54 protein-coding genes (1 of these 54 running past the window's edge) are annotated in these 57671 nt (G+C 45.1%); 25 read left to right on the top strand and 29 right to left on the bottom strand.

The window, feature by feature from the left end:
* A protein-coding gene (locus V5298_RS04505) for an alkaline phosphatase family protein (RefSeq protein ID WP_332930279.1) crosses the window boundary here: on the top strand, nt 1-822 show its 3' portion. Its footprint begins 531 nt before the window's first position; only the last 822 of its 1353 coding nucleotides appear in the window; its start codon lies off the left edge, out of view; its stop codon occupies nt 820-822.
* Nucleotides 823-864: 42 nt separating this feature from the next.
* Here the strand turns inward: V5298_RS04505 and V5298_RS04500 are convergent, their stop codons facing one another.
* The 12 genes from V5298_RS04500 to V5298_RS04445 form a co-directional block, all read right to left on the bottom strand.
* Nucleotides 865-1980 carry a glycosyltransferase gene (locus V5298_RS04500; protein WP_332930278.1) on the bottom strand — a complete coding sequence of 372 codons (1116 nt, stop codon included), beginning with the start codon at nt 1978-1980 and terminating at the stop codon, nt 865-867.
* Nucleotides 1981-1986: 6 nt separating this feature from the next.
* On the bottom strand, nt 1987-3075 hold the full coding sequence (locus V5298_RS04495) for a glycosyltransferase family 4 protein (RefSeq protein WP_332930277.1): 1089 nt from the start codon (nt 3073-3075) through the stop codon (nt 1987-1989).
* Nucleotides 3059-4045 carry a polysaccharide deacetylase family protein gene (locus V5298_RS04490; protein WP_332930276.1) on the bottom strand — a complete coding sequence of 329 codons (987 nt, stop codon included), beginning with the start codon at nt 4043-4045 and terminating at the stop codon, nt 3059-3061. Before V5298_RS04490 ends, V5298_RS04495 begins: the two co-directional genes overlap by 17 nt.
* A gap of 1 nt (nt 4046) precedes the next feature.
* Nucleotides 4047-5213, bottom strand: coding sequence for a hypothetical protein (locus V5298_RS04485; RefSeq protein WP_332930275.1), 1167 nt, complete (start codon nt 5211-5213; stop codon nt 4047-4049).
* Nucleotides 5213-6400: a glycosyltransferase family 2 protein gene (locus V5298_RS04480; RefSeq protein WP_332930274.1), complete on the bottom strand. Its 1188-nt coding sequence runs from the start codon at nt 6398-6400 to the stop codon at nt 5213-5215. Before V5298_RS04480 ends, V5298_RS04485 begins: the two co-directional genes overlap by 1 nt.
* Complete coding sequence (locus V5298_RS04475) at nt 6397-6915, bottom strand: serine acetyltransferase (protein ID WP_332930273.1); 519 nt, start codon at nt 6913-6915, stop codon at nt 6397-6399. Before V5298_RS04475 ends, V5298_RS04480 begins: the two co-directional genes overlap by 4 nt.
* 4 nt (nt 6916-6919) lie before the next feature.
* Nucleotides 6920-8203: a glycosyltransferase gene (locus tag V5298_RS04470; RefSeq protein WP_332930272.1), complete on the bottom strand. Its 1284-nt coding sequence runs from the start codon at nt 8201-8203 to the stop codon at nt 6920-6922.
* 18 nt (nt 8204-8221) lie between these two features.
* Nucleotides 8222-9535, bottom strand: a complete 1314-nt coding sequence (locus tag V5298_RS04465) for a UDP-glucose/GDP-mannose dehydrogenase family protein (protein WP_332930271.1) — start codon at nt 9533-9535, stop codon at nt 8222-8224.
* Nucleotides 9536-9543: 8 nt separating this feature from the next.
* Nucleotides 9544-10791, bottom strand: coding sequence for a glycosyltransferase family 4 protein (locus tag V5298_RS04460; RefSeq protein WP_332930270.1), 1248 nt, complete (start codon nt 10789-10791; stop codon nt 9544-9546).
* 34 nt (nt 10792-10825) lie between these two features.
* Nucleotides 10826-13411: an XrtA/PEP-CTERM system TPR-repeat protein PrsT gene (gene prsT, locus V5298_RS04455; RefSeq protein WP_332930269.1), complete on the bottom strand. Its 2586-nt coding sequence runs from the start codon at nt 13409-13411 to the stop codon at nt 10826-10828.
* Between the two features lie 161 nt (nt 13412-13572).
* On the bottom strand, nt 13573-14328 hold the full coding sequence (pepA, locus tag V5298_RS04450) for a flocculation-associated PEP-CTERM protein PepA (protein ID WP_332930268.1): 756 nt from the start codon (nt 14326-14328) through the stop codon (nt 13573-13575).
* A 156-nt stretch (nt 14329-14484) separates the two neighbouring features.
* Nucleotides 14485-15345, bottom strand: coding sequence for a ThiF family adenylyltransferase (locus V5298_RS04445; RefSeq protein ID WP_332930267.1), 861 nt, complete (start codon nt 15343-15345; stop codon nt 14485-14487).
* A gap of 118 nt (nt 15346-15463) precedes the next feature.
* Between V5298_RS04445 and V5298_RS04440 the strand changes: the two genes are divergently transcribed.
* From V5298_RS04440 to V5298_RS04430, 3 genes are all read left to right on the top strand, one after another.
* Entirely contained in the window at nt 15464-16228 is a 765-nt protein-coding gene (locus tag V5298_RS04440; RefSeq protein ID WP_332930266.1) for a serine protease, read from the top strand.
* 94 nt (nt 16229-16322) lie between these two features.
* Nucleotides 16323-17597: a Vi polysaccharide biosynthesis UDP-N-acetylglucosamine C-6 dehydrogenase TviB gene (gene tviB, locus V5298_RS04435; RefSeq protein WP_332930265.1), complete on the top strand. Its 1275-nt coding sequence runs from the start codon at nt 16323-16325 to the stop codon at nt 17595-17597.
* A gap of 12 nt (nt 17598-17609) precedes the next feature.
* Complete coding sequence (locus V5298_RS04430) at nt 17610-18626, top strand: NAD-dependent epimerase (protein WP_332930264.1); 1017 nt, start codon at nt 17610-17612, stop codon at nt 18624-18626.
* Between the two features lie 36 nt (nt 18627-18662).
* On the opposite strand, the gene V5298_RS04425 is transcribed toward V5298_RS04430, so the two are convergent.
* The 4 genes from V5298_RS04425 to V5298_RS04410 all read right to left on the bottom strand — a co-directional run bounded on the left by V5298_RS04425 (nt 18663) and on the right by V5298_RS04410 (nt 24880).
* Nucleotides 18663-19529 (bottom strand): PEP-CTERM/exosortase system-associated acyltransferase, encoded by an 867-nt coding sequence (locus V5298_RS04425; protein ID WP_416351143.1) that lies wholly within the window; start codon nt 19527-19529, stop codon nt 18663-18665.
* A 265-nt stretch (nt 19530-19794) separates the two neighbouring features.
* Complete coding sequence (locus V5298_RS04420) at nt 19795-21966, bottom strand: malate synthase G (RefSeq protein ID WP_332930263.1); 2172 nt, start codon at nt 21964-21966, stop codon at nt 19795-19797.
* 121 nt (nt 21967-22087) lie between these two features.
* Nucleotides 22088-23035: a LysR family transcriptional regulator gene (locus V5298_RS04415; RefSeq protein WP_332930262.1), complete on the bottom strand. Its 948-nt coding sequence runs from the start codon at nt 23033-23035 to the stop codon at nt 22088-22090.
* A gap of 249 nt (nt 23036-23284) precedes the next feature.
* Entirely contained in the window at nt 23285-24880 is a 1596-nt protein-coding gene (locus V5298_RS04410; protein ID WP_332930261.1) for an isocitrate lyase, read from the bottom strand.
* Between the two features lie 560 nt (nt 24881-25440).
* Between V5298_RS04410 and V5298_RS04405 the strand changes: the two genes are divergently transcribed.
* On the top strand, nt 25441-26883 hold the full coding sequence (locus V5298_RS04405; RefSeq protein ID WP_332930260.1) for an alkaline phosphatase: 1443 nt from the start codon (nt 25441-25443) through the stop codon (nt 26881-26883).
* 91 nt (nt 26884-26974) lie between these two features.
* On the opposite strand, the gene V5298_RS04400 is transcribed toward V5298_RS04405, so the two are convergent.
* From V5298_RS04400 to V5298_RS04360, 9 genes are all read right to left on the bottom strand, one after another.
* Nucleotides 26975-27679, bottom strand: coding sequence for a VC0807 family protein (locus V5298_RS04400; protein ID WP_332930259.1), 705 nt, complete (start codon nt 27677-27679; stop codon nt 26975-26977).
* 45 nt (nt 27680-27724) lie between these two features.
* Entirely contained in the window at nt 27725-28264 is a 540-nt protein-coding gene (locus V5298_RS04395; protein ID WP_332930258.1) for a rhomboid family intramembrane serine protease, read from the bottom strand.
* Nucleotides 28265-28269: 5 nt separating this feature from the next.
* Entirely contained in the window at nt 28270-29433 is a 1164-nt protein-coding gene (locus V5298_RS04390) for a glutathionylspermidine synthase family protein (RefSeq protein WP_332930257.1), read from the bottom strand.
* 3 nt (nt 29434-29436) lie between these two features.
* A complete protein-coding gene (locus tag V5298_RS04385; protein ID WP_332930256.1) occupies nt 29437-30048 on the bottom strand; it encodes a DUF1190 family protein in 612 nt (203 codons plus the stop codon).
* 15 nt (nt 30049-30063) lie between these two features.
* A complete protein-coding gene (locus V5298_RS04380; RefSeq protein ID WP_332930255.1) occupies nt 30064-30480 on the bottom strand; it encodes a DUF350 domain-containing protein in 417 nt (138 codons plus the stop codon).
* 12 nt (nt 30481-30492) lie between these two features.
* Complete coding sequence (locus V5298_RS04375) at nt 30493-31143, bottom strand: YjfK family protein (protein WP_332930254.1); 651 nt, start codon at nt 31141-31143, stop codon at nt 30493-30495.
* Nucleotides 31144-32199 (bottom strand): potassium channel family protein, encoded by a 1056-nt coding sequence (locus V5298_RS04370; protein WP_332930253.1) that lies wholly within the window; start codon nt 32197-32199, stop codon nt 31144-31146.
* A 106-nt stretch (nt 32200-32305) separates the two neighbouring features.
* On the bottom strand, nt 32306-32986 hold the full coding sequence (locus V5298_RS04365) for a PspA/IM30 family protein (protein ID WP_332930252.1): 681 nt from the start codon (nt 32984-32986) through the stop codon (nt 32306-32308).
* 17 nt (nt 32987-33003) lie between these two features.
* Nucleotides 33004-33393, bottom strand: coding sequence for a DUF2170 family protein (locus V5298_RS04360; protein WP_332930251.1), 390 nt, complete (start codon nt 33391-33393; stop codon nt 33004-33006).
* A 182-nt stretch (nt 33394-33575) separates the two neighbouring features.
* Here V5298_RS04360 and V5298_RS04355 point away from each other — a divergent pair, with 182 nt between their 5' ends.
* The 6 genes from V5298_RS04355 (at nt 33576) to secF (ending at nt 39613) form a co-directional block, all read left to right on the top strand.
* Entirely contained in the window at nt 33576-33833 is a 258-nt protein-coding gene (locus tag V5298_RS04355; RefSeq protein WP_332930250.1) for a DUF6471 domain-containing protein, read from the top strand.
* A gap of 269 nt (nt 33834-34102) precedes the next feature.
* Nucleotides 34103-35143, top strand: a complete 1041-nt coding sequence (gene queA, locus V5298_RS04350; RefSeq protein ID WP_332930249.1) for a tRNA preQ1(34) S-adenosylmethionine ribosyltransferase-isomerase QueA — start codon at nt 34103-34105, stop codon at nt 35141-35143.
* Between the two features lie 138 nt (nt 35144-35281).
* The gene (gene tgt / locus V5298_RS04345; protein WP_332930248.1) at nt 35282-36394 is read left to right on the top strand and encodes a tRNA guanosine(34) transglycosylase Tgt; all 1113 of its coding nucleotides are present in this window, start codon (nt 35282-35284) and stop codon (nt 36392-36394) included.
* 27 nt (nt 36395-36421) lie between these two features.
* Nucleotides 36422-36760: a preprotein translocase subunit YajC gene (gene yajC, locus V5298_RS04340; RefSeq protein WP_332930247.1), complete on the top strand. Its 339-nt coding sequence runs from the start codon at nt 36422-36424 to the stop codon at nt 36758-36760.
* Between the two features lie 54 nt (nt 36761-36814).
* Entirely contained in the window at nt 36815-38659 is a 1845-nt protein-coding gene (secD, locus tag V5298_RS04335; protein ID WP_332930246.1) for a protein translocase subunit SecD, read from the top strand.
* A 12-nt stretch (nt 38660-38671) separates the two neighbouring features.
* On the top strand, nt 38672-39613 hold the full coding sequence (secF, locus tag V5298_RS04330) for a protein translocase subunit SecF (RefSeq protein WP_332930245.1): 942 nt from the start codon (nt 38672-38674) through the stop codon (nt 39611-39613).
* A gap of 65 nt (nt 39614-39678) precedes the next feature.
* Here the strand turns inward: secF and suhB are convergent, their stop codons facing one another.
* On the bottom strand, nt 39679-40455 hold the full coding sequence (gene suhB, locus V5298_RS04325) for an inositol-1-monophosphatase (protein ID WP_332930244.1): 777 nt from the start codon (nt 40453-40455) through the stop codon (nt 39679-39681).
* A gap of 201 nt (nt 40456-40656) precedes the next feature.
* Between suhB and trmJ the strand changes: the two genes are divergently transcribed.
* Together trmJ and cysE are read left to right on the top strand one after the other, a co-directional pair.
* Nucleotides 40657-41373, top strand: coding sequence for a tRNA (cytosine(32)/uridine(32)-2'-O)-methyltransferase TrmJ (gene trmJ / locus V5298_RS04320; RefSeq protein WP_332930243.1), 717 nt, complete (start codon nt 40657-40659; stop codon nt 41371-41373).
* An 11-nt stretch (nt 41374-41384) separates the two neighbouring features.
* The gene (gene cysE, locus V5298_RS04315; RefSeq protein WP_332930242.1) at nt 41385-42209 is read left to right on the top strand and encodes a serine O-acetyltransferase; all 825 of its coding nucleotides are present in this window, start codon (nt 41385-41387) and stop codon (nt 42207-42209) included.
* A gap of 94 nt (nt 42210-42303) precedes the next feature.
* On the opposite strand, the gene V5298_RS04310 is transcribed toward cysE, so the two are convergent.
* Nucleotides 42304-43179, bottom strand: coding sequence for a dioxygenase (locus V5298_RS04310; protein WP_332930241.1), 876 nt, complete (start codon nt 43177-43179; stop codon nt 42304-42306).
* Between the two features lie 318 nt (nt 43180-43497).
* On the bottom strand, nt 43498-44370 hold the full coding sequence (locus V5298_RS04305; protein ID WP_332930240.1) for a fumarylacetoacetate hydrolase family protein: 873 nt from the start codon (nt 44368-44370) through the stop codon (nt 43498-43500).
* Between the two features lie 526 nt (nt 44371-44896).
* On the opposite strand from V5298_RS04305, the gene V5298_RS04300 reads away from it, so the two are divergent.
* The 12 genes from V5298_RS04300 to ndk all read left to right on the top strand — a co-directional run bounded on the left by V5298_RS04300 (nt 44897) and on the right by ndk (nt 56541).
* The gene (locus tag V5298_RS04300) at nt 44897-46234 is read left to right on the top strand and encodes a malonyl-CoA decarboxylase (protein WP_332930239.1); all 1338 of its coding nucleotides are present in this window, start codon (nt 44897-44899) and stop codon (nt 46232-46234) included.
* Nucleotides 46227-47753 (top strand): malonyl-CoA synthase, encoded by a 1527-nt coding sequence (locus V5298_RS04295; RefSeq protein WP_332930238.1) that lies wholly within the window; start codon nt 46227-46229, stop codon nt 47751-47753. Before V5298_RS04300 ends, V5298_RS04295 begins: the two co-directional genes overlap by 8 nt.
* A 270-nt stretch (nt 47754-48023) precedes the next feature.
* Nucleotides 48024-48506, top strand: coding sequence for a Fe-S cluster assembly transcriptional regulator IscR (gene iscR / locus V5298_RS04290; protein WP_332930237.1), 483 nt, complete (start codon nt 48024-48026; stop codon nt 48504-48506).
* The gene (locus V5298_RS04285; protein ID WP_416351142.1) at nt 48503-49675 is read left to right on the top strand and encodes an IscS subfamily cysteine desulfurase; all 1173 of its coding nucleotides are present in this window, start codon (nt 48503-48505) and stop codon (nt 49673-49675) included. Before iscR ends, V5298_RS04285 begins: the two co-directional genes overlap by 4 nt.
* A gap of 261 nt (nt 49676-49936) precedes the next feature.
* Nucleotides 49937-51373, top strand: coding sequence for a Fe-S cluster assembly protein SufB (gene sufB / locus V5298_RS04280; RefSeq protein WP_332930236.1), 1437 nt, complete (start codon nt 49937-49939; stop codon nt 51371-51373).
* Nucleotides 51374-51376: 3 nt separating this feature from the next.
* Nucleotides 51377-52138 carry a Fe-S cluster assembly ATPase SufC gene (gene sufC / locus V5298_RS04275; protein WP_332930235.1) on the top strand — a complete coding sequence of 254 codons (762 nt, stop codon included), beginning with the start codon at nt 51377-51379 and terminating at the stop codon, nt 52136-52138.
* On the top strand, nt 52135-53394 hold the full coding sequence (sufD, locus tag V5298_RS04270) for a Fe-S cluster assembly protein SufD (protein ID WP_332930234.1): 1260 nt from the start codon (nt 52135-52137) through the stop codon (nt 53392-53394). The genes sufC and sufD overlap by 4 nt, the downstream gene beginning before the upstream one ends.
* Nucleotides 53391-54608, top strand: coding sequence for a SufS family cysteine desulfurase (locus V5298_RS04265; RefSeq protein ID WP_332930233.1), 1218 nt, complete (start codon nt 53391-53393; stop codon nt 54606-54608). Before sufD ends, V5298_RS04265 begins: the two co-directional genes overlap by 4 nt.
* Before the next feature lie 15 nt (nt 54609-54623).
* Nucleotides 54624-54980, top strand: coding sequence for an iron-sulfur cluster assembly accessory protein (locus V5298_RS04260; protein WP_332930232.1), 357 nt, complete (start codon nt 54624-54626; stop codon nt 54978-54980).
* Nucleotides 54981-55003: 23 nt separating this feature from the next.
* Nucleotides 55004-55525: a putative Fe-S cluster assembly protein SufT gene (gene sufT / locus V5298_RS04255; protein WP_332930282.1), complete on the top strand. Its 522-nt coding sequence runs from the start codon at nt 55004-55006 to the stop codon at nt 55523-55525.
* Nucleotides 55526-55546: 21 nt separating this feature from the next.
* Nucleotides 55547-55960 (top strand): SufE family protein, encoded by a 414-nt coding sequence (locus tag V5298_RS04250; protein WP_332930281.1) that lies wholly within the window; start codon nt 55547-55549, stop codon nt 55958-55960.
* Between the two features lie 149 nt (nt 55961-56109).
* Nucleotides 56110-56541, top strand: coding sequence for a nucleoside-diphosphate kinase (gene ndk, locus V5298_RS04245; protein ID WP_332930231.1), 432 nt, complete (start codon nt 56110-56112; stop codon nt 56539-56541).
* 106 nt (nt 56542-56647) lie between these two features.
* On the opposite strand, the gene V5298_RS04240 is transcribed toward ndk, so the two are convergent.
* Nucleotides 56648-57671: M3 family metallopeptidase (locus V5298_RS04240; protein WP_332930230.1), on the bottom strand; the 1024-nt coding region annotated here is incomplete at its 5' end.

Raw genomic sequence — 57671 nt, 5'->3', positions numbered from 1 at the left:
CTGGCTGACATCGTCATTAAGCAAGTCACCAAAGCGGATGATCGATGGAAAAAAGCCACCATCTTGGATTGGTTGCAGTTTGACGTGTTTGCCCATGTTTATAAAAAACATTCGCCCAGTTTTGCAACCTTCTTCTCCAACAGTACGGCGCACTTTCAACATAAATTCTGGCGTTATATGGAGCCAGAACGCTTCCCGATGAAGCCGTCTCAAAAAGAGATCGATTTATACGGCGATGCCATTTTATATGCGTACAAAAATCATGATGCGCTCATCGGCAAGGTGTTTGATTTAGCCAAACCCGATACCACGATTATCTTATCATCGGCGCTAAGTCAGCAACCCTATACTGAAAAAGACGCTGAAGGTGGCAAGCGTTTTTATCGTCCTCATCAAATGTCCATATTGACAGAAAAATTTGGTTTAACCGGGGTAGAGAAGATCAGCCCAGTGATGTCCCACCAATTCCATGTCATTTGTGACTCAGAAGCAGCGGCGGCTGCGAATTATGAAGCACTTAAAGCCGTGACCTATGACGGTGAAGGGCTATTCTCCCTTAGATTGGAAGGCAAGGATGTGTTTGGTGGTTGTCGTATTTATCAACCGGTAGAAAGCAATGCGACCATTCGGGTAGAAGGGAAAGATATGGCGTTTAGTGACGTGTTTTATTTGGCGGATAACCTAAAAAGCGGGATGCATCATCCCCATGGTGTTTTTTGGGTATATAAAGCCAGTCAGACCTTTGAAAAACCGGAAACCTTGTTACCTTTGGAAGATACCACTCACGTTATCTTAGATGAATGTGGTGTAACAGCGCAGTAAGCCGCTTATCAACCGAGAAAAAAGGCCCGTATTGGGCCTTTTTTAATATTGCTCGAGTATTTGGGTAACGTTATTTTCCCAGTTCAAATGGTCGATAGAGGCTCTGATGGCGTGAGCGTCCCAGGTTAACGCTGTAAATCGGCGGATACCGTGGCAGATATCTTCTACCTGGTGACTCGCCAGGATAATTCCATTATTGCCGTCATTGAGTATTTCTGGCACACCGCCCACTGGCGTCACCAGCGCCGGCATTCCGCAGGCCAAGGATTCAATCATGACATTCGGCACCCCTTCTCGGTAGCTCGGCAGGATTAATGCGTGGCACTGAGACATAAGAGTGGCGATTTTTTGATGGGGTACAGAGCCGTGGATCACCACATCATCACTAAGGACATAATCGTTGACGAGCATCTGCAACTTGTCCATTTCGGCCCCTTTTCCGGCTATGTGCAGGCAAATGGACAAACCTTCTCTTTTAAGCTTACTGACGGCCTCGATAAGCTCAAAAATACCTTTTGTTGTTATGATTGAGCCTACAAACAATAAGGTTAATGGGGACGTATTCTCTGGCTGCTCTCGTACTTGAAAGCGGTCAAAATCCACACCGTTGTAAATCGCTTGGGCGTGGATCGTGGGATCATACTGCAAGATGAGATTGGCCATTGCCTGACTTTTAGTCACCACACATTGGGCCTGCTTAAACGCCCACAGCATTTGTTTGCGTCTTGCTCTGTGGGCGATATGCACATTGATATCACTACCATGGCACTGAATTATCAGCGCAAACCCCAGCAACTTTTTGAACCATGCAGCACATACCGCATCGGGAAATCCCCAACTGGCAATGACCCGTTTGGCGGCCATAAATTTAAGCAAAGGAATGACGCAAATGATCGCAGAGAGAAACATCAACAACGGATAAAGGCGGCGTCCGGTACCCGGGAGATAGAAAAATGGAAATGTGGTAACGGCGGCTTTTTGCTTCTGTCGTTTTAACACCCGTTCGCTAAACCATTCTTGAAAAGGGACAGGCACAAGGTAAGTCACCTCAGCGTGCTGTTCCATGCATTGGGTTTGCTGAAAGTTAAACGCCGCACGATTGGGATCCCAGCTCACCGGGTAAAGGTTAGAGAAAAAAAGGATAGGTGCTTGTGCCATTGCCAATTACTCTTTGTGAAAATACGAAGCAAGATAGGTCTGTGAAATAGTGTCTACGGAGTAATGCTGTTGTACATAATCATAAGCATTATCAGCATATTGCTCATAAAGTGTCGGATTTTTTAACAGTGTGTGAATGGCTTCCGTTAACTGTTTTTTATCGCCAACATCTATAAGTATCCCCGTGTTACCGTCTTCGACAATCTCAGGGATCGCCCCGACACGGGTGGAAATTACCGGTAAGGCTCTTGCCATGGCCTCTAGCAATACCATGGGCAGGCCTTCGGTATTCGAATTGATGATAAGACAATTAAACTGTGCGTATATTTTATTTTCATCAAGTTCGTTGCCATGTAGGGTTACACAGTCGCCTAACTGATGTGTCGCGATCAAATTTTGCAGATTTGGCTTTTCTGGCCCATCACCAAATAGATGTAATTCAAGAGGCAAAGATGTTGGCGATTTTGCAATACCGGCAAAGACATCGATGACCTGATCAATCTGTTTTAAGGGAACCAGTCGAGCCACCATACCAAAACGTATGGGCGCGGTATGTTTCCCTTGGGGTTTTTGGGGACGGTGAGGGATCAAAATGCCGTTGGAGATCACCTTAACCTCGGCAACAGGCCATCCGTAGCGTGCTTTTACACCTTCTTGTACCCGTTTGGATACGGCATATTTCCCTTTTAAATACAAATTTGCCAGCGTATGGGCAAATTTCATTCCTTTGAGCTTGGCAGAATGCTCGCCGTGCATGGTGTAAATAATATGCTTGCCACGAATAAGTAACGCGATGGGGGCAATGGCTCTTATTACCGCAGGGGAGTGTATATGGATAAATGAATAATCACGAAAACATCGCTTTACTTGTACACAGCGACTAACAATATTGCCGCTAATACAATGTACTGGCACATTATTTTTCGTCAGTGTGCTGTAAAAGGGATCAGAGGTCTTACCGAAGGATAAAACGGCAACCTGATAACCTGCTTTGTGTTGGGCGAGGGCAAGATTCACTGCGCATTTTTCGGCACCGCCCACTTGCAGGCTACTAACACAGTGGAGGATGACCGGTTTTTTAGTAGACCTTGGCATAAGAAACCATTTGTTTGAAGTCGTCTGGCGTCATGTTAGGTTCAATGGGGAAACGATGGAGATCGTAGCGCTTTTTATCAATGTGAAAATTGACGCCGGGACGAAAGTTAAAGGCAAGTTCGTAGCCGGAGGACTTCAACGCTTCAATGACGCCGTCATTATAGGTTGACTGATTGCCCACCGGATAACTAAAGGCATTGACATTGATACCTAAGTGCTTTTCAAGAAGGTGCTTGGAATGCTGTAACTCAAAGAGAATATCTTCATCGGTTAATGCCGATAAAATATAATGGTGATGAGAATGGGCGCCGATAGTCATGCCCTGTTGATGCATTAACTTAAGCTGTTCCCAATCCATAAATTCAGGGGTAGGGTATAGCCCTTGAAAAGCGGAAATTTCTTCGAGTTCTTGGATTTGTTGTTCTAACTCCATACCCGTGGCTTTTATTTCTTTTAGCACATGACGAATAAAGAGCTTCATGTCCCCTTTAAAGCAGACCGGGTGTTTCCAAGATTTTAGTTGCACCTGTTTTAACTGCTTATGTTTGAGAATGTAGGCCACTTTATCCCACCAAGGCAGCACGCTATTGCCGATTAATCCTGTGGCTATAAAAAAAGCCGCCGGTACATTATGGCTTTTTAATATGGGAAAGGCACACTCATAGTTGTCGGCATAGCCGTCATCAAAGGTAATCGTCATGCAACGACGTTTACTCAATAAGCTCGGCTGGGCTATGAACTCTTTGACTTCATTTAAACTCACAATATCAAATTGTGTTTTCATAAAGGCTAGGTGCGCGGACAATTGTTCTTCTGTGCAGGAAAAAACATTGGGATCCCCCGACGTTTTTTCCAAATCACCCACTCGATGAAGATTGATACTGTACAAGCCATTTGGCGTATTTTTCCAGCGATGGCCGGTTAATCCCATTAATGACTCAATCTTCATCTGAATCCGTTTTAAATCCACGTTACATCCTTTTAAAAGTGGGTTTAGGAAGTAGATAGTCTCTATAGTCGTTGGGATCGCCTTTCATTCCAGCTTCAGCCGCTTTGGTGATGTTATACATCTCTCTTGCGCTAACGTAATGTAGCTTATACTTTTCACCGTCATTGTATTGGGTGGTAAGGTGTTGGTGCATGCGTTTTACCGGTTCACCAAGCAAACAATTCATATCAATATCTTGGGCACCGTGCGTATGAATTTTGATAAATATCCATTCTGGACGACCGGCCACATGAATGTGGGTATTGACCCAATTGTCCACACGTCCCGGTGTCGGTGGACAGGTTTCACGGATATCAGCACGTTCTATTTTCGGTAAAACCCCGAATTTTGACTGTTCTTTATTGAATCCTAATGGGCCTTGTAAAATCAGTAAATCGCCGTACGGACTACCGCCCACCGTCATTTCAACGCCCTTGTCGTAGGATTTGGGTTTATTAGGATCATCCTTCGCGTAATACAAGGTATTGGGCATGGAAGGCTGGGTGGCATCCGGAGACGGGAAGGTAAAGTCGGCATAGCAACCGGTTTCGTTAAGTACGATCAACTCATCATTGACACCACACCAATGCCCTTGAGGGTGGGAATTATCCAATGCCCAGTTGCCATGAATAAATGCATATACCGGTTGATTGGTCTTTGGGTCAATGGCAAGGGCACCGTGTTCCTGGTGTAAGGTTTGGGCAAAATTGGTTAATGTATGCCGTAAATTCTCACTGGTGTCATCGTCATGGTGCAAGTGAATTTCGATTTCACCAAACCCGCGGGCACACAAATCGGACAGCTTGGCTAAATGTTCATGGCGATATTCCTCTTCTGGGAAGAAGAACGAATGTTTAGGATGATATCCGTCTGCATCGGTAAATTGACTCGCCATGATTGGATAATCCTTCATCCATCTATCTACACGCTGTCGCTCTAAGTCAATGTTGTCTTTGTTTTTCCACTGGGGTTCGTAGTGATCAACAAAGCAAAACATCACGTGGGTTGGGCCTTCAATGCCGTTCACGTCAGGTTTCTTTCGACGACAAAAACCTAAGATCCAGGTATGCATATCTTTTTTGTAGATCAGTATTGCCGCAGCGGCTAGAACAGTTGTGATCGCGAGAAAAAACAGAAACAAGAAAATCATCAACGGGCGGTCCTCTCCCAGGTTGCAGACAAACGAGATGTCATAAATAAAATAAATCCTCTTCCCAACGAAATATTCATTGAAACGAAAAAGGTGATGAGGTTAATCAGGGTGGCAATTTTCCCGTCAGTGTTGTGTTGGGTTGATTGACCAAACAAAAAGAGTGCATACACCATAAGCTGTATTGCCAATAAAACAACGTAAAAGGAGCTTTGTAAGGCCAATAAGGCGCTGCTGACAAGACAAATCAACATAAAGTGTGGCACAAACCAACGTAGTATTTTATGACTGAAGTAGCTGAAAAAACGCCAACCAATAAATGGATTTAATGCCCATAACAACCGAGTCATGGCTTGATAGTTACCGGCGCCAATGCGTATGCGCCGAGTGGCTTCTTCTGCCAGATTTGGCGCAATCTCTTCAATGGCACGGGCTTCAGGGTTATAGGTAAGGCGATAGCCTTGTTTGGCTATATTCATAAAGACACAGAAATCATCAATGATTGTATCTGAAGGCAAAGGGGTATAAAGGTTTGTACGGATGGCGTAGATTGCGCCGTTTGCCCCTAGCATGGCATTGATTCGGTTTTCATGGAACTTGAGCACTTGCTCGTACTTCCAATACAGACTGTCTTTGTTTTTGCCGGAAAACGGGTCCACTAACTCTAACTCACCACAGACGGCGCCCACATTTTCATCATGAAAGTCTGCCATTAAACGGGTGATGGCGTCTTTTTGAAAGCAGGTGTTCGCATCTGAAAAAACTGAAAATGGCGTCTCAACACGGTTGAGTAAATCGTTAAGTACGTTGATTTTCCCTCGATTTTCCTCAAATAAAAACACCTTCATTCTGGGGTGATCCTGAAATTCAGACAAGATGTCATTGGTGCCGTCTTGACTTCCATCCGAGCCGATCATGATGGTCAGTTTTTCTTCGGGATAGTCGAGAGACAGCAGGTTTTCTACCCGTTGGCGGATACACTTTTGTTCATTGTAGGCGGCAATAATAACGGTAACCTCGGGTAAATCCCGGGCGTTTTTGCGCCGACTGTCTTTGTTTAAGACAAATCTAGTGTCACGTATTGCCTGGGATAGACTACTGATAATAATGAGTAAGACAGGATATAGGGCATAGGTAAAAATGATTGCCCCTGCGCTAAGCCAAAATAACCACGCCAGTACGATCATGATATCTCCCGTGGTTTAGCTGGAATGCCAAGGGCAGTGCAGTTATCAGGTAAGTCTTTTACTACCACGGCGTTGGCGCCAATTTTTACGTTATCGCCAATGGTCACATTGCCAATAATTTTTGCGCCGGCACCGATAAAAAGGTTATTGCCGAGTACCGGAGATTGCCCTTTTTCATCACCAATGACCACACCGCTTTCAATAACAATGTTTTTGCCGCCACGGACTTTACTGTTGATGACAACGCCAACGGGATGCATCAGTACCAATCCTTGGTCAAAAGAGGCGTTAACGCCAATAACGCAGCCATTGAACCAGCGATTTACGGTTTGGAAAATTAACGCAACAGGCTTGAGCCACTTAGTGGCAGCGCAGGCATGGGATAAGCGAAAAAGAATATTGGCTCCGGTGCCATCAATGACAAATAAACGCAGCGTGGAAACCGGCGCACCATCATCTGCGAAGATCTTCTTTTTGTAATCTAAATCGGTTTTGATTATATCGAATAATTTCACGTTTTTATTCCCTACCAATCCAAAGGCCAAATTCCTTTTTAACCCTTTGTTGTTCTTGTTGCATGGTGGCTAATTCGTCAGGATTTCCAATGGTGGCCAAGGGACTTCGCTCTAACGTGAGTATGTCTTGGGTCCAGGGTTTATGATTCTTTTCGTGCCACGATTTAAGTTCGGTATTTAAGTAGTTTACACTACCTTTGTAGGTGTTTTGGTTATCAATAAGCCATTTTCGCGGTGTAAAGGTGTCCGCTCGTTGTACAAACTGGGTTAATTGCGCCCCCACATTGTCGTTGTCTAACAGCATGCCGGTCTGCTCGTTAATAAACTCTTTTGACCCTATTGCCGCATCTTTAAAAACGGCAACGGGCACATTGGCTGCCATGGATTCAACGACAACCACACATGAACCTTCACGTTTTGAGAATATCGCTGAGGTCTTGCTTCTGGCTAAATAGTCAACAATTTGGCTGTACTGTTGGGGGCCGGCAAAATCAATCATGTGCGCGACACCGTACAATGCGGCTTCTTGTTTAATGTGTTCAATGGTGCGACCTGGCTCATCTTGGCCTATCAAGGTGACCTTAAGGGGCGTTTTTAGTTCTGCTAAGCCTTTAAACAGCGCGATATGGCGCTTAAAAGTACCATAGTTTGCAATTACCAACAGATCGATGTCCTTTTCGACGGCGGGGCGACTGACGAATTTATCCGTATTAACCCAACTGGATGCGTATAGGTGCAAGGACTTGATGCGAGGAGAGATCCGTTTCATATACGCATGATCGTCAGCATTGCTGATGGTGCTAAACAGACCGTCTTCTTCCAACAAACGGGGCATGGTAAAAAGCGCGGGCGAATGCGGTGGACTCCAGCTTGGTGCAAACACAATAATAAATTGCTTTTGCAACGCTTGAAAATCAGCGGTATTTAACAGTCGAATAAGGTGTTTTTCGAAGCTAACGTAGATAACCCCTTTTTCCAGTTCACTCACCCAGGGTTTAATGATAATGCCCTTGGATACCACGGTCTGAGGTTCCTGATAACGGGCTGTGGTCCATCGATAAAGATCCGGGATCTCATCAATCACGTCATTGATTTTGCAGCTTAAGGTATCTTCCTTGGGGGAAAGCAATGATGTCGCCGCCTTGAAGTAGTAATCAAGACGGTCTTCAGGGCTCGATGCTCTGTCACCCTTAAATTCAAACCATTTGCGAAATGTCTTTCGTACCCATGGCGAATATCTGAGTGCATCTGCCCATTCTTTTCGAAGTCTGACGGCGAATTTTTTCATTAATATGCTTTCTGGTAACTACCAGCAAATTCCCTCATACCCTTCTTGTCCTAATGCATCATCATTAATGCGCACCAGATCAATCACATGCTTGCCCGGTGGGATATCTGTTACCAGATCACGGAACTGTTCGTCACCATTGCCAATAACGATCACTTCGCTTTCATCAATCACCGTTGCTGCATCATCAACCATTAGTTTGGAGATATGGGGAATTTGATTCAGGATGTAATCTTTGTTGGCACCGACGATAGCGGCAAGGTTGACGTTTCGATCATACAATTTTAAATCGTAACCTTTACCTAACAGGCGTTCGATAAGTTCTACAATCGGGCTTTCTCTAAGATCATCAGTTCCGGCCTTAAAGCTAAACCCAAGAATACCGATTTTACGTTTACCTTTCGCGGTAACCAGATTTATCCCGTTTTCTATTTGCTGTTTATTCGAAGGCAAAATGGCAGATAGCAAGGGGGTATTGATATCTAGAGCACCGGCTTTATATACCAGAGCACGGACGTCCTTAGGCAAACAGGAGCCGCCAAAAGCAAAGCCCGGTTTCATGTAATAAGGAGAAATATTTAATTTGGTATCCTGGCAGAAGATATCCATCACCTTGTGGCTGTCTACATCAACTTGTTTGGCTATATTGCCGATTTCGTTAGCAAAGGCCACCTTGACGGCGTGCCACACGTTATCGGTGTATTTTACCATTTCGGCGGTGGCCAGATCGGTGCCGATTTTGGGTCCTGGAAGTTCGCTATATAGACTCATTACCTGTGTTAGGGTTTGCTCGTCAGATGCACCCACCACCGTCTTAGGTGGGTTATAAAAGTCAAATACGGCGGTACTTTCACGCAAAAACTCAGGGTTAATACACAACCCAAATCCTTGACCGGCTTGTTTGCCTGAAGCTTGTTCTAAGGTTGGCTGTACGATATCGGCCATGGTGCCCGGTAACATGGTGGAACGAATAACCACAATATGACGGGTATCTTTGTCCCTTATCACCATACCGATTTCTTCGCAGACACGTCGTACAAACTTGAGATCCAAGCTGCCATTTAGCTGACTGGGCGTACCCACGCACACAATGGAAATATCACTGGCTAATACGGCTTCCTCACAGTTTGTGGTTGCTTTGAGTCGCCCCGCCTTCACACTTTGCGAAATGATTTCACCAATGTCTTTTTCGATGATTGGGGTTTTGCCTTCATTGATAAGTGCCACTTTTGCTTCGGTGGGATCAACACCTATGACAGTATGACCATCGTTTGCCAAACAACCGGCTGAGACAGCCCCAACGTATCCTAATCCAAAAATGCTGATATTCATGTGAAATCCTACTTATTCCTTGCCGTGTTGAGCATGTCAACAAAGTCTTGAGTAACTGTTTTCCAGCTATAATTTTCTTTGACCAGTGTATAACCATTTATGGCGATTTGTGATGCTTTTTCATCGTTCTTTAGTAGTGAGATCGTCGCCTTTGCAAAGGCATCATGGTCGTCTGCAATCATAATGTTTTCATCATGAGTAATAGGCAATCCTTCTGCGCCAATGCTGGTTGATATAACCGGTAGGCCTGCGGCCATGGTTTCAAATATTTTAATACGGGTGCCACCACCTATGCGCAACGGCACAATGGATGCGCTGGCCGCCGCTAGGTATGGTCTTACATCATCTACGGTACCGGTAACGGTGATACTGCTGTCAACGTCACCTAGTTGGAGGATTTTATCTGGTGGATTGCGCCCAAGTATCGTCAGGGTCACCTCGGGTACACCTTGCTTTATAAGGGGATAACAGTGTTTGATAAAATCCTCGATGCCATCAATATTGGGCATCCAGTCCATAGAGCCTAAAAACACTAAAGAGAAGGGCTTTGGCTGGCGAGGTATTTCAGCGAAAAAGTCGAGATCAACACCGGTCTCTACATGGCCTAAAACATTCGTTAGTCCAAACTCATTGGTAAAAACCTCTTTATCGAAGTCACTTACCGCTATTACGCCATCAAACCACTGACAGGTGTGTTGTTCAAAGCGTTTAAACCGTTGCCACTGGTTCTTATAAAACACTTTGCTGACGGCGTTACCCGCATTTTTGCAATGCCTTTCCCAAATATAGCTTTCGACGTTATGTTGAAAAAGCACATAGGTGGTTTCCGGCTTTTTGGGTAAGCGTGTTAAATTTACTGACAGTGACAAAAAGTCACATACCACAATATCAAAATGCTGCTTAGCTAATAGGGCGCTAAGGGTATCTGTAATGGTCTGTGTGGTATATTTGTCAATCACATAAGGCAGAGAAGAGCTCACAACATTCTTAGCCACATCGGTTAACAGGGCCAACTTGTTATCTTTGTTATCCTGCCAAGGGGCAAAAACCTGATGATCGGAATATGACTGAATGTTTGGCGTAGGGGCGCTGTTAGGCGCTTTTAACGTAAAATAGGTAATCTCATAGTGCGCCTTAAGTTGCACCATCATATTGTAAGTGCGGATTTTACCGCCACTGTTTAACGGATACAGTTCATCCGCTTTGATCCATAGCAAGGATGGCTTCATACCCTGTTCGATTCCTGTACTGTCCATATTTTCTTTTTTAACTTGGTGCCTATTAGTACGACTATTGAGGAGATTTTAGCGCATTTTCAATTTGGCTTTTTGTATCTAACAAGGCTTGGCTACTGGGCTGTAGACTCAAGGCTTTCATGATCCAACGATTGGCGTCATCAAGTTGATTGGTTTGCAGTAGCAACCAGGCTATATTATTCATTGCCTGCCAATTGCGCGGATGTGCTGCGAGGAGATCTTGGTAAATACTAATGGCTTTTTGCTTATCTACCTTTGCCAGCTCGCTGACATAGTATAAGTCGGCTTCGTCATACCCAGGACTGAGTGCCGCGGTTTCTTCAAGTACCGCCAGACCTTCCTCAACATTACCTTCGGCCGCTAACGCTTTATATAACAGCTGAGCTGAACGAGGGGTTTTTGACGTTTCATATGCTTCACGTAGGGTGGGGATCGCACTTTTGTAGTCACTTTTTCCTGATGCAGCCCTACCAAGTATTTCTTTTCCGCTTTGGCTGTTAGCGTAAGTGGGGGGAAGGTTATGCATGATTTTCAACGCATCATCGTACTGCTTTAAATTCACTAAAAGGTGCGCTTTCAATAATTGAATACGTGGTTTGGCAAGGATACTGGTCGGGGCGGTTTTTAGTGTCCGTAGGGCCTTTTTATCGCCATCGGACATCATGGTCGCCTCTATATAGGCTTCATAAATTTGAACCGAGGCATAGCCGGAATTTATCGAACGTCGTAATACTTCAACCGCCGCGAGGGGTTGCTTTAGGGCCATATAAGAGCGAGCTAAAATAAAGTTCACTTTAGGACGCTCGGTATAATCGAAAATGTTTGCACGAGAGAGAGAAATCACCTCACGATAATCGTTTTCAAGGTATGCCACATACAGCCTAGTATACTTCGCTATTTTGCCGCTAGTCTCTAACGCCTGGTGAATTTTTTCTTTGGCTTCAGCGGGATTTTGGCTCATATTGGCGGCAACAAAAGCACCGGTGAGTGCGGTTTCATCATTGGGGGCTTTGCGCAGGATAGTGACATAGGCACTAACGGCTTCTTCAAAGTTATCTTCCCCCATGGCTGTTTCAGCAAAATATTTGGCCGCTTCTACGTTTGCCGGATCAATACGCTTAATCGTGCTGTAGATGTCCGTTAAGGGCTCATAATTTCCGACAAATTTTTCAAATTCAGCGGAAATGAGGTAGTTTTCTACATCGTCCGGTGCCGATGCTATCCACTCATTAATAATTTCTCGAGCTTCATCTATTTCAGCATTCGATGTCTTAATGCCGATAAGTAACAGTTTTGACTTATAACTGTCGCCGGAGGCTGCCTCTTCAACAATTTTCTCTGATGACGACTGAATAAGTGATAAGCCCGAGTCGTCGCCTACCGACAATTTGAGTAAGCCTAACTGCTGTCTTTCTTCTGGGGTATAGAAGTTCTGTTGATTTACATTTTGCAGAATTTCGGCCGCACGATTGGTTTCCCCCGCAAACAGTAATGCAGAAGCCGCTTTTGTGGCTAAACGGTTATTGCTGGAAATTAATGAAGGATACTTTTCATATAAATCGTATGCAGAGATTGAATCTCCGGCAGTAAGTTTTGCGGCAATATACATTTGTAAGCCCGGATGATTGGGCGGCAAATGGTCAACGATCTTTTCCAAATACGAAAGGGCTTGCTCATAGTTCCCAATTTGAAAGTGAGCAATACCTGCAATATAGATGGAAGAAGGTGTCACCAGATTTTTATTTAACGAGATATCGATATGTCGAGCGGCCGACTCAAAATCCTTTTTCGCAAGGGCTACAATAGCTTTTTGCTGATTGGCAAGGGGATGCTCAGGGGCAAGGGTAAGAATTTTATCGATATAGGGTTCCGCTATGTCATATTCCCGCGCTAATAACCGGACTTCCGCTATTTTGAGGTTTAATTGGGCGAAATAGGGTTTTAATGCCAGCAGAGCTTGATAGTTTTCCGCCGCCAGATCGTAATCCCCAATGGCTTGTTGTATTTCCGCAGTTAATGAACGGGTTAACCAGTCGTTAGGGTATTTCTGTGTTAGTGCATAAAGCGCATCTTTTTGTGCGAGATTATTGTTAAGCAGGAAATTATCAATAATGAACTTAAAATCTTCCACCCGTTGCTGTGTCGCCGGGCTGGCAGATTTTTTTGCATCATCAATATACTTGTTTGCCAATTCTGCGGATTTGGAGCGTGCGGCAATGACGGCGGCGATAATCTCTACCGCGGCACGTTGTTCACCTTTGAGTTGGGAGTCAAATTCTTCAAAGGTGGCTTGAAAAACATCTAAATCAGCCATGGAATACATGGCAAGAAAGTAGGGCTCGGCAAAATCGTTTATATCGCCGCGTTGAGTAAGTACCTTGTCAAAGGTGGTTACTGCGCTAGCCATATCACCGATATCAAAATAGATTTGGGCCAGCTCAATTCTTGGGCGTGTATCGGTGGGCGACTGCTGAACCGCTGCCTTTAGTTGAATAATCGCATTTTTATAATTCTTGTTGGCGAGCGCTGCTTCTGCTGCGGACATCCTCTCTTCAACCGTTTTTGGTGTACATCCGGCAAGAATACAGACGGAAATAACGGCGGTGAGAACTTTGTTCATATTTTTTCTATCCATTTAAATGCAACACTTCCAAATTTAGTAGTCGGGTTACTTTAAGCCTTATCTTACCAAATTAAAAGTATGAAACCTTATGATGAGTTCTTAAATTGCAGACATAAAAAAAGGCGACCTCAGTCGCCTTTCTAAAATGTAGTTAAAAACTATTTGTTTTTACGACGTCCAGTCATGCCTAAGCCTACTAAGCCTAACGCTAAAACTGCAACAGTTGAAGGTTCAGGAACCTTAACTGTGAATACCGCTGATAAGTCACCGCTAACATCAGGTAGAGTGCCTAAAGTATCGAAGTCACCGTTTACTGTAACAATTGAGTAGAACGGGATAGGGTCAACGAAGAAAGATTCACCATCTGTAGTTAACACGAAATCAGTAAAGTCAAAGTTGAAGTTACCAGTACCGTTTTCATATTGTCCGTAAGCATTAACAACAGTGCTTGCAGAACCAAGAAGGATGTCGTCTCCGCTGATGTCAGTTACTGTACCAGCTAACACATCGTCAGAAGTAGTATCGTGACTAGGGTCAATGTAAATGCTGAAAGTCGCTGTTGTTGCAGTGAATTCAGTCTCAGTTGCGTTAGCTGTACCAGAAGCAGTTAATACTGCATAAAGGTTATAGCCGATGCCACCTAAGTCTAAACCCATTACAGAGCTTGCAACAGGAACGGTTGCTTCTTCAGAAACCAAAGAAGTTAGGCTGGCAAATGCGCCTGTAGTAAAGCCGCCTGAGCCGTCGAATACCAATTCTTCAAAGTAAGAACCGTTAAATTTGTCACCAGTAACGATGCCGCCGCCGTAAGCAGACTCATCGATAGAAAAATCTAAAAATTCTGCAGAGCTTGAGAAAGACGCCGCCAAACCAGCAGTTAATGCGAGGGATTTTACAACTGTATTGAATTTCATAACCATCTCCATATTCGTATTAGTTCGGCTGTTAGGCCTCGCAGAAGTATTAGCATGTATGATGCCAACTTTGTAAGATGTTGTTTTTAAAGCGATATTCCGGGTGGCAATTCAATTGTAATAATTGTTTGTAAAATAACCTGACAGTCAGCTTGGTTACTTTTTGAGCACTATGCGGCGGGCAATATTAAACTTCAATCGCTGTAGCAGTCCGCGGTTCCCCAAAGGGCACCAAGTTTTACGCATTTTGTTTTTATAGGCATCAAAATGAAGACCATAGGGGGCGTAAAGCACGTCACCGCGATCAAGTAAAATTTTAAGGGCATAGGTTTCCGCTAAACCAGCACACAGATTCACGGCCATGGCCGTTGATGGGCCTTTTTGCTGTTGAAAATCCACCGCACTTGGGTCTGCGAGGTAATCCCGTTGTAACATGGCCGGTGACAGGCCAATAAGAAACTGAATAAGCTGTTCTTCTTCTGTTTGCTTATCATCAAAGCGAAAGTATTCTTCGTAAGTCATTTTGCCCGGCTTAAAGCAGAGCAGGGCGGCGCCCATGCCTAACGGCGCGGCAGTTATGACGGGGATCCCTTTTTCATAACAACGACTAAATACCAGTTTTCTTGCTTTTAAGGCGAAAAAGTCGAGGCTGTCTACGTATAAATCCACATCTTCTAAAAAAGCATCCACATTACTTTCATCAATGCCTTGGGGGAAAGTACCTATATCGAGTTCAGGGTTGATATCCATGAGCATTCTCCCCATAACATGGATTTTATCCTGATCTTTAGTGGAAACAAAGGCGCCGGATTGCCGATTGATGTTGTGGATATCGAACTGGTCGAAATCTGATATGTTAAGTTTTCCGACACCTAACCGCGCCAGGGTTAAACTATGAAGCCCACCTACACCGCCGCAACCGGCTATAGCTACGCGCTTGTTCCGTAAAAGGTGCTGTTCTTGATGGGTTACCCAGCCTATATTTCTGGAAAACGCCACATCATAGTTAAATTCCATACGTTACTCGGTTATCCTGCGGACTGATCATATTATCTCATTTAATAGATTAAGCTAATATGATGACATGTAAAATAGAATTGGAAAATAATTCAAATCAAGGAAAAGGATTGTTTCGATGAAACGACTAGGTCTGATGCTCTACCTGCTATGCGTAAGCCAGATACTCAATGCGGCCGCTTTAACTGACGTTGTCGTCAAGATAAAGCCATCCATTGTGGGTGTGGGTTTTTACGCGCCCCTTGCCACAGTGAGTCATCAACTAAAGGGAACTGGGTTTGTGGTGGGGGATGGTCACTATGTGGTGACCAATAGCCATGTGGTAAATGCGGTCCCCCGTGTTGATGAGAATATTAAATATAACCAGGTGGTGTTTGTGCCGAAGGGGAAAAAATATTCCATCATCAGGGTTAAGCAGGTATATACCGATGAAAAACATGATATTGCAATTTTAGAAATTGATAAGCCATTACCCCCGCTTAAATTAGCGCCAAGAGATCGTCAGATCGCCGATGGTGAAGATATCGCTTTGACAGGTTTTCCTATTGGTGCTGTACTGGGGCTTTTCCCTGCCACGCACAAGGGAATTGTCGCTGCTTACTCACCTAATATTATTTCCGCGGCAAATAGCCAGCAGTTATCAGAATTATTTTTAGAAAGTATTAAGCACCCGTTTATGGTTTATCAATTGGATATCACCGCCTATCCGGGCAATAGCGGTAGCCCCGTTTATTTAGCGGATTCTGGAGAGGTTTTTAGCGTCGTCAATAAGGTCTTTGTGAAGGAAACAAAAGAGTCAGCCATAAGTACGCCTAGTGGCATAACGTATGCCATTCCAGTGGAACATATATATGCACTGGCTGAAAAACACGGACTTTTCTGATACACAGAGTGTCACCATGGGGTGATATTTGCGTTTTCAAGGCGCTAAAAATATGACAACATTTTAAAAATTGGTTTAGGAAGCACCGAAAATTATGACAGTTGAGTTCAAAAAAATAGCCGTTGTAGGGTTAGGTTACGTTGGCTTACCCCTAGCGGTGGCTTTTGGTAAAAAACGTCCCACCGTTGGGTTTGATATTAACACCCAGCGTGTCAATGAATTGAAGACCGGTCAGGACCATACCCTTGAAGTTTCAGAGGAAGAACTGAAATCCACAAATCATTTAACCTTTACCGATGATAAATCGGCATTGAGTAGCTGTGATGTTATTATCGTCACTGTCCCCACACCCATCGATAAAAATAAGCAACCGGATATGACGCCCTTACGTAAAGCCAGTGAGATGATTGGCTCGATTATCACCAAAGGGACAACGGTTATTTATGAATCTACGGTTTATCCGGGGGCCACAGAAGAATACTGTATTCCTATTATAGAACGGGTGTCGGGCCTTACTTTTAATCGCGATTTTTTTGCCGGTTATAGCCCAGAGCGGATCAATCCCGGTGATAAAACCCACCGCTTAGAAAGCATTGTTAAAGTGACATCGGGAAGTACGCCGGCCGTCGCTGAACACGTTGATGCGCTATACAACGACATTATTGATGTGGGGACGCACAAAGCCAGTTCCATCAAGGTGGCTGAGGCGGCAAAGGTTATTGAAAATACCCAGCGAGACTTGAATATAGCCCTCATCAACGAACTGGCCATGATTTTCGAACGGGCCGGTATTGATACCGAAGAAGTGCTGGAAGCGGCGGGGAGTAAGTGGAATTTCTTACCGTTTCGCCCCGGTCTTGTTGGCGGCCACTGTATCGGCGTTGACCCCTATTATTTAACTCATAAAGCCGAAGAGTTGGGACATCATCCTGATGTCATACTGGCAGGCCGTCGTATTAATGACCGCATGGGCGAATACGTGGTCTCGCGCTTAGTAAAGGCCATGCTTAAAAAGCAAATTATGGTCAATGGTGCCAATATCCTATTACTGGGCATTACATTTAAAGAGAATTGTCCAGATATCCGCAATACAAAAGTGGTGGATATTGCCCATGAACTAAAAGAATACAATGTAAATCTTCATATCTATGATCCCTGGGCCAGCGCTGAGGAAGTCGAAGAAGAGTATGGCTTGCAATTAATTGATGAGCCAACATTAAATCATTACGATGCGGTGATAGGTGCCGTATCACACCGTGAATTTAAAGCTTGGACGCCCGCACAATTAAAAGCACTGTGTAAATCGGAAAGTCTCATTTTTGATCTTAAATACATGTTTGATAAGACGAGCGTGGATATTCGTTTATAAGGAAGCAATGAAATGAAAGTATTAGTTACTGGTGCAGCAGGGTTCATCGGCTCTCATGTGTCCATGTATCTGTTAGATCGGGGTGATGAGGTTGTCGGTATCGACAACTTAAATGACTACTATGATGTTTCACTAAAACTCGCTCGCTTAGACAGAATTAAAGCGTTGCCTTCATCGGATAAATTTTCTTTTGTGAAAATGGCCGTGGAGGACAGGGAAGGTATGGAGCGCCTGTTTGCCGAAGAAAAATTCGATAAGGTGGTACATCTGGCGGCGCAGGCTGGTGTACGTTACTCTTTGGAAAATCCCCACGCGTATATTGATGCCAATATCGTTGGCTTTATGAATGTACTGGAAGGGTGCCGTCATAACAGCGTTAAACACTTGGTTTATGCGTCATCTAGCTCTGTGTACGGGGCCAATGAAAACATGCCGTTTGCTGTGGAAGATAATGTGGATCACCCGGTTTCACTCTATGCGGCAAGTAAAAAAGCCAACGAATTAATGGCTCATACCTATAGTCATTTATACGGTTTACCCACCACAGGTTTACGCTTTTTCACCGTTTATGGGCCATGGGGCCGACCCGATATGGCGTTGTTTTTATTCACCAAAGCGATTTTGGATGATAAACCAATACAGGTGTTTAACTTTGGTAATCACCGTCGTGATTTCACCTATATTGACGATATTGTTGAAGGTATTATCGCTACCCTCGACAATACCGCCGCACCCAACCCGGAATGGACAGGACAAGCACCAAGCCCAGGCTCAAGTAAAGCACCGTTTAAGGTCTATAATATTGGCGCACAGACCCCAGTGCACTTGTTGACCTACATTGAAACGTTAGAAGAGGCCCTTGGCAAAAAAGCGGAAAAAGAATTGCTACCATTACAGCAAGGCGACGTACCGGATACCTATGCTGATGTGGAAGCCTTGGTAAAGGATACGGGTTATCGCCCTACTACGGATATTAAAACTGGTATTGGCAAGTTTGTTGAGTGGTATAAATCATTCTATAACGTCTAATTCCGCAGTAACGGTTGCATAAAAACATGCAACCGTTTACTTGTTTAAGAATTGTTGCAAATAGTCTTGCTGTTCTTCTGGCATAAGAGGTATTTGTTGACGCAGAGACAGACGTATTTCCTTAAGCATTGACGCAAATCCAGGTTTGAGGCTGCCTTCCAGTAGTGGCCGGTTAATATAGTAGGGGGCGCGTTTGCCGTGATAATCGACCACGGGGCCGATTTGCTGAAATTTAATACCCACAAATCCCATACTTCTGGCCAACCTTGGCTCCATCATGACATAAGCATGCTTTACACCAAACTCTAGCGCTGAGGCCGCGGCGGCGAAATAAAGCCCTACTGCAATAAAAGGAAAACAACGTAACTCGGTTTCGGAATACGTCTCTGGGTTGATGGCACCGATGGCAGAACCTTCAAAGTCATCAGAACGACGTCGTCTGAAGTACTTGGGGACGGCTAATCGGGATATTTCACACACTTCATGGCGTTTAAAATTTTGTGGGCGAAGATCATCGCGAGTGATGGAATCACTACAGTATTTTTCAATGGGCAGAAATTGATCATCCATTAACGGACGCACGGTTCTGACTGTGCCAGCCATCTGGTTAGTGTTAATGTGGCGGATCAAGCAATGACGAGAATAGTCGTCAAATTCATCTTTTTCCAAGCCTTCAGGATGCACCGGTTCGAATGCCAATTCTTCACAATAGACATTGTGCCGTATCCCGTAGACGGTTCTGCGAAGGTCATCGTCAATGGCGAGAACAGGTTCAAGATAAGTACTAAAGTGGGAAGAGATATAGTTGGCTTCCCGCAATTGCTGATAACCTGAAACTAACTTTCCTATTCGGCTCTTGCGAATTTTTCTATTTATAATGTCAAAAATTGAGCGTTTCATCATATTACAACTCTGTGCCTCTCAACCATGCAAAAATTGTTGCATACGTAAATGAAGAACACCTTGCTGATAGTGTTGTGTCCATTATTAAAAATCATCAGGCAGATTGCCCTACTAAAACTATAGTTCATCCTCGTTACAAGATGTCACTAATCGAAGCATACACACGCATTATATTAGGGGGAAGGGGCTGGAGGGGGGAGTTAGGACTGTTTTTTTAACTAAAGGTATAAAAAAGTAAAGCCACAATGTGTGGCTTTACGAAATTTTACATAGCGGCTTTCATCTCTCTGCGTTTTTGATGAAGTAGCGGCTCAGTGTAGCCATTAGGTTGGCTAACGCCTTCAAAAATCAAGGCTTTCGCTGCCTGGAAACCAAATGATTGGCTGACATTCGGCGTCATGGGCAGGTAATCCGGGTCGCCCTCATTTTGCTTATCTACCAGTGATGCCATGGTCTCTAATGACTGCATGACTTGTTGTTCAGAAATAATCCCGTGCACGAGCCAGTTCGCCAGATGTTGGGATGAAATTCGTAATGTGGCCCGATCTTCCATTAGACCCACATTATTAATATCTGGTACTTTTGAACAACCAATACCCTGATGAACCCAACGTACCACGTAGCCAAGGATACCTTGTACATTGTTATCCACTTCACGCTGAATTTGCGTGTCGGTGAGGGATGCTGTATCCCCAAGAAGTGGAATGGTCAGGATCTCTTTGGTGCCATCATAGTGTGTATTGCCCATCTCGCGCTGGATACCAAATACGTCGATATCATGGTAATGCAAGCTATGTAATGTGGCTGCCGTCGGGGAGGGTACCCATGCGGTATTGGCGCCGGATTTCGGATGACCGACTTTGGCTTCCATCATGTTGGCCATTTGATCAGGGATTGCCCACATACCTTTACCAATTTGCGCTCGACCACTTAAACCACACTGTAAACCGGTCACCACATTGGCTTTTTCGTAGGCTTGAATCCACGGCATGGCTTTGAGATCACCTTTGGGGGCGAAGGGGCCGGCGTACATGGAGGTGTGTATTTCATCACCAGTACGGTCCAAAAAGCCGGTATTGATAAAGGCTACACGGGAGGATGCCGCCCCGATGCAAGCTTTAAGGTTTATGCTGGTACGTCGCTCTTCATCCATAATACCCATTTTCAGTGTATCGGTAGGTAAACCAAGTATAGATTCGATACGTCCGAACAGGGTGTCAGTAAATGCCACTTCTTCAGGCCCATGCATTTTGGGTTTAACAATATAAATACTTCCTTTTTGTGAGTTTTTATATTTTCCATTACCAAGCACATCATGCTTGCCGATAAGGGCGGTGATCACGCCGTCCATGATCCCTTCATACACAGGTTCGCCGTCTAACAAGATGGCATCGTTGGTCATCAAGTGACCCACGTTTCTGACAAACATCAGGCTGCGACCCGAAAGGGTAATGGTTTGTCCGGGATCCGCTGCACTAATAAATTGCTTGTCTTGTTGCATGGCGCGGGTGATTTTACGCCCATTTTTTTCCATGGTGAGGCTTAAATCACCTTTCATTAAGCCAAGCCAGTTAGCATAAACCAGGGTTTTATCTTCAGCATCAACCGCTGCCACAGAATCTTCGCAATCCATAATTGTGGTCAGCGCCGCTTCTAAAACAATATCTTTAACACATGCCGGATCACTACTACCGATAGGATCATTGGCATCAATTTGTAATTCGAAGTGTAGGCCGTTGTGACAGAAAAACAACGAGGTGGGGGCGCTCGTACTGCCTTGGTATCCCACGTACTGCTCAGGAGCTTTTAAAGACGTGGTCTCACCGGTGTCTAAACGTGCGACGAGTTGTGAATTTTGCAATTCATATCCGCTCACGTTGGCATGGGAGCCATTTGCCAAGGGCAGCATTACATCCAACCATTCTTTGGATTTTGCTATCACCTTTGCCCCTCTGGCAGGGTTATAGGATTTACCGGCTTCGGCACCGCCTTCATTGCTGATGACATCAGTGCCATACAGGGCGTCATACAAGCTTCCCCAGCGAGCATTTGCCGCGTTGAGGGCATAGCGGGCATTGTTGATTGGCACAACCAATTGAGGGCCCGCCATGGTTGCAATTTCTGGGTCGACATTTTGGGTCGTCGCGGTAACCTGTTCAGGTTGGGGTTGAAGATAACCAATTTCCTGAAGGAAGCTTAAGTATTCGTCACCACCTGCACTGCGGTTTGCTTTATGGTAGCTATCGATTTGCGCCTGTAAACTGTCCCGCTTTTCCAGCAGAGCCTTGTTTTGAGGCGTGAGGTCGATAAGCAGTGCCTCAAAGCCCTGCCAAAAAGCCGCCGGCTCTACTTGGGTGCCTGGCAATGCTTGCGTATTAATAAAACTGTCTAGAACTTCAGCGACCTGAAGCCGTCCATGTTGTATATAGCCTTTCATATTGACCTCTGCGTTGACAATCTATGTCCAGTGTAGAGAGGTTGGCTCATTATTTTTAATTTATGGTTTCTATAATTGTCATTAATTATATGAATGTTTATGGTGGTTGATTGCAATTGCATTATTGTTCACTGTTTATATCGGCGGCCACTTCACCAATGAGACGTCGAAGCCAGATATGTCCGGCATCGTGGTGTAGCAACGCACTCCATGCCATTTTTAGTGCAATAGGCGGGATGTCAAAGGGGGGATCTTTAACAATAACGTTAGGATCATCTTTGAATAATCGCGCCGCCTTGCTGGGTAATGTGGCGACTAAGTTCTGGGTTTTCGCAATTTGTAATGCCGCGTGATAGTGGCGAGTAAATACCCGTATGGCCCGTTGTTTTCCTATTTTCGTCAGTTCGGCATCCACCCAACCCAGCTTTTGTACTTCGTTGGGATCAATACCCACACCCACACCGAAGCCTGTTTTACTTACCCAGATATGATGGGTACTTAAATAGGCATCAAGATCCCAACGGGAAGCCAAGGGATGACTGGCGCTAAGGACACAGCTGAAACTGTCGTACCAGATTACCTTTTGATGGAAAGACAAGGGTAATTCGTCAAAGCGGTTGATGGCCATGTCTACTTTACCTTGCTCTACGTCGTGGAAGGTAACGTCACTCGGGGTAATTAAATCGAGGGTTATATTTGGCGCGACACTGCTTAATCGTCCCACTAGCTCTAATAACAGGGTACTTTCTGCATAATCACTGGTCATGATCCGGAATGTTCGCGCACTGCTGGCAGGATCAAAGTCGGTTTCAGGCTGAATGGAGCTTTCCAGTTTACTGAGTACATCCCGTATTACCGGTTGTAATTCCAGCGCTCGCTTGGTGGGAGTCATCCCTTCGCTGGTGCGCACGAGTAAAGGATCTTTAAACAAGTCTCGTAAGCGTTTAAGTCCATTGCTCATTGCCGGTTGGGTTATGCTCAATTGATTTGCTGCACGGGTGACACTTCCTTCCCGTAGTAAAACATCGAGATAAACCAAAAGATTGAGATCCACTTTGGCAATATTCATGTTTTAAATGCTCCAAATTAATATTATTTACTTTTGCTATTATAAAGACAGCTGAACAACATGTCAGATTGACTAATAGTCGCAGATTTTGATGGGAATCGGCACCTAAAGTACTGATACTTTAGTCTCAATGCTATATTAACAGAGGATTCATGAAGAATTTACGAATTTATATGTGAGTTTTTTGATAAACAAGCTGAATATAAAAAAGGCTCCCGGAGGAGCCAATATGACGTAATGAAAAAAAGATTACACGTCGAACTGGTTCATGGTGTTGTCTTCACCCGCTGCTTTAAGGGCTGCTTCACCAGAGAAGTACTCTTTATGTGTATCCCCTAAATCGGAACCCGCCATCGCTTGGTGTTTAACACAGGCTAAGCCGCCGCGCAGTTCTCTACGTTGAACGCCGCGAACATAAGCAAGCATGCCTTCTTCGCCGAAGTAACCTTGAGCAAGGTCATCGGTAGACAGTGCTGCCGTATGATAAGTCGGCAAGGTGATAAGGTGATGGAAAATACCGGCTTCACGTGATGCATCACGTTGGAAGTTCTGGATTTTTTCATCAGCAGCAATCGCAAGTTCGGATGAGTCATAGTCCACAGACATAAGTTTATCACGGTCGTAGCCAGACAGATCTTTACCTTCTTCTTGCCATTGATCGAACACTTGTTGACGGAAGTTAAGGGTCCAGTTGAATGATGGAGAATTGTTGTATACCAATTTCGCATCTGGAACTTCTTTACGGATCGCATTAACCATATCGGCAATTTGCTGTACATGGGGCTTTTCTGTTTCAATCCACAGTAAGTCTGCACCGCGCTGTAACGATACGATACAATCCAGTACCACACGGTCGAAACCGGTATTGTCACGGAATTTGAACAGGCCGTTTGGCAGACGAACCGGTTTCACCAATTTACCGTTTTGTTTTAATACCACATCGCCTTCGTCGAGGTCGTCGGTGCTGTTAACATCGCTGGTTTCTAAAAATGCATTGTATTGTGAAGCCAGATCACCAGGCTCTTTTGATACTGGGATCTTTTGCGTTAGACCTGCACCTAAAGAGTCGGTACGAGCAACAATAACGCCATCATCAACACCCAGTTCTAAGAAGGCATAACGAACCGCATTGATTTTCGCCAGAAAATCTTCGTGAGGCACCGTCACTTTACCGTCTTGGTGACCACATTGTTTGGCGTCTGAAACCTGGTTTTCAATTTGGATACAGCAAGCACCGGCTTCAATCATTTTCTTCGCGAGCAGATAAGTGGCTTCTTCGTTACCGAAACCGGCATCGATATCAGCGATGATTGGTACCACGTGGGTTTCAAAGTTATCGATTTTTGCTTGAATGGCGGCAACGTCACCGTTGTTCGCTTTAGCCGCATCTAATTGCTTGAATAAATCACCGAGTTCACGGGCGTCTGCTTGGCGTAAAAAGGTGTAAAGCTCTTCAATGAGTGCAGGCACGGAGGTTTTTTCGTGCATGGACTGATCTGGCAGAGGACCAAATTCAGAACGAAGGGCTGCGACCATCCAACCTGATAAGTAGAGGTATCTTTTGTTAGTCGTTCCGTGGTGTTTCTTGATGGACAACATTTTTTGTTGACCAACAAAGCCGTGCCAGCAACCAAGTGATTGTGTGTAGCTTGCGCTGTCAGCATCGTATTCAGCCATGTCACGACGCATAATGCCTGCAGTATACTTGGCGATATCTAATCCAGTTTTAAATTGATTCTGCGCCATCATACGCGCGGCATATTCTGGATTAATGCCTTCCCAAGCGCCTTTTTGCGCCGCTTTTAACGTTGCAATGGTATCGATGTCTTGTTGATATTGCGACATACAAGTCTCTCCCAATCTCTCTTTAAAATAGAATTTAGCGATTCCGCTGCACTGCGTTATCGACCGCTCAAAATCATCCTAGTGCCAGTTGCTTGATAAAAGAAATATATATCTATCATTTTCATCATAAGTAGCATGAATGTGGATTGAATGTTGATATGAAAGTTGACAGCTGGTTTTTCATGACGTGTGAGTTTGCGTTGAATTTAAAGCTGGCAGCTAGGACAAAGGTCGCCGATATATTGATAAATACAGTGATAGAAAACACCGTGAGTTGCCTTATGAAGGTGTGAGCCTAGGTCAAGTGCTGACTTTTTGGCACAAAAAATAACTGGGTATTAGGGGGGTGACCCGCCGATGGAAGGTGGCTTAATGGTATTCGCCATATAAATAGTGATGATTCAGGGCGGGCTAATTTAGCGTGGATATAAGACAGCCGATGGGGAAATGTGTCCTTTTTTGTCAATGGACGTTATTTCTTGATGTCTGTGGAAAATGGATTTGTTGGCGTTGTCGTTGTGTTTTACACTACGATTTCTTTTTCATCACGGAAAAAAATAATGCAAAAAAAATACAATGTATTATCACTATTCGCCATTTTGGTGGTTCAGGGGTGTACGCAACTGAACACAACGGATCTTGTTGGATCTGCAGAACAAACCAATATAACTGAACCTAAAAATATTATTATGGTTGTTTCTGACGGTATGGGGCCTGCCTATACCACTGCGTATCGTAATTTTGCTGATGATCCCGCAACGCCCGCTGTGGAGAATGTCGTTTTTGACGACATTTTCGTTGGCAATGCCTCAACGTACCCTGCGCCGGTATCCGGTTATGTGACCGATTCGGCTGCGGCGGCGACAGCGCTGGCTACGGGGGTGAAATCCTACAATGGCGCCATAGGTGTGGATGTCAACAAACTACCTGTGGAGTCTGTATTACAACGGGCGAAAAGACTGGGTATGCGTACCGGTGTGGCGGTGACGTCGCAAGTAAACCATGCTACGCCAGCCGCGTATATTGCTCATAATGAAAGCCGAAAAAACTATGATGCCATTGCTGATAGTTATTTTGATGACAGACTGAACGGCAAATTTGTCGCTGATGTGATGTTAGGTGGCGGGACTCAGTTCTTTGAGCGGGAAGATAGAGATCTGGTGGCAGAGTTTATCGACAACGGCTATGAATACGTGGATACCTATAATAAGTTGGCTACCTTGCCCGCTGGTTCAAACGTACTGGGCTTGTTTGCGCCTGTCGGTCTGCCAGCAGCATTGGATGACACGCGTCATCACCGCCTTTCTTATCTGACAAAAAATGCCATAAAACATCTTGAAAATGACAATGGCTTTTTCTTGTTAGTTGAGGCCAGTCAAGTCGATTGGGCCGGTCATAGTAATGACATTGCATCAGCAATGGCGGAAATGGATGATTTGGCTGCCACGATGAAATATTTAAAGCAATACGTGGCGGCACACCCAGATACCCTGGTGGTGCTGACGGCTGACCATAGCACAGGGGGCCTGTCCATTGCTGCAGACGGCAAATATGTGTGGGAGCCTCAATATATTCAACAAATGAAAGCCTCAGTGGCTATGGTTGCACATCGAATTGTTGATAGTTCAGATCCCATTGGGCTTGTTGAAGACCAGTTTGGTTTCACCTTATCCGATGACGAAAAAGCCCAAGTGACGGCGATTGCCACTATGGACGATAGTAAAAATCGGACCGCTGGATTGAAAACCCTGTTAGATAAGCGAACTAATACGGGCTGGACTACCAGTGGTCATACCGGTGTGGACGTAGAAGTGTTTGCTTTTGGTGCGGGTTATGAAGCTTTTGCAGGGCAAATCGATAATACCGACATCGCGAAGACCTTCTTTAAATACCTTGAAGACAATAAAGCCAATAGGAATGCAACGGAGCAAGACGCCGTTGAAGAAAGCAAAGATGCCGACGATGTTTGCGATTTCAAATCACAAATGCGTTGCCAGTCTTAAGTAACTAAAAAAGGGGCCTATGGCCCCTTTTGTTATTCTCAATGCTCCATCGGAAATAGCAGAGCGTTAATGCTAATTTTAGGACACGGATTTATTGATTTAAAAACGTATCAAGTTCTTCACCGGTAATTTTGCCAATTTGAGAAAACAAATACCAAAGGGCGGTGACAAGTAAAATCATACTTGGGATCACAATCACCGGATAACTCAGCATTGTCATTCTACCTAGTTCCTCGGTGTAGGCTGTGGTGCCAGGTTCGCTTACCAATATCATTTTGGCCAATAGGTAATTGAGTACCGATGATAAGAAAAATGAACTGGCAACAATATAAGAACTCACCGCAATCTTTTTCTTAAACTCTGCTTGTTTGCCTTTTTCATCCAAGGCTTTGTTAAGGTTATCCCAATTAATGATCTGGTCGTTAAGAATAAGCATTTTGACTAAGGGCTTTTTACTAAACTGAGTAATCAGCACCGCAAGACCAATCAATGCCGGTATAGTGGCTTCTTTGATAGCAATATATTCTGCAGGCAGTTTTAGCAAACTGATCCCACCGGTGAGAATGACGCTAACAATGCCCAAAATCGAAAAGCCGTTGATCTTTCCTGATTGTTTTAGATCCCATAAGCCATATACCACCGGGAAGGCAAGGGCGGCCACAATGCTCCAGGCGGGGCCGAGATATTCATCACCACTTGTATAGGACATGATGACAACGGGAATGACTATATTAAAGGCCAGGTTTCCGAAAAAGCCCTGATTTTGTTGTTTCTTAGTTTCGCTTTGTGTCGACATAGTATTCTTGCATAACTTTTATTAACGTCAGTATACGGGAAGGATTTATTTCACCCAAGCCCATGCGGCGATTAAGCCACCAATAAACCCGAATAAATGGTATTCAAAAGATACAAAAGTGCGGGTGGGTAAAATACCAAAAAGCATACCGCCGTATAGGATAGCCACAAGGACAGATATAATAATATAAGGTGCTCGCCGTGTTCTAAAGCCAGCCAGAAGGAGAAAGCCAAAGTAACCGTAGACCATTCCACTGGCGCCAATATGGACGGCCGAGCGACCAAATAGCCACACGCCGATGCCGCCAATCAAACAAATGGTTAGGGTGGTCAGCCAGAAGGTTCTATTTCCCCATTGCAAAGATAGCCATATAAAGAGTAATAACGGCACCAAGTTGGTCATCAAGTGCCCCGCAGAGGCGTGTAAAAAAGGGGCGGTAAATATATAGGGAAGATAAGGTAATGCTCGGGGCAACACGCCAAACTGATTTAAGCTGTTTGCGGTGAGCAGATTAATGACCTCGATAATAATTAACACCGCGGCGATGACGGCGAGTAATTTTAATTGATTTTTAATTTGTGACATAACCACTAGGCAATAATATGGGGAAGATAACGGGATAAATCCTGGGTAATGGCGGCATTATCTTCTCGAACTGAAATACCCGCAGGCATGTCGTCAACTAGCCAACTACCAATTAATGTATGATTATTATCAAAAACAGGGAGCGGGTTGTAAGCTTGAATAATATAGCCTTCTTCGCCATAAGGGCCATCGGATAGGCGGGTTTCCTGACCATCTTCTACCATAGAGATATTGGCCCCTTCACGGGAGAAAATGGGCTTTTTAATCCACTTCCCGGTGTTGTAATGGGTTGTGCTATCGGCAAAATAGGCCGGCAGTAGATTTGGATGATTGGGAAACATCTCCCACAACAATGGAAGTAAGGCCTTGTTTGATAACAGGGCTTTCCAAGGGGGTTCTAACCAGTGGGTATTGGCTTCATATAAGGCACTGCCGAAGGATTCCCTTAACATAAATTCCCAAGGGTAAAGTTTAAAGCAATCGGTGACGGGGTTATTGCGTAAATCAGTAAACACCCCTGTATCACCAAGCCCGATGTCTTCTACATAGATAAAGTCGGTGTGCAGTCCCGCCGCTTGGGCGCAATCTTGCAAATATTGTACAGTGCCTCTGTCTTCTTCAGTATCTTTACAACAGGTAAAATGCATTTGTTCAATGGCGTAATGTTGGCCAATTTCCACAAATCGCTGAATCAATTTTTCCTGCAAGGAGTTAAATTGATCACTGTGCCGGGGAAGTACAAGTTTATCTACTTGTTGCTCCAGCCATAGCCATTGCCAAAAGCCGGATTCATACAAAGAGGTTGGTGTGTCTGCGTTATTTTCAAGTAGCTTGGCCGGGTTTTTACCGTCATAAACCAGGTCGAGCCTAGAGTACAAGCTGGGGTCTCGTTCTTGCCAGGAATGGTAAATAAGATCCCAATGCTCAGGGGGAATACAAAAGCGATGAAGCCATTGTTCATCGTTGATGATTCGATCCACGGCTTCAAGGCACATTTGATGCAATTGGGCCGTGGGATCTTCGATGTGATTTTCGATTTGTGCTAAGGAAAATTGATAGTACGCTGATTCGTCCCAGTAGGGTTCGCCATACATCGTATGAAAGTGAAAGCCAAATTCTGTGGCTTGCTGTTGCCAATCACCACGTGGCGGAACCGGAATACGTAACACCGTCTAACCGCCCCAACTGCCAGAACGACTGCTGCTTCCCCAACTGGATTTCGCTCTTACTGAACTACCAAATCCACCACGACTTACCGTGCGGGTTACCGTGGGTTTAGGTTTATAAACAGAAGGGCTAACCTTGTATTTACGATTTCTAATATCACCATTAAAGACCTGGCCGTCCGCGGTTACCCAGCGAGAACGGAAAGACGAGTAGGGTGAATACGAGGTATAAATAGGCTGTGAATAGATGGGGCCGGGTGTTAACAATCGGCTGACCATATACCCGGCCATAAAGGGCATAAAAAAGCTATGACCGTTATTCGATACTTGTTGGCATTGATTGGGGCCAAATTCGTATTCGCAATCATGTTCAGAATTAAAGCGGGGGCTGGTACGCGCCGATTCCTGTAACGCGGTCTCGTAGGCGGCTTCACATTTCTCAACGGCATCGGGGAAGTCTGTTTTACAATCTTCCACCGAGGTGTAAATTTTGGCATCCTGGCGGTCATCGGCACAGCCACTGGCCATAATAGCGGCCACACCCACGGCTAAGGGTTTTAATGCGAATGCTTTACGCATTTTGCGAAGATCAATGGTTTTACTACGTTTGCGGGTCATGATTTGCCCTCCAAATCAGTAAGTCATACAGGCCGCGTTAAGCAGACCTACGGCGACAGACATGGCGGCAAGCATCACACCGGCAGAAACTTCATTATTACTGATCCGTTCTGCAATTTTAGGCATGAAAGTAAACCGAAGCAGTGCAAAGGCCACCGATTGGGCGATGATGGCAACGACGCCCCACAAGGCAAAATCCACCAGAGAAACGGCATTGGATGCCGCGCCAGATAAGGCGATAGCAAAACCGATGAGGGCGCCACCAAAACCCACTGCGGCAGCTACATTTTTATCTTCTTTGACCAGTTTCCATTCATCATGGGGGGTAACAAATGCATACAGTATTTTAAATATGAAAAGGAATAGAATAGAAATGCCGAAATACACGGCAAAGTTATCCAGTCCGGAAAGTGAGGTAATGATACTGTCCATGGTATGTCCTATTTAACCGTTGATGGTGATATCTGCAGGTTCAATATCGAACCCAGTACTAATAACTAGGCAGCGATCTGCATTGCTGCCTATGATTTTTTCTTCGCCTACAACCAATAGCGACTCTGTACGTCCATTTTCAATGGTCCGTTCGTACAACATCATAAACTGATCGGTGGTACTTACATCGCCATCTTCTTCATAGGTGGTTTCTGTAACCGCCACAGGCGGTGATACATCACCTATTGCATTCCAGACGCGACGGTATTTGTGCCCGTTAAGGGTATAAGTTGGTTGGGAAATAACCGTGTTTAATACCTTATCCCACTGGTCCTGAGAGCCAATGGTTTGGGTATCATAAAAATACCATAATTTGACATCGGTAATGTGATTTTCCGTGTCACCGCCATCAAGCACAACCTGTAAAAAACCGTCGTCATCAGTGTAGAAACGACGCAAGGTGCCGCCGCTATCAAGGGGGGCGTTACCCACCGCTTGAATGAGCTGGGAGCGCGCTGCGCCTTCAATGGTGAGTTGTGGCTCGATAAGCGTTAATTTTAAATCATCTAATTCAAAAGAGCCGCCTAAATACAGCCCCATAATTTCAGGTGCCTGAGGTTTTTTGGCTTGTGTCTTTTTTTTGCCAAACCACTTGCTGAACATTTATCGTGCTCCTAATACTTGCCAATCAATATTATTCAATCGCCGTTCTGCAATATAAAAAATGCGGTCTGTGCCGTTCAGTTCTTCGGCGTTTGCCGGATTAAGTACCAGATTTTGATATATCCCTTTGGGGGCATAACCAATAAGAATGGCATCGTAATGCTTTTTCATGTTGGTAAATACCACCTCAAACGGCAGGGCAGTAACGCGTTGTGGAATGTCGCTGGAAAATTGTGCCTGGCCTTCATCAACACTGATTAAATCGTGATGCAAGATGCTGGAGCCCGGATCAAAGGCCGCTTTGGCTAGCATTTCGACGGCTACAGAAGGCGTGCATTCTACCTTAGGGCAATGCTGTTGAAGTAAACCCACTAAGGTGTCGTCGGTAAAATAGGCCACTTTATGGGCATCCGGATTGCGTTTGTTGCAATACAAGGCGGTGGTTAAGGTGACATCGTCCTGCGGATTGTCAATGAGGATGGTTCTTGCCTTGGCAATATGGGCTCGATCCATATCTTCATCGCGATTAAAGGAGTCAACTTTTACAAAGTCAATTCTATCGGGCAGGGGGTTTTGTATATCAGCTTTAACGCACAATACGATAGCCGGTTTATCCGCTAGGGCATCTCGTTCTTTTAAGAGTAAATCAAGGAGTAACAAGGTTTTCTTTTCGTTCCACCCTATCACTAAAATATGCTGCTCCACGTGTACAGGTTTCATACCTAATAACCCTCGTTTCCAATGATAACTTACCCAGGCGGCGATGCGACCCACAACCATGGCGAAAATACTTAATCCCACGGGAATGATGAAAAGTGCGACAATCAGTTTTCCAGCCGAAGATTGGGGGGAAAGATCACCATAACCGACGGTGGATGCTGTCACGGCCATCCAATAAATAAAATCAATATTGTCCGTTAACGCATGCTCGCCCGCCAGATAGAGTAAAATCCACGCCAGAAAACCATAGGCAAGCGCAAAAAGAACAATGGTATACCAGCGAGATTCGGAGAAATATCGCAGCATCAATTTACGGATGACGACCCAAGTTGTCATAGTGAGACGTATTGTCCTGATTCAGTCAGAGTATCTAAACGACGCTAAAGTAAATTTAACCGCAAGTCCAATAGAAAGGACGCAAAGATGCGTCCTTTTACCTATTTTACTTACCCAGTATACGACTGAGTTCGTCATCTGCAGAGCTTTTACCTCCGGCGATGCCGGCCTCAGCTAAGCGTTTTTCCAAATCACTGCTCGATTCATCGGCAGCGAGTTCTTCAGCTGCTTGTAATTCCGCGTTACGCTGATTTTGCTTTTCCTGAATGCGGGTCAAGGATTCGGTGGCCGTTTTCATTTTGCTGTTGGCCCCTAAATGACGGGAAGAGACCGCAACTTGTGCTTTTTGCACACTTTCGGTGGCCTTTACCATGTCAACTTGTTGCTCCAGTCTGCGCAGATTCGCTTTGGCTTGTTGAATGTTCTGAGCTAACTGCTTTTCTGACTGTTTAAACTGATCAAGGTAAGTTTGCTCCTGTTCTTGCTCGGCTTTTAAATCAGCGACCTTCTGGGCACAATCTAAAGCGAGTTGACGATCAGTATCGATGGCTTTGCGCGCATGGGCTTCATATTCAGCAATGGATGCACTAAAGCTATCAACTTTTTGTTGTGACAGCTTACACTTGGCCAGAATTTGTGTGCGGGCATGATCAGATTTACGCAACTCTTCTTTTGCTTCACGTATTTCCTGTTCTAAAATTCTAATGGCTTGACTGTCTGCGACAGCCTGAGCAGCTTCATTTGCGCCGCCTTTTATCGCGGTGACTAATTTTTTCCAAACAGACATTCGCTTCTCCTAATAACTTATTTCAGATGAGATTCGTAGGCATCGAGAAATGAGGCCACATTCTGAAACAATGTTTCGACTTCAATAACAACACTTTCAGGCTTGGATTGGGCACTGAGTGCACCGAACGCCGTGTAGTATTCATCACCACCAATGCTGGAAATACCCACCGTTGTCAGTGGGAAGATCATATGTGTTGATAGAATTTCATGATCCAACGCGGACTTGTCTTTTACGGCCGAGGCTGGAAATAACAGACTTTCAACGAGAATTTGTTCTCCACTAATCGCTAACCAGGCGTCAAGACCGTCCTGATTGGCGATGAGAAGACAACCTTGTTCACGGGTAATGACAAAGTCATCGTGTTCTTTCAAGAGGGATTCAAGCTTTTCCAGATCCCACGTCATAGCGTTTCTCCTTTATAATTGAAGCGAAAATGTCGATACCACTGTAGACGACTTGATCCGTGTTCGACAAGATTCACGAGGCTAGTGTAGACAGATGGGGCTAAAGTAGTCAATAATCAATACCTCATTTATGTGTAAAAAAGTGTGTTTTTGTAAATTATAACTCACAAATGGTGATTATTTTGACATCGAAAAATAATTGGCGACAACTTGTGGCCCGTTTAGTCAAGGCGGAAATGTCGGTAAGGGGTGTAAAATATCAAGGATTGAGTGAACGCCTTGCCGAGGTGGGCGTTAAGCAAAGTGCAGATAACCTGCGCAACAAAGTAAATAAAGGTATTATGGGGGCCGATTTGTTTTTGCAGATAATGATGGTACTGAATGCCCGTACCTTGTCGATGCAGGATGTTGAAGATATTCTCAACGATATGGATGCCTAGAAAATATACCGTGAAATGCTGCTTGTGTATGTCGCGGTAGGGATGAATGTCACGGAAGCGTGCTACGGACAGCAATAAAAAAGCCCGGTAAAAAATACCGGGCCGAAAATAGGATTCGTTTGGGAGAACATCATCACTATCTGTGACGGATCGTACCTGTTATAGCACCTGCCGTATATTTATTGTACGTATACCTAAAGGTATCTACGTATGAAAAACAATACCAACGCAGTCTGCACGTTTTTAATTTATTGATTTTGAAGTGAATAATGAAATTATCTGATTTCAGTTTTGAACTGCCTGAATGCCTAATTGCGAAATATCCAGCTGAAAAACGCCGCGCCAGCCGTCTACTGTGTTTGTCTGGTAATACGGGAATGGTGCGGGATATGCAATTTGCACAAATGTTGTCGCTGGTGGCGCCCGGCGATTTACTGGTGTTCAACAATACCCGTGTGATCCCAGCACGACTTAAAGGGAAAAAAGACACGGGCGGACAAATTGAAGTTCTGGTGGAAAGGATCCTAGACAACAACGAAGTGCTGGCCCATGTACGTGCCAGCAAGGCCCCAAAAGCGGGTACCCAGTTGATCCTTGAATCGGCACTGCCTGTAACCGTCATTGGTCGACAAGGGGCCTTGTTTGTATTGAAGTTTGATACCCCAATGCCGGTATTAAGTGCACTGGAAAAATACGGTCATATGCCGTTACCACCATATATTGATCGGGCGGACGAAAATAGCGACAAAGAACGTTATCAAACGGTGTATAACCAAAAGCCAGGTGCTGTGGCAGCTCCCACCGCAGGGCTGCATTTTGATGAAGATATGCTCACCGCGTTACGGGAAAAGGGCGTGAATTTGGCGTTTGTAACCCTTCATGTGGGCGCTGGCACCTTCCAGCCGGTGCGAGTGGAAAATATTCACGAGCATGTGATGCATTCAGAATATGCTGATGTGCCTGACGAGGTGGTGCAAGCCGTACTGGCGACCAAACAGGCGGGTAAACGGGTGATTGCTGTGGGAACCACTTCGGTACGTTCCCTTGAATCGGCGGCATTGGCGGCAGAAAATGCCTTAATTGCTCCCTATTGTGCCGATACGGACATCTTTATTTACCCAGGATTCAATTTTAAAGTCGTGGATGCCATGTTTACTAATTTTCACTTACCTGAATCCACCTTGATGATGCTTATTAGCGCCTTTGCCGGTAGAGAAAATGTGATGAAGGCATATGAACATGCCATCGCAGAAAAATACCGCTTTTTCAGTTATGGCGATAGTATGTTTATTGAGCGTAAGGGCAACTAAGTGTGCCCTTTGCGGTTAAATCACGTTCAAGAACGTTGCAAGGCATGATCTAGTTGCGGAAACTGTTATAATCCTCGCCAATATTAATCCAACCGTGTTGCGTTAAGTGCGACCGGCGTTTTTAGGATAACGAAGTTAATGCAATTTGAACTATTAAATACTGACGGAAAAGCCAGACGCGGTCGTTTGGTTTTTGATAGAGGTGTGGTGGAAACCCCCGCTTTTATGCCTGTTGGTACTTACGGCACAGTAAAAGGAATGACACCGGAAGAGCTTGACGAAAGCGGTGCGCATATCTGTTTGGGCAATACCTTTCACCTGATGCTTCGTCCGGGAACCGGTATTATAAAGCAACATGGCGATCTCCATGATTTTATGCATTGGGATAAACCCATACTTACCGATTCTGGTGGTTTTCAGGTGTTTAGTCTCGGTGATTTACGTAAGATCACGGAAGAAGGGGTTACCTTCCGTTCGCCGATAAACGGTGAGAAAATCTTGCTCACCCCTGAAAAATCCATGGAAGTACAGCGAGATCTGGGCTCAGATATCGTCATGATTTTTGATGAATGTACGCCTTATCCTGCCACCGAACAGGAAGCGCGAATCTCAATGGAATTATCGTTACGCTGGGCCAAACGCAGTAAAACCGCTCACGAAGGAAACCCTTCCGCCTTATTCGGTATTATCCAAGGGGGAATGTACGAAGGACTGCGCGATGTGTCTTTGGCCGGTCTGGAAGACATTGGCTTTGATGGTTACGCCATCGGTGGGTTGTCTGTGGGCGAACCCAAAGAAGACATGATCCGCATTATCGATCATACTGCGCCTAAAATACCTGACAATAAACCCCGTTATTTAATGGGCGTTGGTAAACCTGAAGATATCGTAGAGGCTGTACGTCGGGGAATCGATATGTTCGATTGTGTTATGCCAACACGAAATGCCCGTAACGGACACCTGTTTGTTACCGATGGGGTCGTTAAGATCCGTAATGCCAAGCATCGCAATGATACATCGCCCCTTGATGAAAAATGTGATTGCTACACTTGTAAAAACTATTCCCGTTCATATCTCCATCATCTTGATAAGTGTAATGAGATACTGGGCGCCAGACTGAACACCATTCACAACCTGCGTTATTATCAGAGGGTAATGCAAGGCTTGCGGGATGCAATTGCAACTGACAGTTTGGATGCTTTCGTCGCGGAATTTTACGCACAAAAAAATATGCCGGTACCGGCGCTATAATTAAAACGTTTAAAAAATGAGGATACTATGAGCTTGTTTATTTCTGATGCTTACGCACAAACCGCCGGTGGCCAGTCACAAGGTGGCGGCTTTGAAATGCTCATTATGCTGGGTGTGTTTGGTTTGATTTTCTATTTTTTACTGTATCGCCCCCAAGCGAAACGGGTAAAAGAGCATAAAAATCTGATTTCTTCTTTAGGTAAAGGGGATGAAATTCTGACGCAAGGTGGTTTAGTTGGTCGTATTACTAAAGTTGCTGATGATAAAGATTTCGTTGAAATCGCCCTTAACGATGAAACCCATATTGTTATTCAAAAAACATCTGTTTCCGCCGTGCTGCCCAAAGGCACCATGAAGTCGATCTAAGATTTACTACCCGTGCCGGATAGTGATCCGGCACGTAGGTAAAAGGAATTTCTTGTGTTAAATAAAAATTCTATCTGGAAAGTGCTACTGGTTATTCTAACCATCGGTCTATGCGGCCTGTATGCACTTCCTAATATATACGGTGAAGACAATGCTGTTCAGATTTCAGCAGGGCGGGATGCAACCGTTACCGAACAAATGGTAACTCAAGTTGAACAGACCCTGGCAGAAAATAGCATTACACCAAAAAGTGTTGAATTTGAGGACAATCAAATTCTTGTCAGGCTTACCAGCAGCGACGCGCAATTAAGAGCGCGAGAATTGTTGGAAAAAGAACTGGGCACAGACTATTACGTGGCAATGAATCTGGCCGCAGATACCCCCGATTGGCTGGAAAACCTAGGTGCATCACCTATGAAATTGGGCCTGGATTTACGTGGTGGGGTTCACTTCCTTATGGAAGTAGACATGAGCGAGGCGATAAAAAAATCCCTCGAAGATGCGGAAAATGGTTTTAGAACCTCGTTACGGGAAGAAGGCTTGCGTTATCGCACCGTGACTCAACGGGATGATTACGTGGCAATTCAGTTTCGTGATCAGGAAACCTTGGAAAAGGCCGAGTTTTTTCTACGCAATCAAAATCGTGATCTAACATTTGAAGAAGAAGCGGATTTGGTGCTTAAAGCCTCATTTTCAGAGTCAAAACTGACCGCCATTCGTGACAACGCCGTTAAGCAAAATATCACCATTATCCGCAATCGGGTAAACCAGTTAGGTGTGGCAGAACCGGTTGTGCAAAAACAAGGTGCTGATCGCATCGTTGTGCAATTACCGGGTATTCAAGACACCGCACGAGCAAAAGAAATCTTGAACGCCACCGCAACGTTGGAGTTCAGAATGGTGGATATGGACCATGATGTCACTGATGCGATTAATGGTCGTGTACCAGCGGGTGCTCAGTTAATTAACGATCAGGAAGGTCGCCCACAATTGCTTGAAAAGCAAATTATGCTGACGGGTAACCATATCACAGATGCAAACAGCGGCGTGGATGAATACGGCATTCCGCAGGTGAATATTTCCCTTGATTCAGAAGGTGGCAATAAGATGTCCCGGGCGACGCGAGGCAATATTGGCAAGCCTATGGCGACAGTGTTTATCGAATACAAATCGACTGGAGAGCGAAATGCTGAAGGCAAACTTGTGTTTGAAAAACATGAAGAAGTCATCAGTATCGCCACCATTCGTGCCCAGTTAGGTAGTAGCTTTCGTATCACTGGGTTAGATTCGCCGAAAGAAGCACGAGATTTGGCGTTACTCCTTCGTGCTGGTGCACTCATTGCCCCCATTCAAATTGTAGAAGAGCGTACTGTAGGTCCAAGTCTTGGAGCCGAGAACATTGAGATGGGCATGCAAGCCATTGTGTGGGGTCTGGTGGCTGTGCTTGTTTTCATGACGGTGTACTACAAAGCCTTTGGCCTGATCGCAAATGTGGCACTTCTTACTAACTTGGTGGTTATTGTGGGTGTCATGTCCATGATCCCAGGTGCAACCCTTACCTTACCGGGAATGGCAGGTATAGTCCTGACGGTGGGGATGGCTGTGGATGCCAATGTGCTTATCTTCGAAAGGATAAGAGAAGAAATACGTGATGGGCGTTCGCCTCAGCAAGCGATTCATATGGGATATGACAGTGCATTTTCAACGATTATGGATGCCAATGTCACGACCTTGATTGCCGGCATGATCTTGTTCGCTGTTGGAACAGGGCCTATCAAAGGGTTTTCAATTACCCTGATGATTGGTATTGCCACATCTATGTTTACGGCCATTGTCGTTACTCGCATGATCACCAATGCTGTTTGGGGCGGTCGTCGAGTGAATAAACTGCCCATTTAAGGAACCCTTTTTATGCAGTTTTTATCGTTAAATCATACGGTCAACTTCATGCGGTTGCGTTTTGTAACCATGATCTTGTCTACCATTCTTATCATTGGTTCCATTACCGCTCTTGCAGTAAATAAGCTTAATTGGGGGCTCGACTTTACGGGGGGAACCCTGATTGAAGTCGGCTATGATCAATCTGCTGATCTGGAAGCTATCAGAAGTGAGCTTGCTAACGCGAACTTTATCGATGCCGTGGTCCAGAATTTCGGTAGTAGCCAAGATGTGCTTATTCGTATCGCGCCGCGGGAAGGAGTCAAAGCCTCGGTTATCGGTGAGCAAGTGCTAACTGCATTGCGCTCAAAAGGCGAAACCGTGGAAATGCGTCGTATCGAGTTTGTTGGCCCGCAAGTGGGTGAGGAGCTTACCGAGCAAGGTGGTTTAGCCATGCTGGTGGCGCTTATCTGCATCTTAATTTATGTGGCTATGCGCTTTGAATGGCGTTTTGCATTAGGCTCTGTCTCAGCATTAGTGCATGACGTCATCCTTACTTTAGGTTTATTTGCGTTTTTTCAAATCGAGTTCGACCTTACGGTATTAGCCGCGGTGCTAGCGGTAATCGGTTATTCTTTGAATGACACCATTGTGGTCTTCGACAGAATACGAGAGAACTTCCGTAAAATCCGTAAAGGTGAGCCGGTGGAAATTGTGAATATTTCACTGTCGCAAACGTTAAATAGAACCATCATTACGTCTTTGACTACCGTATTGGTGCTGGTGGCACTATTCTATAAGGGCGGCGCGCTTATTCATGGTTTTGCTACGGCGCTATTATTCGGTATTGTTGTGGGGACCTATTCTTCCATTTATATTGCCAGTTCTGTGGCATTGGCGTTGGGGATCAGCAAAGAAGATCTGATGCCACCACAAGTGGAAAAAGAGGGTGCTGATTTAGATCCACTGCCTTAAGTTTTTGCAGAAATAAAAAAAGGTCGCATTTGAAGCGACCTTTTTTTGTGTTTAACTCGGTAAGATTATTTCAGGTGTTTAACCAAGCTTTGTACGACCCTGGGGCTACCGGCTACAATTTCACCTTTATACATAGGATCGTTATTACCGACAAAGTCTGTTACCAGACCACCGGCTTCCCTTACCAGTAGTTCGCCTGCAGCAATATCCCAGACTTTGATACCCCGTTCCCAGTAGCCGTCCATACGACCGGCAGCCACATAAGCCATATCCAATGCTGCACTACCACCACGGCGAATATCACCACATTCGCGGAAGATCCTGTTTAAGCTAAGGGCAAATTCACCAAACTGGGCCTTTTCTTTAAAAGGCAGGGCGGTGGCTAAAACGGTTTCAGATAAATCTTTTGGTTTCGTTGTGCGAATACGGTAGCCATTTAGCTGTGCACCTTGTCCACGGCTGGCGGTAAATATCTCACTGCGGATAGGGTCAAACACTACCGCTTGGTCAAGTCGACCTTTGTGCAATAGTGCAATGGAAACTGAAAAGTGTGGGATACCTTTAATAAAATTGGTGGTGCCATCCAGAGGATCAATGATCCATTGATATTCCGTGTCGGCGCCGTGGGTTTCGCCACTTTCTTCGCCAAGGAAACTGTGATCAGGGTAGGATTGCTGAATCTTGTTGATAATGGCTTGTTCAGCTTCTTTATCAATTAAGGTGACATAATCGTTAACGCCTTTCGTTTCTTTCGTCAGATCGCTACGATTTTCAAAACCGCGAAGGATAATTTGTCCGGCAACACGCGCAGCGCGCACCGCAATATTCAGCATAGGATGCATAGTTAAACCACCAATTGTAAAAGATCAGAATATACGCAGTATGGATTTTAACCACCTGCGTTAAGAAGCGCGCGAAGTTTAACAGAGCAAGTAAAATATGCAATCACATTTGCATTAAAAAGGGGAGCAAGATGGGTAAATAGCTATCAACAGGGCGGTTGTGCTATCATCCGGCACCGAAATATAGGTGAAGGGTTTTCTATGCTGGATAACATTAAAATCGTACTGGTTAACACGTCTCACACTGGCAATATTGGATCAGCGGCACGGGCGATGAAAACCATGGGGCTAAGCCAACTTTGTCTAGTTGATCCGGTAAAAGCACCTGACGGGCATTCCAGTGCACTTGCCGCCGGCGCCGGTGATGTGCTGGCGAATGCAAAAATAGTGGACACCTTGCAAGAGGCTGTTGCCGATTGTGGTTTGGTGATTGGTACCTCTGCCCGTTCACGGACACATTCATGGCCTATGCTTGAACCGCGTAGTTGTGGTCGTAAACTGATTAGCGAAGTTAAAAATTACCCCGTGGCGTTGGTTTTCGGCAGAGAAAATAACGGTCTTAGTAATGAAGAACTGCAACAATGCCATTTTCATGTTTGTATTCCTGCTAACCCTGATTACAGTTCGTTAAACCTCGCAGCCGCAGTGCAAACCTTATGTTACGAGGTAAGAATGGCGTTTCTTGAACAAAAAGAGGTGCCAGATAGCAAGGAAGAAGACTATCCCTTAAATGAAGATCTAGAGCGTTTTTATACCCATCTAGAATCCACCTTAAGTAACTCAGGATTTATTGTCAAAAATCACCCGGGAATGGTGATGACAAAGTTACGTCGGTTGTTTAATCGGGCTCGTCCTGAATCTCAGGAATTGAATATACTTCGCGGGATTTTGTCCTCCATCGACAAAGCCATCAAATAAAGGAGAGCAGGGTGTTTTCACGTATAAAAGAAGACATTGGCGCCGTTTTTCATCGTGATCCTGCGGCTCGCACCACCTTTGAGGTGTTAACTAATTACCCAGGTCTCCACGCGGTATGGTTACACCGTATCAGCCACCGCTGTTGGCAGGCGGGTTTTAAGTGGTTGGCCCGCAGCCTATCTACCTTTAGTCGGTGGCTAACGGGTATTGAGATCCATCCAGGTGCGACGCTGGGCCGCCGGGTTTTTATTGACCATGGCATGGGCGTGGTAATTGGAGAAACCGCCATTATTGGCGATGACGTGACCTTGTACCATGGGGTGACGTTGGGCGGAACCAGCTGGAAAGCAGGTAAACGCCATCCGACTTTAGAAAATAATGTGGTGGTGGGCGCCGGTGCCAAGGTGTTAGGCCCCATTGTCATCGCACAAGGGGCAAAAATAGGCTCAAACTCGGTGGTAGTAAAAGATGCACCTGCAGGGGCAACAGTGGTTGGGATCCCCGGTCGCATTGTTAGCTCCGGTGAAAACGCTGTGCCGCCTGAACAATCCCAAAAACGTCACCGTATTGCACAAAAATATGGTTTCGATGCTTACGCTGTATCCCCGGACAACCCGGATCCTGTGGCTAATGCCATGGGGGTGATGCTTGAACATATTCATCATATGGATTTAAAAGTAGAAGAGTTGTGTGGTGTTATTCAGAGCCTTGGCGGCAATGTGTGCACAGACAATTTACACGCAATCAAAGCCGAAGATTTTGCCAATACGGGCCTTGATCCTGTGATGCCTAAATCGAAAGATGCCGAATTAGATCAGTTCGATCCAAAAATTTAATTGCAGTGATGGGTAAGGGAATTGACTCGGTATACTAGTTAGCAAACCGGTGGCCAATGAAAATTGACCACCGGTTTGTGCTTAGTGCGGCTTTTTATTCGTCAGTATTTAACAATATTGCATCGAAGTTTAAGCGCGAATAGCTGTCATCAACCTTCCCAGACAATTCAAACCCGTCTTTCGGGAAGGTGCCGGCGGGTTGTTCTTGGTAAGAAATAACCAGATCTTCTCTGACGCCAAAGACCGTATCTTGATCCAAATAGGGGTCATCATCTGGAAAGACTTCGGTTACCAACGAACGATAGCCCGGTGCTTTTACAATATAATGCAAATGGGAAGGACGCCATGGGTGTCTGCCAGTCGCATCGAGTAATTTGCCCACTGGACCATCACTGGGGACGGTGTAAGACACAGGACGCACGGTTGTAAATGCGTAATAGCCGTTTTCATCTGCGGTAAATAACCCATGGAAACTATAAATATCTTGCTCTTCATCCTGAGATGAATACTTACCATTTGGCGCGGTTTGCCATATATCGATTTTGGCACCAGGAATGGGATTTCCTCGGGTGTCTTTTACATAGCCTTCTACCAGTACAACTTGGCCAGGATAGTGACGTTTGAAGTCTGCACCTAATGGCATATCTGGTGCATTTGATACATGAAACGGCCCGAGCACACTTGAGCTGGTGGCTTCAGGATGCGAGTTAATCATATCGACCAAGGACGATACGCCTAATACGTCGGATAACAGGACGAATTCGTTTCGTTCCTCGTCGGTAATATCTCCGGCCCATTTGAGCAATTCCAACGCTTGCTGCCACTCGTCGTGGGTAATTTTTGTTTCGCGAACAAAATTATGTAGATGAGAGGAAAGGTTTGTTAATACTTCTTTTAACCGCGGGTTTGTGTTGGGTCCCAAATAGCTTAGGAAAGTATCGGTAATATTTTCACTAGTCACATTTCTCATCGTTAACTCCTAAATTTTAAGTGAAGTGCTCTTTGTTTGGGAAAACGTTAAAAGTATCAGCACAATTCACATGACAAACGTTAATGAAATGCCCCTAAATACGTCTTTTGAGTGATAGCTGTAGCTCATGGTCACTTACGCTAATTACAAAGAAACCGATAGCGGTCCCAACGAATATGACGAAGCGGGAGTTCATTAACTCATTTAATATTGCTACCCCAAACGGCTGAATCTTCCATTACGTTTTCTTTAGTTATGACGCTTATACAGCTTGCTTCCATCGGACCGATAAGTGGGCCCGATGGGATGGACGCTAAATTACCGTTCTTCATCAACAATTGGGCTTGCGCATATACCGATGGATTCAATTTCCACCTCTACCACTTCTCCGGGTTTAAGCCAGCGCGGTGGTGTTTTCGCGTGTCCTACGCCTGGAGGCGTACCCATGGCAATGAAATCGCCTTCTTCCAATGTGGAATATACCGATATTTCGGAGATCACCCGTGCAACGCTCCATAGCATGTCTGAGGTGGTGGCACTTTGTAGGATTTCGTCACCCACTCTGCTTTCGATTTTAAGGCCCACAGCGCCTTCGGGTAATTCATCAGGGGTTACAGAAACCGGACCTATTGCGCCTGTGGAATCAAAGTTTTTGCCAGGCGTCCACTGGTGGGTTTTACGCTGATAATCCCGAACACTGCCATCATTAAACAGGGTGTAGGCAAAGACATGGGATAATGCCTCATCTTCTGCAATGTGCTTGCCGCCTTTACCGATGATCACCATCAGCTCGGCTTCATAATCAAGCTTATCTGAGCAAGCAGGTCGCACCATGGGCGCACCAGCAGGCATAAGGGAGCTAACACTACGCATAAATAATGCTGGATAGGTGGGAACCTTGTAGCCACCTTCTTTTATATGATCGGCGTAATTAAGACCAAGACAAATAACCTTAGAAGGCGATGCAACCGGTAAGGCAGGGGTGATGCTATCGACGGCAATTTGGGGGGCATTATCTGTTAATGCGTCAATATAACTTTTTAAGTTTTCTCGCCCCATTAAGCCCGTAAGATCGCTACCTATTGAAGGATCAAGTTGTGAAATATTGACCGCTTTCTCACCATAAACAGCATAGACACTTTGGGCACTATCTGCATTTTCTTCTTTATTCGAACCTACAATAAATCGCATATTCTTTCCTATCTTAAAAAGGTTTAAACGGGTTTTTCAAATTACTAATCTCACGATGCGTTCACTATTTGGTTATGATAAAAAGTGTGTTGAATTAAAAATGGACTTTATTTTTTAGCTACCGTGAATGCAACTTTTTCTCCGCCTTATTTTTGATTCTTATCAAACTAATAGTAAGCAATGGAAAACCAATGAGTCAACAGTGTTTAACATAGTTGTTACATATGGTGAAACAAATTAGAAATTATTGCACCACAAGCAAGGCATTATGTTACATAGGTATTGCGCGGTTTGTAAGTGTTTTGACATGAATTTGTGTTGATAATATGTAATTTAAATGTGGGTTTGTTGGCTGAGAGTGTAATTCGTGCAATTGGTGAAAGTATTACATAATGATGCGTTAAGTATTTTTAAATCATGAGGCGGCTTATTTGTGTTTTTATAAATTATTGTTTTTTATATCACGTTTATTTTTTATTTTATGTTGAAAATGAAATGTTAGGGTAATTAATACTGGAGACTATAAATGTTGAAGTGGTCAAGTTTATTTGAGGATCTGATTTCTCGTGTCACTGAAATTGGCGAGACAATGATTTCCAGTAACGTCAACGAATCGCTTATCGACAAATGTATTAAATTGTTAACCAGTACTGGAGAAGCAACCGGTTTAGCCCGATCCCGTGAAATACTTGATGGATACAAGGCACTAAACGATGAACAACAGTTAGCCTTTTTCCAATCAATGCAAGAACAATTGGGCGTAGATACAGAGAAGCTGAAAAAGGCGGTGTTGCAATGGAATCAGAATCCCGGTGATAAAGAAGCGAGAAATATCCATTTCGCCTCAGAGCCTCGTACACAAGAATTGATTAGGCGTTTAAATAGAGCCAGTGGCGGCACGGCATCTTTAGTTAAAATGCGCCAAGACCTCCTTGCTCATATTAAAACACATGCAGACCTCGGGTCTGTTGATGAGGATTTCAAGCACCTATTTAATTCTTGGTTCAACCGAGGTTTTCTTACCTTGGAAGTTATCAATTGGTCAACGTCGGCGGATATTCTGGAAAAAATCATCACCTATGAAGCGGTACATAAAATCGATGGGTGGAATGATTTACGTCGCAGAGTGGCGGAAAAAGATCGCCGACTCTATGCTTTTTTTCATCCTGCGCTACCGTCTGAACCCTTGATATTTGTTGAGGTTGCGTTGATGAATGACGTGCCGCAGACAATGGATGAGATATTATCACCTGAACGTCAGCGTATCTCGCCATTCAATGCCAATATGGCAGTCTTTTATTCTATTTCAAATTGTCAGGTTGGCCTAAAAGGCATTTCTTTTGGCAACTTTCTCATCAAACAAGTTGTGGAAGAATTACGTCGCGAGTTACCCAATTTAAAACGTTTCATTACCATGTCACCGGTACCCAGTTTATGTCACTGGGCCAATAATAATAACGAGATTGCGCCAGACATGGCGCAAACCGTTGCTCAAATGGAAGATTGTCCGCCACTACCTTCTGCTGATTTCAAACAAAATATGCAAACCAAATTAGGTCATTTGGCCAGTTATTACTTGTTGCAGGCAAAGAACAAACACGGACAGCCCTACGATCCTGTATCCCGCTTCCATTTAGGAAACGGCGCTCGATTAGAGCAAATCAACTTTTGGGCTGACACCTCAGAAAAAGGTATCAAGACGTCATGGTCAATTATGGTGAACTACGAGTATGACTTGCGTTCTATTGAGCAAAATCATGAAGCCTTTGTCTCTAAGGGGGTTATCAGCACTTCGTCAACGGTGAAGAAAATGCTGCCAAAAAAACGTGATCATCATTCTTTAATAGGGGAGAAAAATGTATAAATCTAACTATTTAGCAAACAAACTGAGACGTAGTTCAATAGAAAATGACGATGGGGTTTTTGCGTATTTGCCAAACGGCAATACGGTGACCTACGCAAGGTTATTTTCCAATGCAGAAAAGATGGCCCATGTATTGGCCAGTCAGGGAGTAAAAGCCGGTGACCGGGTGGCGGTACAAGCTGGTAAATCTCTTAAAGTGATCGAACTGTATTTAGGGACTGTGCTTGCCGGCGGTGTATTTTTACCTCTGAACACTGAATATACCGCAAGTGAAGTGGATTATTTTTTAAGTGATGCCAAGCCAACGGTGTTTGTTTGTGATCCCAAGCGTTTGGAAACCCTAATTCCGGTGGCACAAGCGGCCAAGGTGAATACGGTACTTTCCATCGCGTCTGACGGTGAATCAGGGACTTTACTCGAGTTACAGAATTTGGCACCGACAGGTTTTCAAGCCATCGAAAGACGTGCAGAAGATTTAGCCGCTATCCTTTACACCTCGGGAACCACAGGGCGCTCTAAAGGGGCCATGTTATCCCATGGTGCGTTAGCGTCTAATGCTATGACGTTGGCCGATTACTGGGAATTTACCGCCTCCGACCGATTAATTCACGCATTACCTATCTTCCATACTCATGGGCTTTTCGTGGCCATCAATACCACCTTATGCGCGGGTTCTTCTTTGTATTTCATGGCCAAATTTGATTGTGATGAAATTATTGCCGAGATGGCAAGAGCCACGGTACTTATGGGTGTGCCCACATTCTATGTACGCTTATTGGAACATGCGGATTTGAATTTAAAAACCGTTGCCAATATGCGGGCGTTTATTTCCGGCTCAGCACCGATGTTGACCGAAACCCATCAGCAATGGCAGCAAAAAACCGGTCATACGATTATCGAACGATACGGTATGACAGAAACCAATATGAATACTTCCAATCCTTATCATGGCGAAAGAAAGCCGGGTACGGTGGGTCTACCGCTACCAAGTGTGGAAGTGAAAATCACCCATCCTGACACCGGCGCACTGCTGCCAGAAGGTGAAGTCGGGCAAATTGAAGTGCGTGGTCCCAATGTGTTTTCCGGCTATTGGCAGATGCCGGAGAAAACCGCAGAGGAATTGCGTCCCGATGGATGGTTTTTAACTGGGGACTTGGGGGTTCAAGATAGCGATGGCTATGTCTCAATAGTGGGAAGGGCAAAAGACTTAATTATTTCCGGCGGATATAACGTCTATCCTAAAGAGATTGAATCGATTATCGATGATCACCCCAGCGTGTTGGAATCGTCGGTTATCGGCTTGCCCCATTCTGATTTTGGTGAAGCGGTGGTGGCGGTAATTGTATTGCAACCAGGAAAACAGAGCACCGAAGATGAGATAAAAAACTTCACAAAAGAAGTGTTAGCGAAATATAAACAACCCAAACGGGTATTTTTTATAGATAGTTTACCGAGAAATACCATGGGTAAGATTCAAAAAGCCAAATTACGGGAAGCGTATTCCCAAACATTCAAATAAGCAAAGAAACAGATCGACGGAAATCGGTTTGCCTTAGTGGTTAACGAGCCCATCATGCGATCGCATTTTTGGGCTCTTTTATCGTAACGGGTTCCTACATGAGCTGATTTCGTTGCTAATTTGCTTAAAATGGCAGGCTCACCTGTGGCGCTAGAACCCCAGCCAAATAGGGCATGGCGTAAATCCCCTCTATTTTTTTACCCATTGGAATACTTGACCAATTTAGTCGGGAATGTAACAATTTGCGGCGACAGAGTTCGGGAGATTCCTATGAAATTAACATCCAAAGGCCGCTATGCAGTGACCGCTATGCTTGATGTGGCTTTACACTCTACCCAAGGGCCGGTTCCCCTTGCCGATATTTCAGAGCGTCAGGAGATTTCTCTTTCATACCTTGAACAGTTATTTTCCCGGCTGCGAAAAGAGCAGCTAGTGGACAGTGTAAGAGGGCCTGGGGGCGGTTATTTGCTTGGTCGCGATGCCACGGATATCGCTGTGGGCGAAGTCATTCGTGCGGTGGACGAATCCGTAGATGCCACCCGATGTCAGGGATTAGCCGATTGCCAAGGGGGAGAGCGTTGTTTAACTCACAGTCTGTGGCAAGATTTAAGCGATCGCATTAGTATCTTTCTTAATTCTATTACTCTGGGCGAATTAATGGCCCAGCGTGAAGTTCAAGAAGTGTCTGGCAGGCAAGACAAACAGGTTGCCACAGGCCTTGATGATATCAAAGTGAGTGTACAGTTGTCATGAGTGTTTCACCATCATCGCCTATCTACTTAGATTACGCAGCCACCACACCGGTGGATCCCCAAGTAGCCGAGAAAATGATGCAATGTTTGACCATGGACGGAAACTTCGGTAATCCCGCGTCTCGTACATACCGCTGGGGTTGGCTGGCAGAAGAAGCGGTGGATATCGCGCGGAATCAAATTGCTGACTTACTCAATTGCGATCCCCGTGAAGTGGTGTTTACGTCGGGGGCAACAGAATCGAATAATTTAGCCATTAAAGGTGCGGTACAAGAGAATGGGGATAAAGGTCGCCATATCATTACCGTTAATACCGAACATAAAGCAGTATTAGATACCTGTGAAGCGCTACGACAAGATGGCTGTGATGTCACCGTACTTAGGGTCGATTCCCAAGGCATGATTGACCCTCAAGCGATAGCAAGTGCCATTCGAGACGATACCGTGCTAGTCAGTGTTATGCACGCAAACAACGAAATCGGCGTGGTTCAGGATATTGCCGCTATTGGTGAGATCTGCCGTCAACATGGGGTACTGTTCCATGTTGATGCAGCCCAGTCAGCAGGTAAATTACCCCTTGATTTGTCCGTGCTTGCGGTGGATTTATTGTCAATGTCGGCCCATAAAGTGTATGGCCCCAAGGGCATCGGCGCTTTGTTTGTAAGACGTCGCCCTAAAGCGAAAATTCGCGCTCAGATCCACGGTGGCGGCCATGAAAGAGGTATGCGCTCAGGTACCTTGCCGACCCACCAGATAGTGGGCATGGGTGAAGCCTTTGCCTTGGCAGGGCAAACCATGGAAGCGGAAGCCCAACGTATCAGCGAGCTGCGAGATGCTTTGTGGGAAGGGCTAAGTCAGCTTAACGATGTGTATCTTAACGGACATCCCACGGCACGATTGCCTGGCAACCTCAACGTAAGTTTTGGTGGGGTGGATGGTGAAAGTGTTATGCTAGCGCTAAATGATATTGCCGTTTCATCAGGTTCTGCCTGTACATCAGCCAGTTTAGAGCCATCTTATGTGCTTGGGGCCTTAGGATTAAGTCCAGAATTAGCCCATAGCGGTATTCGCTTTTCCATTGGCCGGTATACTAGCGAACAAGACATTGATTACGTGATAGATAAAATAACCCGTGTGATTACGTCAATGCGACGCCCACAAACAGCTTAAGCCTGTCGCCGAATTATTGAACTCGCCACTAGATTCGGGCATGATGCGCTCGCATTTCGTTCTGGCGTAGCGACAGTGTCAAAATTAACGTTGCGTCTAATACTTGAGTGATTTACTCAGGTATTATATAATTAGACCGATTTTTTCAAGCGCAGGTTCGGCTTCAACGAAGTTAAAGTTGCAGTATCACTAGGGCAAGACCGTCATGGCCCGGTATCTAAGTGAACCCGCTTTTTCAGGCAAAACAGGTGAGATCCTATAATGAGTGAACAGATCGAACAGGCACTATCGCGTAAGTACGATGCCGGTTTCTATTCAGAAATCGAATCGGAAACCTTCGAAAGTGGGCTGGACGAATCCGTTATTCGTCGTATTTCAGCCATGAAAGATGAACCGGAATGGATGCTTGAATGGCGTTTAAAAGCCTATCATGCATGGGTAAAAATGGAAGAGCCTGAGTGGGCGCATGTTGAATACCCAAAGGTAGACTTTCAAGCAATTTCCTATTATTCAGCGCCTAAAAGTATGAAGGACAAGCCCCAGTCTCTCGACGAGGTGGATCCTGAACTTCTGAAAACCTACGAAAAGTTGGGTATTCCACTACATGAGCAGGAAATGCTCGCCGGTGTTGCCGTCGATGCGGTTTTCGATTCTGTTTCTGTTGTTACGACATTTCGTGAAAAGCTGGAAGAAGCGGGGGTTATATTTTGTCCCATTTCCGAGGCCATTAAAAAGCATCCTGAGCTGGTCAAAAAGTATATTGGTTCTGTGGTGCCTCGTACCGATAACTTCTACGCAGCATTAAATTGCGCGGTTTTCACCGATGGCTCCTTTGTTTATATTCCCAAGGGCGTACGTTGTCCAATGGAATTATCTACCTACTTTCGAATCAACGAAATGAACACCGGACAATTCGAGCGCACCCTCATTGTGGCGGAAGAAGGCAGCTATGTTAGCTACCTCGAAGGCTGTACCGCGCCTCAGCGGGATGAAAATCAGTTACATGCCGCCGTTGTTGAACTGGTCGCCCTTGATGATGCACAAATTAAATATTCTACGGTACAAAACTGGTATCCCGGTGACGAAGAAGGGAAGGGCGGCATTTATAACTTCGTAACGAAACGGGGTATTTGTCACAAAAATGCGAAAATTTCCTGGACCCAAGTTGAAACGGGATCCGCCGTTACCTGGAAATACCCTTCTTGTATTTTGAAAGGGGATAACAGCGTCGGTGAGTTTTATTCCGTGGCATTAACCCGTGGCCGCCAACAAGCGGACACTGGAACAAAAATGATACACCTGGGGAAAAACACCCGCTCGACGATCATTTCCAAAGGGATTTCCGCCGGTAAAAGTAATAACGCCTATCGTGGGCTTGTTCAAATGGGGCCCCGTTCAGATGGTGCTCGAAACTTTACCCAGTGTGACTCGCTGTTAATCGGTGATACCTGTGGTGCACATACATTCCCATATATAGAAAGCAGAAACCCAACTGCCATTGTTGAACATGAAGCAACCACCTCTAAGGTGAGTGATGAGCAGTTATTTTTATGCCAGCAGCGTGGTCTGGATCCGGAAAAAGCCGTGTCTATGATCGTGAATGGTTTCTGTAAAGAAGTATTTAAAGAGCTACCCATGGAATTTGCTGTGGAAGCTGGTAAGTTGCTCGAAATCAGTCTTGAAGGTTCAGTGGGGTAATTAATGCTTAAAATTTCTAATTTACATGCTAGCGTCGAAGATAAGGTCATTATTAAGGGCCTTAACCTGGAAATTAAACCCGGAGAAGTACACGCGATCATGGGCCCCAATGGTGCCGGTAAATCGACACTGGGCTATGTATTATCTGGCCGCGACGGTTATGAAGTGACCGACGGTGAGATAAGGTTCAACGATAAAGATCTTATCGACATGGAAGTAGAAGAACGGGCCCGCGAAGGCTTGTTTTTAGCTTTTCAGTACCCGGTTGAAATTCCCGGCGTAAGCAATATGGAATTCATGAAAGAGTCGGTCAATGCCATGCGTGAACAGCGTGGTGAGGAACCTCTTACCGCCGCTGCTTTTCTTAAAAAAGCCAAAGAGGCGTGTAAGCAAGTGCAATTGCCTTTGGACTTTTTAAAGCGTGGTGTGAATGAAGGCTTCTCCGGCGGTGAGAAAAAGCGTAATGAAATCATGCAAATGATTTTACTAGAGCCGTCTTTGTGTATTCTTGATGAATCAGATTCAGGCCTCGACGTGGATGCTCTGCAAGTGGTCGCCGAAGGTGTTAACAGCCAGCGCGACGGTAAGCGCAGCTTTATTGTTGTCACTCACTATCAGCGTTTGCTTGACTATATCAAACCGGACTTTGTGCACATTTTGGCAGACGGAAAAATTGTAAAAAGTGGTGATGCATCACTGGCGCTGGAAGTTGAGAAAAGTGGTTATGCTTTTCTTGGTCAAGCATATGAGGAGGCCGAGGCATGAGCCAATGGCTAGAACAGGTCATTGACAATGCTCAGGATGTTTCTGACTTTCTATCACCCGTAAGGCAAGCGTCTCTGAGCGAGTTGAAAGCCCAAGGTTGGCCGGGAAAACGCACTGAAAGTTGGCGTTTTACGCCGTTAAGTAGTTTAACTCAGCGTGAAGCGGTTAGCGCTGCGAGTGTCGGTGAGGCGACGGTGCCTGTTATTGAAAACCTGGATGTCATCGATTTTGTCTTCGTTGATGGCCAATTGGTGACCCCATTCGCTGATGTGGATCTTCCTGACGGATTGCGTATTAGTAAACTCAACCACGTTAGCGGTGATGACGAAGAGGCCGTTAAAGCCTTGTTTGGCCGCATCAAGCCCCAGCACCATACATTTGGTTTGATAAACGACGCCTTAGCAACACAAGGCGTGTTTATTGACGTTGCAAAAAACGCCACTATTCAGCCTGTTATTCGTATTTGTAACCTCGCTACCCAGGCGGTTGATGCTCACACCCGTGTACTGGTGCGCATAGGTGAAGGTGCCAGCATCTCGGTTATGGAACATGGTGAAGGCAACGCAAACAGTTTAACCACTGCCTTTGCGGAGTACAGTATTGCCGATAGCGCCTATTTAGAACATTATCGTTTTGCATTATTTACAGACAAAGCCAAGCAAGTCGGCGGAAGTCATTTCCGTTTAGGCGATCACGCTCGCTTAAATAGCACGGTGGTGGGATATGGCAGTGAATTATCCCGTTTGGATATGGATATTATTCATGCCGGTGAATTTGCGGATGCAAAAATGAATGCCATTTACTTGCTGGCAGAAAATGAGCTTTTTGACCTGCACACCAATATTGAACATGCCGTACCAAATTGTACTTCAGAAGAAAACGCCAGAGGTATCATTGGCGATGGTGCTCGCGCAGTCTTTAATGGTCGTATTCATATTCATCGCGATGCACAAAAAACCTTAGCGGAGATGAACAACAAGAACTTGTTGCTTTCTCGTCGCGCCCTGATTAATACCAAGCCAGAACTAGAGATTTACGCTGATGATGTAAAATGTGCTCACGGCGCCACAGTGGCGGAAATTGATGATACCGCACTGTATTATTTACTTAGTCGTGGTATTAGTCGCAGTAAGGCATTGGTGATCTTAAACTTTGGTTTTATTCAAGAACTGGTTAACGAGATCCCTAAAGAGGTGATTGGCGCATGGTTGTTACCTAAGCTAAGCGCGCGGTTTTCTCAAATGGAGGTAAAATGAGCCTGGATATTCAGGCCCTCCGGGCACAGTTTCCTATCTTGGCTAGAAAAATCGATGGTAAACCCTTGGTGTATCTCGATAACGCAGCGACAACCCAGAAGCCTCAGGCTGTACTTGATGCCATAATGGATTTTTATACCACCACCAATGCCAATGTGCATCGGGGGGCCCATTCTTTATCGGATGAAGCCACCCGTCGTTATGAGCAATCACGGGATGATGTGGCGCGTTTTATTAATGCCAATTGCCGTGAAGAAATTATTTGGACGGCAGGGACCACCGAGTCCATCAATATGGTGGCTAAAGGTCTTGCGCAACAGTTGAAAGCTGGCGACGAGGTGGTGGTGACAGAAATGGAACACCACGCGAATCTGGTTACCTGGCAACAAGCCTGTAAGGTGTCAGGGGCGACCCTTAATGTTGCGCCTATTTTAGACAACGGTGAATTAGATTTAGACGGGTTTTGTGCATTACTAAATTCCCGTACCAAGTTAGTGGCGTTTCCCCATGTTTCCAATGCGTTGGGCACGGTAAACCCCATTAAAACCCTCACGGAAAAGGCCAAAGCGGTAGGTGCTTGGGTACTTGTTGACGGTGCTCAAGGCATTGCTCACGGTGGCGTGGATGTACAAGATATTGGCTGTGACTTTTATGCCTTTAGTGGGCATAAATTGTTTGGCCCTACGGGAATTGGCGTTTTATGGGGCAAATTGTCCGTACTTCAGGATTGGCCGGTCTGGTTGGTCGGGGGCGAAATGATCGCCGATGTAACCTATCAAGACGCCACCTGGGGGGGATTACCAAACCGTTTAGAAGCGGGGACACCTAACATTGCCGGTGCCATTGGCTTGGCTGCAGCGGTAAACTGGTTTTCGGCCTTAGATACTGCCGCGGTGCAGCAGCATGAAAGCGCCTTGTTAGCCAGTGCTCATGAACAGGCAAATAGTCTAGAAGGCATGCGTATCATAGGCACAGCCCCGAAAAAAATGGGGGTGATGAGTTTTATGCTTGCTAACGCTCACCCAGCGGATGTGGGATTCATTCTCGATCGACAAGGTGTGGCCATTCGAACTGGTGACAGTTGTGCCCAACCCTTAATGAAAAAGTTGGGTATACCGGGCACGGCTAGGGCTTCGTTCTCTATTTACAATACCCTTGAGGAAGTGGATGTCTTATTTGACGCCCTTCGCAAGGCGACTATGATGCTTGCTTAAGCGAGGAGGAAATTTATGTCTGTAGAAACTTTCGTTCCCTCTGACACCGTGATTACGCTAACAGATAGCGCAATTAAACATTTTGAATCGAAAGTGGCAAACAAGCCAGGCAGCGTGATTCGACTGTCAACCAAAGTAAGTGGTTGCACCGGGTACGCCTATGTACTGGATATGGCTGATGGCCCAGCTCCTGACGATGAATTGGTGGCCGCCAGTGACAAGCTAACGGTAGCCGTAGCCAAAGATGCCCTTCAATTTGTGAAAAATACAGAAATTGATTACGTGCATGAAGGGGTGAACGGTGTGATTAAGTACAATAACCCTAATGTCGTAGACGAGTGTGGCTGCGGCGAAAGCTTTAATATCGGTTAAACATTTTGGCAAAAGCACAGAAAATGGTGGTCACTGAACGTGACTGCAAAGCGAGACTCGTTCCCGCCGGACAGGTTTCCACTATCCCCGAAGGCGAATTCGTTACAATCACCCAAGAACTAGGCGGCAACTACACCATTATGTGGCGTGGTAATATGTACCGCATTGACGGCACCGATGCTGATGCCATTGGTCGTAAGGCCATGGTGTTAGACTTTCCATCGCCTGAAGACGGAAAAATTGATGAAAAGCAGATTTGGGAAGCGCTGGAAACCATTTATGATCCAGAGATCCCCATCAATTTAGTGTCGTTAGGCTTAATCTATCGGGTTGCTGTGGATCAGCAAAAGAAATCCGTTTTTGTTGAAATGACATTAACGGCACCAGGATGCGGTATGGGCCCTGTGCTGGTGGGTGACGTTGAATACCGTGTTGCCATGGTCCCCAACGTTGACTCCGTTCATGTCGAGTTAGTCTTTGATCCACCTTGGTCAAGGGAAATGATGAGCGAAGAAGCTCAACTCGAAGCCGGTTTATTTTTCTAAGAACAAGGAATAAAAATGGTAATGTCTTTGCCTGATAGTCAGGAGATCATCGACGATTTAGCGTTTTTTGATGACTGGGAACAACGGTATCAATATATCATTGATCTGGGTAAATCGATTCCGGGTATGCCGGACGATAAGAAAACCCCTGACAAACTCATTAAAGGGTGTCAGAGCAGTGTCTGGTTAGACTATCAATTAGATAACGGTGTGATCCGTTTTAACGTCGACAGTGATGCCATTATTGTGCAAGGGTTGTTGGCGCTGGTCATGGCGGCATACAATAATAAAACACCACGACAAATATTCGATTTTGACATTGCCCAATATTTCGCTCAGTTAGATTTGGAGCGTCATATTTCGCCTACGCGAGGCAACGGTTTGCGGGCCATTGTGGCTAAAATTCAAGCATTGGCAAAACAGTCTGTTAATTAGTCTGTCATGATAGTTTCACAGGCTTAAGCCTACACTTATTATTTAAATTGCCACGCATTAAAAGGTAATCAATATTCCCTCTGGTCATTGGGGCGGGAATTGCCTATAATTCGCGGCCAAAATTATATTGATTCATTGGAGAAAGAAGAATGGCTCTTGAGCGTACTTTTTCAATTATTAAGCCTGATGCCGTAGCAAAAAACGTAATCGGTGCTATCTACAACCGTTTTGAAACTGCGGGCCTGCGTATTGTTGCATCTAAAATGGTGCACATGAGTAAAGAACAGGCTGAAGGTTTCTACGCTGAACACAAAGAGCGTCCTTTTTTTGGCGCCTTGGTTGATTTCATGACGTCTGGTCCAGTGATGGTACAGGTGCTTGAAGGCGAAAACGCGGTTGTTAAAAATCGTGAAATCATGGGTGCAACTAACCCCGCTGATGCAGCAGCCGGTACACTACGTGCTGATTTTGCTGACTCTATCGACGAAAATGCAGTACATGGTTCTGATGCACCAGAATCTGCAGCCCGTGAAATTGCGTATTTCTTTTCTGATGAAGAAATCTGTCCACGTACTCGTTAATTTGAGCGCGAGGTAATAAAAAAGGAGAGCGAAAGCTCTCCTTTTTTGTTGGTAACTCGCGTACTAACAGGCGCTGAAACGCTCCAACGCCTGTATTCGTCAGTAATTACTCTACTAACCCTCTGCGTTTCATTAGCGCATCCACAGTGGGCTTTTGACCACGGAAAGTAACATAGTTTTCCATTAGGTCTTCGCTATTTCCTTTCGACAGTATGTCTTTGCGGAAAGCATCGCCATTTTCACGACTCAGTCCACCGTTATCCTTCATATAGGTAAAGGCATCAGCTGCCAGTACTTCTGTCCACAGGTAGGCATAGTAACCTGCTGAGTAACCACCGGCGAAGGTATGACTGAAGTAGGCAGATTTATAGCGTGGTGGTACCGGCGCATAATCTATCCCGTGTTTTTTCAATGCTTCGGCTTCAAAAGCGGCCACATCGGTAATCTCTTCGTCGGCACCTATCATATGCCATTCCATATCAAGCAATGCCGAACCTAGGTATTCAACAGTGTTAAACCCTTGATTAAAGGTGACAGATTTTAACAGGTTATCCAGTAATTCCTGGGGAATGACCTCACCGGTTTTATAGTGTTTGGCATAATTCGCTAACACCTCAGGTTGGATGGCCCAATCTTCATTAAACTGTGAAGGAAACTCTACGAAATCACGGGCAGTACTTGTGCCTGCAACACTGGGATATTTCACTTGTGAGAATAAGCCATGGGCAGCATGACCAAATTCATGGAACAAGGTTTGGGTTTCGTCAAAGGTCAACAAAGTCGGTTCGCCAGGAGCTGGCTTAGTGATATTAAGCTCGTTATAAACCACAGGCTTGTTGTCATACAGGAAAGACTGAGTAACAAAAGCACTCATCCAAGCGCCGCCTTTCTTACCTTTGCGGGCATATGGGTCGAAGTAAAACAGACCGATAGAGCTGCCGTCGTCGTTGAATACTTCAAATACCCGGGCATCTTCTACGTATAAAGGCAGATCTTTGCGTTCTTTAAAGGTAATCCCGTACAGTTTATTCATGGCGAAGAATAAGCCATTTTCCAGTACTGAATTTAATTCAAAGTAAGGCTTAATGGTACTGTCAGCGATATCGAACCGCTCAGTGCGGATTTTTTCT

This window comes from Alteromonas sp. 14N.309.X.WAT.G.H12, from assembly GCF_036697315.1.
Lineage (GTDB): Bacteria > Pseudomonadota > Gammaproteobacteria > Enterobacterales > Alteromonadaceae > Alteromonas.
This window is presented reverse-complemented; position numbering and strand designations above follow the sequence as displayed.

Excerpts from the sequence above, each read along its gene's own strand:
- sufB (WP_332930236.1), top strand. The coding sequence starts at position 49,937 with ATGAGTGAACAGATCGAACAGGCACTATCGCGTAAGTACGATGCCGGT.
- V5298_RS04485 (WP_332930275.1), bottom strand. The coding sequence starts at position 5,213 with ATGATTTTCTTGTTTCTGTTTTTTCTCGCGATCACAACTGTTCTAGCC.
- V5298_RS04285 (WP_416351142.1), top strand. The coding sequence starts at position 48,503 with ATGAGTGTTTCACCATCATCGCCTATCTACTTAGATTACGCAGCCACC.
- secF (WP_332930245.1), top strand. The coding sequence starts at position 38,672 with ATGCAGTTTTTATCGTTAAATCATACGGTCAACTTCATGCGGTTGCGT.
- iscR (WP_332930237.1), top strand. The coding sequence starts at position 48,024 with ATGAAATTAACATCCAAAGGCCGCTATGCAGTGACCGCTATGCTTGAT.
- V5298_RS04480 (WP_332930274.1), bottom strand. The coding sequence starts at position 6,400 with ATGATCGTACTGGCGTGGTTATTTTGGCTTAGCGCAGGGGCAATCATT.
- queA (WP_332930249.1), top strand. The coding sequence starts at position 34,103 with ATGAAATTATCTGATTTCAGTTTTGAACTGCCTGAATGCCTAATTGCG.
- V5298_RS04500 (WP_332930278.1), bottom strand. The coding sequence starts at position 1,980 with ATGGCACAAGCACCTATCCTTTTTTTCTCTAACCTTTACCCGGTGAGC.
- V5298_RS04365 (WP_332930252.1), bottom strand. The coding sequence starts at position 32,986 with ATGTCTGTTTGGAAAAAATTAGTCACCGCGATAAAAGGCGGCGCAAAT.
- yajC (WP_332930247.1), top strand. The coding sequence starts at position 36,422 with ATGAGCTTGTTTATTTCTGATGCTTACGCACAAACCGCCGGTGGCCAG.
- sufC (WP_332930235.1), top strand. The coding sequence starts at position 51,377 with ATGCTTAAAATTTCTAATTTACATGCTAGCGTCGAAGATAAGGTCATT.
- V5298_RS04310 (WP_332930241.1), bottom strand. The coding sequence starts at position 43,179 with ATGAGAAATGTGACTAGTGAAAATATTACCGATACTTTCCTAAGCTAT.
- sufT (WP_332930282.1), top strand. The coding sequence starts at position 55,004 with ATGGTGGTCACTGAACGTGACTGCAAAGCGAGACTCGTTCCCGCCGGA.
- trmJ (WP_332930243.1), top strand. The coding sequence starts at position 40,657 with ATGCTGGATAACATTAAAATCGTACTGGTTAACACGTCTCACACTGGC.
- V5298_RS04405 (WP_332930260.1), top strand. The coding sequence starts at position 25,441 with ATGCAAAAAAAATACAATGTATTATCACTATTCGCCATTTTGGTGGTT.
- prsT (WP_332930269.1), bottom strand. The coding sequence starts at position 13,411 with ATGAACAAAGTTCTCACCGCCGTTATTTCCGTCTGTATTCTTGCCGGA.
- V5298_RS04425 (WP_416351143.1), bottom strand. The coding sequence starts at position 19,529 with ATGATGAAACGCTCAATTTTTGACATTATAAATAGAAAAATTCGCAAG.
- V5298_RS04410 (WP_332930261.1), bottom strand. The coding sequence starts at position 24,880 with ATGTCGCAATATCAACAAGACATCGATACCATTGCAACGTTAAAAGCG.
- V5298_RS04295 (WP_332930238.1), top strand. The coding sequence starts at position 46,227 with ATGTATAAATCTAACTATTTAGCAAACAAACTGAGACGTAGTTCAATA.
- V5298_RS04420 (WP_332930263.1), bottom strand. The coding sequence starts at position 21,966 with ATGAAAGGCTATATACAACATGGACGGCTTCAGGTCGCTGAAGTTCTA.
- V5298_RS04440 (WP_332930266.1), top strand. The coding sequence starts at position 15,464 with ATGAAACGACTAGGTCTGATGCTCTACCTGCTATGCGTAAGCCAGATA.
- V5298_RS04305 (WP_332930240.1), bottom strand. The coding sequence starts at position 44,370 with ATGCGATTTATTGTAGGTTCGAATAAAGAAGAAAATGCAGATAGTGCC.
- V5298_RS04415 (WP_332930262.1), bottom strand. The coding sequence starts at position 23,035 with ATGAATATTGCCAAAGTGGATCTCAATCTTTTGGTTTATCTCGATGTT.
- ndk (WP_332930231.1), top strand. The coding sequence starts at position 56,110 with ATGGCTCTTGAGCGTACTTTTTCAATTATTAAGCCTGATGCCGTAGCA.
- tgt (WP_332930248.1), top strand. The coding sequence starts at position 35,282 with ATGCAATTTGAACTATTAAATACTGACGGAAAAGCCAGACGCGGTCGT.
- V5298_RS04250 (WP_332930281.1), top strand. The coding sequence starts at position 55,547 with ATGTCTTTGCCTGATAGTCAGGAGATCATCGACGATTTAGCGTTTTTT.
- V5298_RS04460 (WP_332930270.1), bottom strand. The coding sequence starts at position 10,791 with ATGGACAGTACAGGAATCGAACAGGGTATGAAGCCATCCTTGCTATGG.
- V5298_RS04385 (WP_332930256.1), bottom strand. The coding sequence starts at position 30,048 with ATGACCCGCAAACGTAGTAAAACCATTGATCTTCGCAAAATGCGTAAA.
- V5298_RS04395 (WP_332930258.1), bottom strand. The coding sequence starts at position 28,264 with ATGTCACAAATTAAAAATCAATTAAAATTACTCGCCGTCATCGCCGCG.
- V5298_RS04370 (WP_332930253.1), bottom strand. The coding sequence starts at position 32,199 with ATGACAACTTGGGTCGTCATCCGTAAATTGATGCTGCGATATTTCTCC.
- V5298_RS04465 (WP_332930271.1), bottom strand. The coding sequence starts at position 9,535 with ATGAATATCAGCATTTTTGGATTAGGATACGTTGGGGCTGTCTCAGCC.
- V5298_RS04470 (WP_332930272.1), bottom strand. The coding sequence starts at position 8,203 with ATGAAAAAATTCGCCGTCAGACTTCGAAAAGAATGGGCAGATGCACTC.
- V5298_RS04360 (WP_332930251.1), bottom strand. The coding sequence starts at position 33,393 with ATGACGTGGGATCTGGAAAAGCTTGAATCCCTCTTGAAAGAACACGAT.
- pepA (WP_332930268.1), bottom strand. The coding sequence starts at position 14,328 with ATGAAATTCAATACAGTTGTAAAATCCCTCGCATTAACTGCTGGTTTG.
- tviB (WP_332930265.1), top strand. The coding sequence starts at position 16,323 with ATGACAGTTGAGTTCAAAAAAATAGCCGTTGTAGGGTTAGGTTACGTT.
- V5298_RS04300 (WP_332930239.1), top strand. The coding sequence starts at position 44,897 with ATGTTGAAGTGGTCAAGTTTATTTGAGGATCTGATTTCTCGTGTCACT.
- V5298_RS04445 (WP_332930267.1), bottom strand. The coding sequence starts at position 15,345 with ATGGAATTTAACTATGATGTGGCGTTTTCCAGAAATATAGGCTGGGTA.
- V5298_RS04265 (WP_332930233.1), top strand. The coding sequence starts at position 53,391 with ATGAGCCTGGATATTCAGGCCCTCCGGGCACAGTTTCCTATCTTGGCT.
- sufD (WP_332930234.1), top strand. The coding sequence starts at position 52,135 with ATGAGCCAATGGCTAGAACAGGTCATTGACAATGCTCAGGATGTTTCT.
- V5298_RS04375 (WP_332930254.1), bottom strand. The coding sequence starts at position 31,143 with ATGTTCAGCAAGTGGTTTGGCAAAAAAAAGACACAAGCCAAAAAACCT.
- suhB (WP_332930244.1), bottom strand. The coding sequence starts at position 40,455 with ATGCATCCTATGCTGAATATTGCGGTGCGCGCTGCGCGTGTTGCCGGA.
- V5298_RS04380 (WP_332930255.1), bottom strand. The coding sequence starts at position 30,480 with ATGGACAGTATCATTACCTCACTTTCCGGACTGGATAACTTTGCCGTG.
- V5298_RS04260 (WP_332930232.1), top strand. The coding sequence starts at position 54,624 with ATGTCTGTAGAAACTTTCGTTCCCTCTGACACCGTGATTACGCTAACA.
- V5298_RS04495 (WP_332930277.1), bottom strand. The coding sequence starts at position 3,075 with ATGCCAAGGTCTACTAAAAAACCGGTCATCCTCCACTGTGTTAGTAGC.
- V5298_RS04400 (WP_332930259.1), bottom strand. The coding sequence starts at position 27,679 with ATGTCGACACAAAGCGAAACTAAGAAACAACAAAATCAGGGCTTTTTC.
- V5298_RS04430 (WP_332930264.1), top strand. The coding sequence starts at position 17,610 with ATGAAAGTATTAGTTACTGGTGCAGCAGGGTTCATCGGCTCTCATGTG.